53 protein-coding genes and 1 tRNA gene are annotated in these 51,834 nt (G+C 43.1%); 52 read left to right on the top strand and 2 right to left on the bottom strand.

Annotated features, from left to right (window positions below):
- Positions 1 to 99: 99 nt before the first annotated feature.
- The 10 genes from H7J92_RS13000 to rsmI all read left to right on the top strand — a co-directional run bounded on the left by H7J92_RS13000 (position 100) and on the right by rsmI (position 7,260).
- A complete protein-coding gene (locus tag H7J92_RS13000; protein WP_078818848.1) occupies positions 100 to 1,524 on the top strand; it encodes an aminotransferase class I/II-fold pyridoxal phosphate-dependent enzyme in 1,425 nt (474 codons plus the stop codon).
- A 16-nt stretch (positions 1,525 to 1,540) separates the two neighbouring features.
- Complete coding sequence (gene tmk / locus H7J92_RS13005; protein ID WP_078818847.1) at positions 1,541 to 2,182, top strand: dTMP kinase; 642 nt, start codon at positions 1,541 to 1,543, stop codon at positions 2,180 to 2,182.
- Positions 2,183 to 2,271: 89 nt separating this feature from the next.
- The gene (locus tag H7J92_RS13010) at positions 2,272 to 2,601 is read left to right on the top strand and encodes a cyclic-di-AMP receptor (RefSeq protein WP_009499399.1); all 330 of its coding nucleotides are present in this window, start codon (positions 2,272 to 2,274) and stop codon (positions 2,599 to 2,601) included.
- Between the two features lie 17 nt (positions 2,602 to 2,618).
- Positions 2,619 to 3,059: a YaaR family protein gene (locus H7J92_RS13015; RefSeq protein WP_009499400.1), complete on the top strand. Its 441-nt coding sequence runs from the start codon at positions 2,619 to 2,621 to the stop codon at positions 3,057 to 3,059.
- A 73-nt stretch (positions 3,060 to 3,132) separates the two neighbouring features.
- Positions 3,133 to 4,143, top strand: a complete 1,011-nt coding sequence (gene holB, locus H7J92_RS13020) for a DNA polymerase III subunit delta' (protein ID WP_221837349.1) — start codon at positions 3,133 to 3,135, stop codon at positions 4,141 to 4,143.
- Positions 4,136 to 4,963, top strand: a complete 828-nt coding sequence (locus H7J92_RS13025) for a PSP1 domain-containing protein (protein ID WP_078818844.1) — start codon at positions 4,136 to 4,138, stop codon at positions 4,961 to 4,963. The genes holB and H7J92_RS13025 overlap by 8 nt, the downstream gene beginning before the upstream one ends.
- A gap of 13 nt (positions 4,964 to 4,976) precedes the next feature.
- On the top strand, positions 4,977 to 5,336 hold the full coding sequence (gene yabA / locus H7J92_RS13030; protein ID WP_040760048.1) for a DNA replication initiation control protein YabA: 360 nt from the start codon (positions 4,977 to 4,979) through the stop codon (positions 5,334 to 5,336).
- 58 nt (positions 5,337 to 5,394) lie between these two features.
- Positions 5,395 to 6,135, top strand: coding sequence for a tRNA1(Val) (adenine(37)-N6)-methyltransferase (locus H7J92_RS13035; RefSeq protein WP_009499404.1), 741 nt, complete (start codon positions 5,395 to 5,397; stop codon positions 6,133 to 6,135).
- Positions 6,122 to 6,385 carry a GIY-YIG nuclease family protein gene (locus H7J92_RS13040; RefSeq protein WP_009499405.1) on the top strand — a complete coding sequence of 88 codons (264 nt, stop codon included), beginning with the start codon at positions 6,122 to 6,124 and terminating at the stop codon, positions 6,383 to 6,385. The genes H7J92_RS13035 and H7J92_RS13040 overlap by 14 nt, the downstream gene beginning before the upstream one ends.
- Entirely contained in the window at positions 6,382 to 7,260 is an 879-nt protein-coding gene (gene rsmI / locus H7J92_RS13045) for a 16S rRNA (cytidine(1402)-2'-O)-methyltransferase (protein ID WP_009499406.1), read from the top strand. Before H7J92_RS13040 ends, rsmI begins: the two co-directional genes overlap by 4 nt.
- Positions 7,261 to 7,330: 70 nt before the next feature.
- Here rsmI and abrB read toward each other — a convergent pair whose 3' ends face one another.
- Complete coding sequence (abrB, locus tag H7J92_RS13050) at positions 7,331 to 7,606, bottom strand: transition state genes transcriptional regulator AbrB (RefSeq protein WP_009499407.1); 276 nt, start codon at positions 7,604 to 7,606, stop codon at positions 7,331 to 7,333.
- A gap of 266 nt (positions 7,607 to 7,872) precedes the next feature.
- Here abrB and metG point away from each other — a divergent pair, with 266 nt between their 5' ends.
- From metG to H7J92_RS13185, 27 genes are all read left to right on the top strand, one after another.
- Positions 7,873 to 9,867, top strand: coding sequence for a methionine--tRNA ligase (gene metG, locus H7J92_RS13055; protein ID WP_246602942.1), 1,995 nt, complete (start codon positions 7,873 to 7,875; stop codon positions 9,865 to 9,867).
- Positions 9,868 to 10,080: 213 nt separating this feature from the next.
- On the top strand, positions 10,081 to 10,848 hold the full coding sequence (locus H7J92_RS13060) for a TatD family hydrolase (RefSeq protein WP_078818841.1): 768 nt from the start codon (positions 10,081 to 10,083) through the stop codon (positions 10,846 to 10,848).
- A 136-nt stretch (positions 10,849 to 10,984) separates the two neighbouring features.
- The gene (locus tag H7J92_RS13065) at positions 10,985 to 12,217 is read left to right on the top strand and encodes a G5 and 3D domain-containing protein (RefSeq protein WP_078818840.1); all 1,233 of its coding nucleotides are present in this window, start codon (positions 10,985 to 10,987) and stop codon (positions 12,215 to 12,217) included.
- A gap of 139 nt (positions 12,218 to 12,356) precedes the next feature.
- Positions 12,357 to 12,923: a ribonuclease M5 gene (gene rnmV, locus H7J92_RS13070; RefSeq protein ID WP_221837355.1), complete on the top strand. Its 567-nt coding sequence runs from the start codon at positions 12,357 to 12,359 to the stop codon at positions 12,921 to 12,923.
- A complete protein-coding gene (gene rsmA / locus H7J92_RS13075; RefSeq protein ID WP_009499412.1) occupies positions 12,916 to 13,806 on the top strand; it encodes a 16S rRNA (adenine(1518)-N(6)/adenine(1519)-N(6))-dimethyltransferase RsmA in 891 nt (296 codons plus the stop codon). Before rnmV ends, rsmA begins: the two co-directional genes overlap by 8 nt.
- A gap of 147 nt (positions 13,807 to 13,953) precedes the next feature.
- The gene (gene veg, locus H7J92_RS13080; protein ID WP_009499413.1) at positions 13,954 to 14,220 is read left to right on the top strand and encodes a biofilm formation stimulator Veg; all 267 of its coding nucleotides are present in this window, start codon (positions 13,954 to 13,956) and stop codon (positions 14,218 to 14,220) included.
- Positions 14,221 to 14,456: 236 nt separating this feature from the next.
- On the top strand, positions 14,457 to 14,630 hold the full coding sequence (locus tag H7J92_RS13085) for a small, acid-soluble spore protein, alpha/beta type (RefSeq protein WP_009499414.1): 174 nt from the start codon (positions 14,457 to 14,459) through the stop codon (positions 14,628 to 14,630).
- A 156-nt stretch (positions 14,631 to 14,786) separates the two neighbouring features.
- Entirely contained in the window at positions 14,787 to 15,653 is an 867-nt protein-coding gene (ispE, locus tag H7J92_RS13090; protein WP_078818838.1) for a 4-(cytidine 5'-diphospho)-2-C-methyl-D-erythritol kinase, read from the top strand.
- A 56-nt stretch (positions 15,654 to 15,709) separates the two neighbouring features.
- Complete coding sequence (gene purR / locus H7J92_RS13095) at positions 15,710 to 16,552, top strand: pur operon repressor (RefSeq protein WP_009499416.1); 843 nt, start codon at positions 15,710 to 15,712, stop codon at positions 16,550 to 16,552.
- Complete coding sequence (locus H7J92_RS13100) at positions 16,540 to 16,917, top strand: RidA family protein (RefSeq protein ID WP_009499417.1); 378 nt, start codon at positions 16,540 to 16,542, stop codon at positions 16,915 to 16,917. The genes purR and H7J92_RS13100 overlap by 13 nt, the downstream gene beginning before the upstream one ends.
- Positions 16,918 to 17,195: 278 nt before the next feature.
- Complete coding sequence (spoVG, locus tag H7J92_RS13105; RefSeq protein WP_078818837.1) at positions 17,196 to 17,483, top strand: septation regulator SpoVG; 288 nt, start codon at positions 17,196 to 17,198, stop codon at positions 17,481 to 17,483.
- A gap of 314 nt (positions 17,484 to 17,797) precedes the next feature.
- Complete coding sequence (gene glmU, locus H7J92_RS13110; RefSeq protein WP_009499422.1) at positions 17,798 to 19,156, top strand: bifunctional UDP-N-acetylglucosamine diphosphorylase/glucosamine-1-phosphate N-acetyltransferase GlmU; 1,359 nt, start codon at positions 17,798 to 17,800, stop codon at positions 19,154 to 19,156.
- Positions 19,157 to 19,183: 27 nt separating this feature from the next.
- On the top strand, positions 19,184 to 20,137 hold the full coding sequence (locus H7J92_RS13115; RefSeq protein ID WP_009499423.1) for a ribose-phosphate diphosphokinase: 954 nt from the start codon (positions 19,184 to 19,186) through the stop codon (positions 20,135 to 20,137).
- Positions 20,138 to 20,218: 81 nt separating this feature from the next.
- A complete protein-coding gene (locus tag H7J92_RS13120; RefSeq protein WP_040760054.1) occupies positions 20,219 to 20,848 on the top strand; it encodes a 50S ribosomal protein L25/general stress protein Ctc in 630 nt (209 codons plus the stop codon).
- An 82-nt stretch (positions 20,849 to 20,930) separates the two neighbouring features.
- Positions 20,931 to 21,494: an aminoacyl-tRNA hydrolase gene (pth, locus tag H7J92_RS13125; RefSeq protein WP_040760055.1), complete on the top strand. Its 564-nt coding sequence runs from the start codon at positions 20,931 to 20,933 to the stop codon at positions 21,492 to 21,494.
- A gap of 53 nt (positions 21,495 to 21,547) precedes the next feature.
- On the top strand, positions 21,548 to 21,775 hold the full coding sequence (locus H7J92_RS13130) for an anti-sigma-F factor Fin (RefSeq protein WP_221837358.1): 228 nt from the start codon (positions 21,548 to 21,550) through the stop codon (positions 21,773 to 21,775).
- Between the two features lie 117 nt (positions 21,776 to 21,892).
- Positions 21,893 to 25,426 (top strand): transcription-repair coupling factor, encoded by a 3,534-nt coding sequence (gene mfd, locus H7J92_RS13135; RefSeq protein WP_221837362.1) that lies wholly within the window; start codon positions 21,893 to 21,895, stop codon positions 25,424 to 25,426.
- A gap of 83 nt (positions 25,427 to 25,509) precedes the next feature.
- The gene (gene spoVT, locus H7J92_RS13140) at positions 25,510 to 26,046 is read left to right on the top strand and encodes a stage V sporulation protein T (RefSeq protein ID WP_009499430.1); all 537 of its coding nucleotides are present in this window, start codon (positions 25,510 to 25,512) and stop codon (positions 26,044 to 26,046) included.
- A 637-nt stretch (positions 26,047 to 26,683) separates the two neighbouring features.
- Positions 26,684 to 27,886: an NAD(P)-dependent malic enzyme gene (locus H7J92_RS13145; RefSeq protein WP_009499431.1), complete on the top strand. Its 1,203-nt coding sequence runs from the start codon at positions 26,684 to 26,686 to the stop codon at positions 27,884 to 27,886.
- Positions 27,887 to 28,028: 142 nt separating this feature from the next.
- Entirely contained in the window at positions 28,029 to 28,622 is a 594-nt protein-coding gene (ytaF, locus tag H7J92_RS13150; RefSeq protein ID WP_221837365.1) for a sporulation membrane protein YtaF, read from the top strand.
- Positions 28,623 to 28,678: 56 nt separating this feature from the next.
- Complete coding sequence (locus H7J92_RS13155; RefSeq protein ID WP_246602944.1) at positions 28,679 to 30,271, top strand: putative polysaccharide biosynthesis protein; 1,593 nt, start codon at positions 28,679 to 28,681, stop codon at positions 30,269 to 30,271.
- A 5-nt stretch (positions 30,272 to 30,276) separates the two neighbouring features.
- Positions 30,277 to 31,746 (top strand): bifunctional methyltransferase/pyrophosphohydrolase YabN, encoded by a 1,470-nt coding sequence (gene yabN / locus H7J92_RS13160; protein WP_221837371.1) that lies wholly within the window; start codon positions 30,277 to 30,279, stop codon positions 31,744 to 31,746.
- Positions 31,733 to 32,023, top strand: coding sequence for an RNA-binding S4 domain-containing protein (locus H7J92_RS13165; RefSeq protein WP_078818831.1), 291 nt, complete (start codon positions 31,733 to 31,735; stop codon positions 32,021 to 32,023). Before yabN ends, H7J92_RS13165 begins: the two co-directional genes overlap by 14 nt.
- Positions 32,024 to 32,389: 366 nt before the next feature.
- Positions 32,390 to 32,686 (top strand): sporulation protein YabP, encoded by a 297-nt coding sequence (gene yabP, locus H7J92_RS13170; RefSeq protein WP_009499437.1) that lies wholly within the window; start codon positions 32,390 to 32,392, stop codon positions 32,684 to 32,686.
- A complete protein-coding gene (yabQ, locus tag H7J92_RS13175) occupies positions 32,683 to 33,165 on the top strand; it encodes a spore cortex biosynthesis protein YabQ (protein WP_221837373.1) in 483 nt (160 codons plus the stop codon). Before yabP ends, yabQ begins: the two co-directional genes overlap by 4 nt.
- A gap of 32 nt (positions 33,166 to 33,197) precedes the next feature.
- A complete protein-coding gene (locus H7J92_RS13180; protein WP_078818829.1) occupies positions 33,198 to 33,611 on the top strand; it encodes an FtsB family cell division protein in 414 nt (137 codons plus the stop codon).
- Positions 33,612 to 33,736: 125 nt separating this feature from the next.
- Positions 33,737 to 34,159: a S1 domain-containing RNA-binding protein gene (locus tag H7J92_RS13185; RefSeq protein ID WP_009499440.1), complete on the top strand. Its 423-nt coding sequence runs from the start codon at positions 33,737 to 33,739 to the stop codon at positions 34,157 to 34,159.
- 136 nt (positions 34,160 to 34,295) lie between these two features.
- Here H7J92_RS13185 and H7J92_RS13190 read toward each other — a convergent pair.
- Positions 34,296 to 34,369: transfer RNA gene (locus H7J92_RS13190), tRNA-Met, on the bottom strand.
- A gap of 213 nt (positions 34,370 to 34,582) precedes the next feature.
- Between H7J92_RS13190 and H7J92_RS13195 the strand changes: the two genes are divergently transcribed.
- The 15 genes from H7J92_RS13195 to lysS all read left to right on the top strand — a co-directional run bounded on the left by H7J92_RS13195 (position 34,583) and on the right by lysS (position 51,557).
- Positions 34,583 to 36,994, top strand: a complete 2,412-nt coding sequence (locus H7J92_RS13195) for a SpoIIE family protein phosphatase (RefSeq protein WP_221837376.1) — start codon at positions 34,583 to 34,585, stop codon at positions 36,992 to 36,994.
- Positions 36,995 to 37,014: 20 nt separating this feature from the next.
- Positions 37,015 to 38,424 (top strand): tRNA lysidine(34) synthetase TilS, encoded by a 1,410-nt coding sequence (gene tilS / locus H7J92_RS13200; protein WP_221837379.1) that lies wholly within the window; start codon positions 37,015 to 37,017, stop codon positions 38,422 to 38,424.
- An 18-nt stretch (positions 38,425 to 38,442) separates the two neighbouring features.
- Entirely contained in the window at positions 38,443 to 38,985 is a 543-nt protein-coding gene (gene hpt / locus H7J92_RS13205) for a hypoxanthine phosphoribosyltransferase (RefSeq protein ID WP_009499443.1), read from the top strand.
- A 142-nt stretch (positions 38,986 to 39,127) separates the two neighbouring features.
- Complete coding sequence (gene ftsH / locus H7J92_RS13210; RefSeq protein WP_078818826.1) at positions 39,128 to 41,158, top strand: ATP-dependent zinc metalloprotease FtsH; 2,031 nt, start codon at positions 39,128 to 39,130, stop codon at positions 41,156 to 41,158.
- 226 nt (positions 41,159 to 41,384) lie between these two features.
- Complete coding sequence (locus tag H7J92_RS13215) at positions 41,385 to 42,149, top strand: type III pantothenate kinase (protein WP_078818825.1); 765 nt, start codon at positions 41,385 to 41,387, stop codon at positions 42,147 to 42,149.
- Between the two features lie 14 nt (positions 42,150 to 42,163).
- The gene (gene hslO, locus H7J92_RS13220; protein WP_078818824.1) at positions 42,164 to 43,054 is read left to right on the top strand and encodes an Hsp33 family molecular chaperone HslO; all 891 of its coding nucleotides are present in this window, start codon (positions 42,164 to 42,166) and stop codon (positions 43,052 to 43,054) included.
- The gene (locus tag H7J92_RS13225) at positions 43,032 to 43,958 is read left to right on the top strand and encodes a peptidyl-prolyl cis-trans isomerase (protein WP_078818823.1); all 927 of its coding nucleotides are present in this window, start codon (positions 43,032 to 43,034) and stop codon (positions 43,956 to 43,958) included. The genes hslO and H7J92_RS13225 overlap by 23 nt, the downstream gene beginning before the upstream one ends.
- Positions 43,959 to 44,086: 128 nt before the next feature.
- On the top strand, positions 44,087 to 45,013 hold the full coding sequence (cysK, locus tag H7J92_RS13230; RefSeq protein ID WP_040760066.1) for a cysteine synthase A: 927 nt from the start codon (positions 44,087 to 44,089) through the stop codon (positions 45,011 to 45,013).
- A gap of 149 nt (positions 45,014 to 45,162) precedes the next feature.
- Positions 45,163 to 45,810, top strand: a complete 648-nt coding sequence (locus H7J92_RS13235; RefSeq protein WP_009499449.1) for a peroxiredoxin family protein — start codon at positions 45,163 to 45,165, stop codon at positions 45,808 to 45,810.
- A 30-nt stretch (positions 45,811 to 45,840) separates the two neighbouring features.
- Positions 45,841 to 47,271: an anthranilate synthase component I family protein gene (locus H7J92_RS13240; protein WP_221837382.1), complete on the top strand. Its 1,431-nt coding sequence runs from the start codon at positions 45,841 to 45,843 to the stop codon at positions 47,269 to 47,271.
- Complete coding sequence (pabC, locus tag H7J92_RS13245) at positions 47,268 to 48,122, top strand: aminodeoxychorismate lyase (RefSeq protein ID WP_078818849.1); 855 nt, start codon at positions 47,268 to 47,270, stop codon at positions 48,120 to 48,122. Before H7J92_RS13240 ends, pabC begins: the two co-directional genes overlap by 4 nt.
- A complete protein-coding gene (gene folP / locus H7J92_RS13250; RefSeq protein WP_078818821.1) occupies positions 48,122 to 48,973 on the top strand; it encodes a dihydropteroate synthase in 852 nt (283 codons plus the stop codon). Before pabC ends, folP begins: the two co-directional genes overlap by 1 nt.
- 21 nt (positions 48,974 to 48,994) lie before the next feature.
- Positions 48,995 to 49,363, top strand: coding sequence for a dihydroneopterin aldolase (folB, locus tag H7J92_RS13255; RefSeq protein WP_078818820.1), 369 nt, complete (start codon positions 48,995 to 48,997; stop codon positions 49,361 to 49,363).
- A gap of 17 nt (positions 49,364 to 49,380) precedes the next feature.
- Entirely contained in the window at positions 49,381 to 49,875 is a 495-nt protein-coding gene (folK, locus tag H7J92_RS13260; RefSeq protein ID WP_009499454.1) for a 2-amino-4-hydroxy-6-hydroxymethyldihydropteridine diphosphokinase, read from the top strand.
- A gap of 191 nt (positions 49,876 to 50,066) precedes the next feature.
- Positions 50,067 to 51,557: a lysine--tRNA ligase gene (gene lysS / locus H7J92_RS13265; protein WP_009499455.1), complete on the top strand. Its 1,491-nt coding sequence runs from the start codon at positions 50,067 to 50,069 to the stop codon at positions 51,555 to 51,557.
- Positions 51,558 to 51,834 lie beyond the last annotated feature (277 nt).

Consider the following 51,834-nt stretch of genomic DNA (forward strand, 5'->3'; position numbering starts at 1 on the left):
ATGGTCATCATAGTGAGTGGCTTTTTTGTGTTCTCGAAAGATGAAGAGGAAAGTAGAAAGTTTTGATATACTAAGTAGAAGAAAAGGAGTGCGTGATAGATGAATTATGAAGATCGACCGCTTATTCAGGCGCTAGAAAACTTTCGTAAACAGCAGCCTATTTCATTCCACGTGCCTGGACATAAACATGGAGCATTGTCTGGTTTACCGCAGAATTTGCGACAGGCATTAGCCTATGACGTTACCGAACTTGCTGGTTTGGATGATCTGCATAGCCCAACAGGCGTAATTCAGCGAGCGGAAGAGAAACTGACACGTTTACATGGAAGTACTCGTAGCTTTCTCTTAGTCAACGGCTCTACTGTTGGTAATTTGGCTATGCTGTATGCAACAGTGGGGAAAGGCGATGCAGTATTGGTTCAACGAAATGCGCATAAGTCCGTGTTTCATGCGCTCGAGTTAACAGGGGCGCGGGCAGTTTTTTTATCCCCCCAGTGGGATGAAGATACGCGGACTGCAGGAGGTGTGTCGGTTGCAAATGTTAAGGAAGCGTTTAAGCAATTTTCCAACGTAAAAGCTGCCGTTTTTACAAATCCTACTTACTATGGAGTAGCAAACAGAGAGCTAGGTAAAATAATTAAAGAGTGTCATGCGTATAGAGTGCCTGTTTTAGTAGATGAAGCGCATGGTGCTCACTTCAAAGCTCATCAATCATTTCCGGAAAGTGCGCTTAGCCTAGGTGCGGATGTAGTGGTTCAATCTGCACATAAGACATTGCCGGCAATGACAATGGCTTCATTTTTACATGTACGTTCAAATTTCGTTAAAACAGAACGAGTAGCGCATTTTTTACATATGTTGCAGTCGAGTAGTCCATCCTACTTGTTGATGGCTTCATTGGATGATGCTAGGCATTATGTAGAGTCTTATAATGAAACGGATTATGCAAGCTTACAATCATACAGGCGAGAGTTACTACGAGAGCTTCAATGCATTTCCGATGTGAAAGTGGTTGAAGTAGATGATCCATTAAAGCTGCTAGTACGCGTAGAGGGTAATACAGGCTTCGCTTTGCAAGACGCACTAGAAAAACAAGGCGTTTATTCGGAACTCGCAGATCTTTATCAAGTCCTTTTAGTGTTGCCTTTAGTGAAAGCCGATCATGCAGGTATTGTGAACGATGTGGTAAAGAAATTTAGAGATGCAGTAGAGTTGCTACGTGCAACGGAAAGTGATAAGCCATCGGTTAAGCTTAAAATGCCGCACTTGCCAATAACGACAGCGGTCTATACAACAGATCGGCTACGAGAAATGAAAGCCGAGTGGATGCATATTGAGGAGGCAAAGGGTAAAATTGCTTTTGAATCAATTGTCCCTTATCCGCCTGGTATCCCATTGTTATGCGCTGGCGAGAGAGTTGCAGAAGCGCATATACGGCAACTGCTTGTGTTAGCGGAAGCAGGCTCTCGTTTTCAAGGAGCTTTTGATGTAGAGTCGAATCAAATTAAAGTGGTCAGTGAATAGATAGGAGACGTTTTTTTTGAGAGGTTTATTTATTAGTTTTGAAGGACCGGAAGGCGCAGGAAAGACGACAGTATTGCATAAGATTGCTGCAAGATTGAAGGAACAAGGGCGCGCGGTTACAATGACACGTGAACCAGGCGGAATTCCTATTGCCGAGAAAATACGTGAAGTGATTTTAGACGCAAATCATCAAGAGATGGATGGAAAGACAGAGGCCTTATTGTATGCAGCTGCACGCCGGCAGCACTTAGTTGAAAAAGTTTTGCCGGCTCTTGAAGAAGGCAGCATCGTACTCTGTGACCGCTTTATTGATAGTTCACTGGCATATCAAGGCTTTGCACGAGGTCTAGGGATGGACGATGTGTTAGCAATCAATTTATTTGCGATAGAAGACCATATGCCTGACTGTACGATCTTTTTCGATGTACCGCCGGAAGTGGGATTGGAGCGAATCTGGAAAGATACAGAACGGGAGCAAAACCGTTTAGACTTGGAAGAACTGGAATTTCATAAGCGGGTCTATAAAGGGTATCAAGAAGTGATAACGCGAGCCGAAGGACGGATACAAGTAGTGGATGCACAGAAGTCAGAGTTGCAAGTAGTCGAAAATGTATGGGAAATTGTAAATTCAGAAGTCAACTTAAAATGGAATTCGTGATATAATAGAAAGGAACCTTCTTTAGAAGTAGACACGGACCGGATGAGAGAGCCGTGTAGATATAAGAAATCGGAAAAGGGGAGAGTACATTGAAACTGATTGTAGCAGTGGTACAGGACCAAGATAGTAACCGATTATCTTCCGCGTTGACTAAAAGTGATTTTCGGAATACGAAGTTAGCTAGTACAGGCGGATTTCTTCGTGCAGGAAACACTACATTCTTAATGGGTGTGGAGGACGAGTTAGTTTCAAAAGCTTTGGATTTAATTCGTGATAATTGTCGTTCCCGGGATCAGATGGTTGCACCTGTTTCACCTATGGGAGGCAATGCGGATTCCTATATTCCGTACCCAATCGAGGTAGAAGTAGGCGGAGCCACCGTATTTGTCTTGCCAATTGAACAGTTCCACCATTTTTAATATTGAGGTGAACTCTGATGAAAGTCAATGGTGACTATCGTACAGGGATGGATAAATTACCGAAAGACCCGCTTCGTCAGTTGCAAGGAAATGCTCGTTTTGGACAAATGGTGGAGAAGCAGGAAGCACGCCTGCAAAGTGAACAGATCACCCGCCTATTTGGAGATATTTCAAGTGCAGGTGATCGGCTCGCGCGGTCACGGAATTTGCGTGATATGGCAAAGTATAAAATGCTGATTAAACGCTTTCTGAAGGAGTCAGTAGAGTCCGGTATTGAATTAAAACAATCCCATACTTGGAATCAATTTGGTGAAGGACGCCGTTTAAAGATTGTCCGAACGATTGATGAGAAACTAATTGCACTGACAGAAGCCCTATTGGATGAAGAAGAATCATCCATTGATTTGCTAGCGAAAATCGGCGAAATCAAAGGACTTTTGATTAACTTATATACGTAATCCCGTGCTGCATTTTACTGGTAGCACGGGGTTTTTTGCAACAACTATGAAGAACTACCAAGGAGGAGATTGCATGTTGGAAAACGACAATAATCATGCATTGCAGTCTCAACAACAGGTAATCAAGCGCTTACAAACAATTCACCAACGTCAGCGTGTTGGACATGCCTATATATTCGACGGTTCTAATGGGTCAGGCAAGGAACTTATTGCAAGTTATTTTACAAAGTTACTGCTATGTATGGATCCAAAAGAAAATGTTCCATGTGAAACATGTCATTCCTGCAAAAGGATACAATCAGGCAATCATCCAAATGTTGTGACCATCAGACCGGACGGACAGGATATTAAAAAAGATCAAATGGCAGAATTAATTATGAAAATGACGAAGAAGGGTTATGAGGAAGGGTGTAAGGTATATATCATTGCCAACGCTGAGCGAATGAATAGTTCAGCCTCCAATACCCTATTAAAGTTTCTTGAAGAACCTGAAGGCAATGTGACAGCAATCTTGCTGACTGACTCTTACACATCTGTTTTACCGACCATTCAATCACGTTGTCAGCGAATACCTTTACAGCCCATGAATCGAGAGGCCATCATAGAGGCCCTTATACAGCAAGGAGTAACGACATCGTTGGCCGCAACCGTTACCATGATGACCGCCAATGCCAATGAAGCGTATGAAATGACGCAGGAAGATTCCTTTGTACAGAAACGGAAATTAGTGTTAAAATTAGTAGAGGCAATTGAACAGCGATCGCCGGGTGAGGCTTTGTTGTTCATTCAGACAGATTGGATGCCTTTAATGAAGGAAAAAAGTGATTGTGAACAAGGGATAGACTTGCTTCTCTTTGCATACCGTGATATTGTAGCGGTGAAAGCGGGACTGCAATCGACTATTGCGTATCCCGATCAACTGGAAACCTTCACTAAACATTCTGTTAAAAATGCGTATAGCAGTTTAACTGTAAAAATAGATGCCATCTTGCAGGCAAAAAAACGATTGCATCAAAATATGAATCGTACGCTTTTACTAGAACAATTGGTGCTTACTATGCAGGAGGGGTTATTGTTTGTATAAAGTCGTAGGCGTCCGTTTTAAAAAAGCGGGTAAATTATATTATTTCGATCCATTGGATATGCCGGTTGAAGTCGGTAACTATGTCATTGTAGAAACCGCAAGAGGCATAGAATACGGCAAAGTTGCTAGTCGAAGTAATGAAATAGATGATGAAGACGTGGTCTTGCCATTGAAGAAGATCATTCGCCTTGCCGATGAGAATGATCGAGAGCTTGTTAGAGAAAATCAGCAGGAAGCAGAGCAGGCATTTGATGTTTGTGCTGAAAAGATTATAGAGCATCGGTTGGATATGCGTTTAGTCGATGTTGAGTATACATTTGACCGCAATAAAATTGTCTTCTATTTTACTGCTGAAGGTCGAGTTGACTTTCGCAGCTTGGTAAAGGATCTTGCATCGATTTTTCGAACAAGAATTGAGTTGCGCCAAATTGGCGTACGCGATGAAGCCAAGATGCTAGGTGGAATCGGACCGTGTGGAAGGATGCTGTGCTGTTCCACATTTTTAGGAGATTTTGAGCCTGTATCCATTAAGATGGCTAAGGATCAAAACCTTTCGTTGAATCCATCGAAGATTTCAGGGCTTTGTGGGCGCCTTATGTGTTGTCTAAAGTATGAAAATGATGAATACGAGGAAGCAAAAGCACAAATGCCTGATATTGGCACTCAAGTGGCAACGCCAGACGGGATTGGAAAAGTGGTTGGCTTAAATTTATTGGAACGCGTGCTGCAAGTGAATATGCCAGCTTTTGAAAGGGTACTCGAATATGCGTGGAGTGAGATTGAGGATTTACAGAAGGAAATGGCTCAATTGACGAAATGACGAGGTGGAACAGTTGAAAGAAGTGAACTTTCTTGACAGGGTGATGGAGTTTGAACAACAGTTGGACTCTATGCAAAAACAATTCAGGGAACTTATTGGGTTTGTCGCAGAGATGACTGAAGAAAACCACTCGCTTCGTCTGGAAAACCATCATCTGCGAACGCGACTGGATGAAATCGATAAGATTACACAAAATATAGAAGAGACCGCGCGAGATGAACGTCCGAAGAAGCTAGATGTTGGCGAGGGTGTAGACAATTTAGCTCGGCTGTACAATGAAGGGTTTCATGTGTGCAATGTACATTATGGCAGCAGCCGTAAAGGCGAAGATTGTTTGTTTTGTCTGTCATTTTTAAATAAACAGAACGGTTGAAAGGGTCAATTCCTATTTTTAGGTATTGGCTTTTTCTTTTGATTAAGGAGTGTACGGCATGAATTTACAAGACGATGAAAGACTTGATTACTTATTAGCAGAGGATTTACGCATTATTCAAAGTCCTTCTGTTTTTTCATTTTCATTGGATGCGGTATTGTTGGCAAGGTTCGCTTATGTACCGATTCGAAGTGGGAAGGTAGTGGACTTGTGTACTGGAAATGGGGCCATTCCTTTATTTTTGAGTGCACGAACGAAAGCGAGAATTGTTGGGGTTGAGTTGCAAGAGCGGCTGGCAGATATGGCGAAAAGAAGTGTGGCTCATAACGGACTTGATGAACAGTTGTCGATTTTACAGGATAATGTGATTGGGATTGCCAAGAAGATTGGATACGATACCTATGATACTGTTACGTGCAATCCCCCTTATTTTCCCGCAAATGAGGCTAGTGCAAGAAACAAAAGCGAGCATTATACGATCGCAAGACATGAAGTTGAATTGAAGCTGGATCAAGCAGTACAATCTGCCAGTGAATTATTAAAACAAGGTGGCAAGGCAGCATTTGTTCATCGACCGGGTCGCCTGTTGGATATGATCACTTCTATGAGACAGCATCGACTAGAGCCAAAGCGCATTCGCTTTGTCTATCCAAAAGAAGGAAAAGAAGCGAATACGTTATTGATCGAAGCCATAAAGGATGGGAAACCAGATTTAAAAATCCTGCCTCCTTTATATGTATATCAGGCCAATGGAAATTATACAGAGGAAGTGAGGCACCTACTGTATGGCGACGAGTGAGCACTTTTTTTATGTGTTGGAATGTATAGATGGCTCGTATTACGCAGGATATACGAATGATTTAGAACGGCGCTTGCGTGTACATAATGAAGGAAAAGGGGCTAAGTATACGAGAGGTCGCTTGCCAGTCAGGTATGTTTACCGTGAAATGTATGAGACGAAACGAGAGGCGATGCAAGCAGAGTATCAATTCAAGACATTGAATCGTTCGCAAAAAGAGCAGTATATTCGAAAGGAGCGGACAGAATGATTGTTTCTCAAAAAAGTGCCGAAACGACAGAGGCAGGGAAGTTGTTTATTGTCGGAACCCCAATTGGAAATTTAGAAGATATGACATACCGTGCTATACGTATTTTGCAGGAAGTCGATTTTATAGCAGCAGAAGATACGCGAAACACGATCAAACTGTGTAATCATTTCGATATTCACACGCCGTTAATCAGTTATCATGAACATAATACGCGAGTTGCCGGAGAAAAAATTATAGAATACCTCAAAACTGGGAAGGATATAGCTATTGTAAGTGATGCGGGTATGCCGTGTATTTCAGATCCAGGAACGGATCTCGTCAAACTTGCGATTGAACAAGAAATTGCAGTCGTTCCAGTTCCCGGACCTAACGCGGCCGTGACAGCCCTCGTAGCTTCAGGGATTACGCCGCAACCCTTTCTATTTTGGGGATTCTTGGCCAGGCAGAAAAAAGAACAAAAGGAACAGCTGAAAAAATTGCAACGTTATGAGGAGACGTTGTTATTCTACGAAGCACCTCATCGTTTAAAGCAGACCTTGCGAAATCTGACGGAGCAATTTGGTGAGGAACGCAAAATTGTCATGGCACGAGAGCTGACGAAACGCTTTGAAGAATTATTGAGGGGTACTCTAGCAGAAGCTGTGGAATGGGCGGACACTCATGAAATCAGAGGAGAGTTTTGCTTAGTGGTAGAGGGCAATTGCAATGTGCAAGAAGAGGTAATTGAAGAATGGTGGACGGAACTGTCTATAAAAGATCATGTTGAACAGGTGATAGAGCAAAAAGAAATACGTTCAAAAGATGCAATTCGGGAAGTGGCGGAAGCAAGAGGTCTTGGGAAGCGGGATGTCTACCAGGCGTATCATGTGGATTAATTAAGTTAAGGAAAATCTTTCTGAAATAAAAAAGAATCCAGAACGAGTGAATGTCCGGGATTCTTTTTCATTAATTAATTTTACCTTCGATTTCTTGAATTAGTTGTTTAGCGCCTTCAGGACTTAAAATCAACTTACCATCAATTAGACGAAGATTGTCGTCTGAGACTTCTCCGGTGATAGAGCATGTCATATTTGGCATGTACTTCTTCAAGATAATCTTGTCATCGTCCACGTATATTTCTAACGCATCTTTTTGCTCAATACCGAGCGTGCGACGTAATTCGATTGGGATAACAACACGGCCTAACTCATCAACTTTTCTCACGATTCCAGTAGATTTCATGACAAGGATTCCTCCTACACTCTAAATTTCTATTCGTCAAAATTCGACATGATTCTCTTGTCTATTAAACATCATACCAACTCTTCCAATAATCGTCAATCATCAGAACTTAAAAAAACAATAATATTATTTATCAATTTTTTGATAGGAAAAAAATGAGAGTTTATATGTAAATCTAGTTATTTGTCATTCATGCCCTTAGAAATTGATAGATAAATACACTTAATTAGATGAGAACATGGCACTTTTGTACAACATCCGATAAAATGAAACTATACATTAATTTATTTGGAGGAATTCGTGTGGAGAATCAATCTAAAACGTTTTATATTACTACACCTATTTATTACCCGAGCGGAAAATTTCATATAGGAACGGCTTATACTACCATTGCTTCTGATGCTATGGCGCGCTATAAACGGTTGCGTGGATATGATGTCAGATTTTTAACGGGAATGGACGAGCATGGACAAAAAATACAGGAGAAAGCAGAGGAAGAAGGCCTTTCACCTCTTAAATATGTCGATGGAATTGCGGATATTGCAAAGAATCTCTGGAAACTGATGGACATCTCGTACGATGACCTGATCCGAACTACAGAAGATCGTCATAAGAAAGTCGTAGAAAAGATCTTCCAGAAGTTCCTTGATAATGGTGACATCTATAAAGGAAAGTACGAAGGATGGAAATGTGTACCGTGTGAGTCATACTTTACGGAATCGCAGCTTGAAGACGGAAATTGTCCGGACTGTGGAAGACCTGTCCAGCGCGTTGAGGAAGAATCCTATTTTTTCAATATGAAAAAGTATTCCGATCGATTGTTGGCGTACTATGAAGAAAATCCGACATTTATTGAGCCGGAATCACGTAAAAATGAAATGATCAATAACTTTATCAAGCCTGGATTAGAAGATTTGTCCGTTTCCCGTATGTCATTTGACTGGGGAATTAAAGTGCCGGGAGATCCAAAACACGTCATTTACGTTTGGGTAGACGCCTTGACGAACTATATTACCTCACTTGGCTATTTATCCGACGATGATTCGTTGTTTAAAAAATACTGGCCTGCTGATGTCCATGTCGTAGGAAAAGACATTGTTCGATTCCATACGATTTATTGGCCGATCTTTTTGATGGCACTCGATCTGCCATTGCCGAAGAAAGTATTTGCACACGGTTTCATTATGATGAAAGACGGAAAAATGTCGAAATCTAAAGGAAATGTTGTCTATCCCGAGATGTTAGTGGAACGTTACGGCTTGGATGCAACTCGTTATTTCCTACTACGAGAGCTTCCGTTCGGGCAGGACGGGGTATTTTCTCCGGAAGCATTTGTCGAGCGTATTAACTATGACTTAGCAAACGACCTAGGGAATTTACTGAACCGTACGATTTCCATGATCAATAAGTATTTCGATGGAGAAATCCTGACGGAAGGCTTGGTTTCTACGGAATACGATGAGTCGTTACATGATATGATCCAACAAACAGTGAATAAATATGAACATTCCATGGAAAAAATGCAGTTCAGCGTTGTATTGTCGGATGTTTGGGCATTAATCTCACGAACGAACAAATATATAGACGAGACATCCCCGTGGGTATTGGCGAAATCAGAAGAAGACCGCATGAAATTGGCATCTGTCATGTATCATCTTGCACTTTCTCTTCATCACACAGCGGTATTGCTGCAGCCGTTCATGACGAATGCGCCGAAACAAATGGTCGAGCAGTTAGGTCTTGCGGAAGATTCACTGGCTTGGGATTCGTTACAAAACAATTACCAAATTCCGCATGGTACTACAGTCATCGGAAAAGGTGTACCGATCTTCCCACGTTTAGATACGGAAGTAGAAGTCGAGTATATTCGACAGCAAATGGCTATCACGGCTCCCGCTGAAGTGCAAGAAGAGGTGGAAGAAGTGACAGAAGAAACGAATGAAATTACCATTGATGATTTTATGAATGTAGAGTTGCGTGTGGCGACAGTGACGGCGTGTGAGAAAATGCCGAAAGCCGATAAGTTATTGAAATTGCAACTAGACTTAGGTTACGAGCAACGTCAAGTTGTGTCAGGCATCGCAGAACATTACGATGCTGAAGAAGTAGTCGGCATGAAAGTGATTGTCGTGGCGAACCTGAAACCAGTGAAACTGCGCGGTGAATTATCACAAGGGATGATTCTGGCAGGGAAGAAAGACGGCGTTTTGAAGCTTGCTACCGTCGATTCCTCATTGGAAAATGGAGCACAAGTGAAGTAATTTAACGAAAAAAGGATGTCCGGTTCTAATACCGGGCATCTTTTTTCGTGGAGCAAATAAATTCACTTGAAGGATAAATTATGATTTACTAGTTCAATCCGGTGGGAAAGGTATGTATATACAACCGCCTGTTTGTAACATGTTTGTAATGTGAATGAGATGTAAGACACAATTTTTGATCATAGAATAGAGAATACTGTGAGGAGAGATACGATGTTTATCGATACACATGTCCACTTGAACGCAGATCAATACGAAGATGATGTGGAAGAGGTTATTCAGCGTGCACTCGATGCGAATGTAGAAAAAATGGTTGTGGTCGGATTTGATACAAAAACGATCGAAAAGGCGATGGAATTAATTGAACGCTATCCATTTATTTACGGTGTAATTGGCTGGCATCCTGTTGACGCGATTGATTGCACAGATCGTGATTTACAATGGATCAAGGAATTGGCTGCTCATCCTAAAATCGTTGGCATTGGAGAGATGGGCCTTGACTATCACTGGGACAAGTCACCGAAGGACATACAGCAGGAACTGTTTCGTAAACAAATTCAATTAGCAAAAGAAGTGAACTTGCCAATTATTATTCATAATCGGGATGCTACGGGCGATGTAGTCCGTATATTGCAGGAAGAATCGGCGAGCGAAGTTGGTGGGATTATGCATTGTTACGGTGGAAGCGTTGAAACGGCCAAACAATGTATTGATATGAATTTCCTAATTTCTCTCGGAGGACCGGTGACATTCAAGAATGCGAGAATGCCAAAAGAGGTAGCAAAAGAGATTCCGCTAAAATATTTATTGATCGAAACGGATGCGCCATATTTAGCACCGCATCCATACAGAGGGAAACGCAATGAACCCGCATACGTACCGCTGGTTGCTGAGGAAGTTGCACGTCTCAAAGAAATATCGGTTGAACAAGTCGCAAGGCAAACTACTGAAAATGCCATACATCTTTTCGGTATACAGTGAATATAGTGGTCACTGGGTTTGCGTTTCTTGACAGACAATATAGTGATGCGGTCATCTAGTTATTTTTAATTTAAAAGATTGACAGGCAAAAACAAACACTATATACTCAGCCGAGTAATGAAGGAGGAGTTTTTTCATGTCTCAGAAACCCATGAAAAACCTGTTTACGTTTTCAACGAAGGGTAAGCGTATTGCAATTCTAGCGATTGCAATGGCTTTATTCATAACAACAACGTCACTCGTATTGATTGACGGCAAAAAGAAGACAGTCTCTTTGGCGCTTAACGGTAAGCAAACTGAATTGCGTACTGCTGCTGCCACTGTAGAAGAACTTCTAGCCGCTAACGACATACAAGTGAAGACACATGACCATCTTGAACCTTCGATGGATACACCAATTGAGCATGGCTTGGCCATCCAATGGAAACAGGCGAAAAAAGTTACTATAGATGTCGATGGCAAGACGCAAGAACTGTGGACGACGGAACAGACAGTACAGGATGTACTAAAGAAGGCAAATGTTGATGTTACCACACATGATGAAGTAGAACCTGCTCTGGCAGCGAATATTTCAGATAATCAGCCGATCACCGTCGAAAAGGCATTCCAAGTCATTGTAAAAGACGGTGGAAAAGAGAGTACACACTGGTCAACTTCGACTACGGTCGCTGACTTTTTAAGGGATCAAAATATCCGGCTCACTGAATTGGATAAAGTAGAAGGAGATTCGAAAGCAAAGTTAACAGCGTCTAATGCTACAGTAAACATTGCACGAGTAGAAAAGGTCACCGATGTAGTGGAAGAATCAGAGAACTTCAAAGTGCAAACGAAAACTGATCCTAAATTGCTGAAAGGCCGCGAAAAAGTGGTTCAAGAAGGCAAAAAAGGGAAAGTTCAGCGGAGGTTTGAAGTCACAAAGAAAAATGGAAAAGTAGTATCTCGTGAATTAGTTAGCGAGAAAGTGATTGAGAAGCCTACACATAAAGTGGTACGTGTCGGTTCAAAAGTTATGGTCGCTAGTGCTAATTCTCAGAGCGATGGCAATGTAGGTGTTTCACGTAGTGACGCACCGAGCGGAGGACGTGAGTTCTATGCTAATGCGAGTGCATATACTGCTTATTGCAACGGGTGTTCAGGAACCACGGCGACAGGTATCGACTTGCGCGCAAACCCAAATTTAAAAGTGATTGCGGTCGATCCGAGTGTCATTCCGTTAGGATCTAAAGTGTGGGTTGAAGGCTATGGTTACGCAGTTGCAGGAGATACAGGAGGCGCTATTAAAGGCAATCGTATCGATTTGCACATGCCGACCAAAGCTCAAGCTTATCAATTTGGACGCCGCCAAGTTAAGATCAAAGTAATTAACTGACTATACAACGCCGGTAAAGGAGAGTAACTCTTTCCTTTGCCGGTTTTTTCGTCTTTAGACAACGTGGCCAGTATGGTTGTGCAGCATGCGAAAAAACAGTAAAATAGAAAGAATGATATGGTAAGAAAAGAGGAATCCTGTGAATATAGAAGAAGTTGTTGTGGTGGAAGGAAAGTCAGACACCATCGCAGTCAAAAGAGCAACAGGCGCAGATACGATTGAAACGAATGGTTCTGCTGTCAATGAACAGACGATTGAGCGAATTCGTCATGCACAAAAGACACGGGGCGTCATCGTCTTTACAGATCCAGACTTTCCTGGCAGACGCATACGGGCAATTGTTGAAGAACAAGTACCCGGCGTCAAGCACGCGTTTCTTTCAAAAAAAGATACGATTGCTAAGAATGGCCGTGGATTAGGTATAGAACATGCAAGTGATGAGTCGATTCGTCATGCCTTGGCTTCTGTTTACACGGTAAGTGTGCATACAATAGAGGAGATCCCTATGGCGCGGCTGCTGGATGCCAAGCTGATCGGTCACGATGAATCTAGAAAACGTCGTGACCGGCTGAGTGAGTTACTGCAGATTGGACAGGTCAACGGGAAAGGTTTGAAAAAGCGTTTGGAGATGTTCCGAATATCTCAGGAACAGCTAGAAGAGGTAATAAAAGTTCTCGACGAGGAGGAAATGAATACTGATGTATAAAGACATCGCAACACCGATGAGGACGAAGGAAATATTACAAAAGCACGGGTTTTCATTCAAAAAGAGTTTAGGACAGAACTTCTTGGTAGACCCGAATGTATTGCATAATATCGTATCCCACGCAGCTATAACAAAAAATACAGGCGTTATTGAAGTAGGGCCAGGAATCGGTGCGCTGACAGAGCATTTGGCACGGCAAGCGGGAAAAGTAGTGGCGTTTGAAATAGATGGTCGTCTGCTTCCGGTGTTGGAAGACACTATGTCTCCGTACCCGAATGTCACGGTACTGCATCAAGATGTCCTGAAGGCCGATCTTCATCAAGTAATAGAGGAACAATTTGCCGACTACGAAGACATCGTAGTTGTTGCCAATTTGCCATATTATATAACGACTCCAATAATCATGAAATTCCTAATGGAAAAGGCACGGGTTAAACAGTTGGTCATCATGATGCAAAAGGAAGTGGCCGATCGCATCACAGCGGTCCCGAGTACGAAAGCATACGGCTCATTATCCATAGCCGTGCAATATTATATGGATGCAGAAGTGTCGATGATCGTGCCTAAAACTGTTTTTATTCCGCAACCGAATGTAGAGTCAGCAGTTTTATGTTTAACACGTAAGGAAAATGCGTACCCTGATGTAGTGGATGAAGAGTTTTTGTTTATCGTAACTCAGGGATCATTCCTTCATCGCCGTAAGACAATATGGAATAACTTACAGTCTTCGCTGCCGGAGGGCAAAGAGAAGAAGGAGCTAATTCAGAAGGCTTTCGAAGTTGCTGAAGTGGATCCCGGAAGAAGAGGAGAAACACTGTCAATTCCAGAGTTCATCAAGCTTTCGAATGCATTATACCCGTATTTCCATACACCGAAATCATGACAAAAGTCAATCAAATTTTATTGTGAAAAATGAGGGAATTTTTCATAAAACATTTGACAAAGACATAGGATCACTGTTAAAATAAAAAATTTGGTTGACAGATCTTCCGAAAAATGTTATGCTAGTATTTAGTGAGGTGTAAGCAACATGCCAAAAACATTAGCAGACATTAAAAAGTCACTGGATGCTCATTTAGGGAAACGTCTCCACCTAAAGGCTAATGGCGGTCGAAAAAAGACGATCGAACATGCCGGAGTTTTGCGCGACACGTATCGTGCAGTTTTCGTAGTAGAGTTAGACCAGGATGACAATGCGTTTGAAAGAGTTTCTTACAGCTATGCAGATATTTTGACCGAAGCGGTTGAAATAACAATTCTTGATGGTGCGGATCAAACTGCCTTTATCATCAAATAATTACAAGATGCAATTTTTTTAATTTAATTCCTAGCAAACCTGTACAAGTAGTTCATGTACAGGTTTTTTTATTATTTTAAACAGTTTTCTAAAAGTAAGAGGTCAATGATGCACATTCATTACGTGGGTTGTTGCGCCTTAATCTCCTGGGATAAAGAGTATTTATAAAATAAACACTTGTATTTTTTTTATTTCGGCACATCCTATAGTAGTCAGCCGAAAAGGAGGAAAACCGAATGGCGAGAAAAGGCGTCATGTCAGATCAGTTGAAAGAAGAAATCGCAAAAGACCTTGGCTTTTATGATGTTGTACAGCGAGAAGGTTGGGGCGGAATTCGATCACGTGATGCGGGCAATATGGTGAAACGTGCGATTGAAATGGCAAGCAGGCAAGCGGAGGAGAAAAAATAATCCATCCTATGTCCCGGAGAATCCAAAACAGGCTGACAAAAGGAACTGCAAAAGCGAAAACGCTTGCAGTTCTTTTTTCGTTTATTCTTCCTATGTTCTATCTATTGTGTGGTAATATAATGAGCAAGAACATGCTGTGGGGAGGGAGCTTTTATCATGATTTACGAAAAGGCACCTGCGAAAATCAACTTAACTTTAGATGTGCTGCATAAACGGCCAGACGGATTCCATGAGGTAGAAATGATCATGACAACCGTTGACTTGGCTGATCGTATATGGCTTCGACTTACATCAGAGCGCTCCATTACGATTAAAGCGTCTCACCGCTTTGTCCCAAATGATCGCAAAAACTTAGCTTATCAAGCTGCTGACTTATTGCGAAAACGATATCGGGTAAATGAAGGCGTTGAAATAACGTTAGATAAGAATATTCCAATTGCTGCAGGGCTTGCAGGCGGAAGTTCGGATGCTGCAGCTACTTTGCGAGGGTTGAATCGTTTGTGGAAATTGGGCCTCTCGTTGGATGAGTTGGCAGTGCTTGGAGCAGAGATTGGTTCGGATGTTTCCTTTTGTGTCTATGGAGGGACAGCGATTGCAAATGGGCGAGGAGAGAAAATTACTCATTTATCGCCTCCGCCGAATTGCTGGGTAATCTTAGCGAAGCCGTCTATCGGCGTGTCGACTGGAAACATTTATGGTCAGCTAGATTTATCGACTGTATCACACCCGAAAACTGCGCAAATGATAGAAGCCTTAAAAGAAGGTGACTATAATAAAATGTGTTCTTCATTAGGAAACGTGCTAGAACCTGTCACGATGGGATTACATGATGAAGTGGTGGTGCTTAAGGAGCAAATGGAACGCTTCGGAGCAGATGCCGTATTGATGAGTGGCAGTGGTCCGACTGTTTTTGGCTTAGTAAGACAGGAATCACGCGTGCCTAAGATTGTGAATGCATTGAAAGGTTTTTGTCAAGATGTACATGCAGTACGGATGCTAGGAGAACGTGTCTTAGTTGATTAATACCGTATAATTATGATAATGTACTTATAATTCATTCGGATTTAGGAGTCGGTAGTATGAAGTGGAAAAGAAGTGAAAGGCTGGTCGATATGACGCGCCATCTGCTGGAAAATCCGCACACACTCATTTCTTTGACGTTTTTCTCTAACAGATATGCTGCAGCGAAATCTTCGATCAGTGAAGATCTAGGTATTCTGAAAGAAACTTTCGAAGAGAGTGGGACCGGGCGACTAGTGACCATTTCCGGTGCAGCAGGCGGTATTAAATATATTCCCTTAGCTAGTGAAGAAGAAGGGAAAGACGTGATACATTCCTTAATGGATGAGCTGAGAAAATCAGATCGTCTTCTTCCTGGCGGTTATTTGTATATGACAGACCTATTGGGTAACCCTAAATTTCTTGATCGTATTGGCAAAGTGATCGCCACTGCATTTTTCGATGCGGAAATTGATGCGATCATGACAGTTGCCACGAAGGGAATTCCAATTGCACACGCCATTGCGCGCCATCTGAATGTCCCTGTAATCGTTGTTCGTCGTGATAGCAAAGTAACAGAAGGATCCACGGTGAGCATTAATTATGTTTCGGGTTCTGCTCGAAGGATCCAAACGATGGTTCTGTCGAAAAGGAGTATGCAAAGCGGTCAAAAAGTTTTGCTGACGGATGATTTCATGAAAGTCGGCGGTACGATACAAGGTATGAAAAGCCTTTTGGAAGAGTTTAATTGTGAACTGGGTGGCGTAGCGGTATTAGTCGAAGCTGAACATCTGGAAGAAGTTTTGGTGGATGACTATCTATCGCTGATCAAACTTCATGCAGTAGATGAGAAACACAGAAAGATTGAATTAGAAGAAGGAAATTACTTTACGAGAGGTGGAAACCAAACATGGAATATGTAAAAACCGAACAAGCACCGCAGGCGATCGGCCCTTACTCACAAGCAGTAAAGGTGAATGGTGTCGTCTATACGTCTGGAGCAATCCCTTTGACAGCGGCAGGCGAACTTGTAGAAGGCGGAATTGTTGAGCAAACGAATCAAGTACTGGTCAATCTTCGTAAAATATTAGAAGAAGCAGGTACAAGTATGGAACAAGTTATCAAGACGACGGTGTTCATTCAAGACATGAACGAATTCGCCGCGTTGAACGAAGTTTACGCAGAACACTTTGGTGACCATAAACCCGCGCGTTCTACAGTAGAAGTAGCGCGTCTGCCAAAAGACGTACGAGTCGAAATTGAAGCAGTAGCAATTTGCAAATCATAATTTATGTAGGCAGGCGGTTCCATGTAATGTCTCTTAAAGGACAATGGACCGCTTATTTTAATCTTAGCGGGCTAGAATATCAGCATGGACCCTGAACGTGAACAGCTAATTTACCTTATTGTATAGATATTAAAAAAATTCATAAAAATTCTATTTTAATCTGTAGAGAAAACGAGTATTATAGAATCAACACAAATATTCTGGGTAAAAAGAGGAATTTTACCAGATGACCTAGAATAAGTACATTGTGAAGAATAGACAACAAGGGAGTGGGGAAAATGGAGATCACAGATGTAAGATTACGCAAGGTAGACACCGAAGGCAGAATGAGAGCAATTGCTTCCATAACGCTGAACGATCAGTTTGTCATCCATGATATCCGGGTCATAGAGGGGAATGACGGATTATTCGTAGCAATGCCAAGTAAACGTACGCCGGATGGAGAATTTCGTGATGTCGCGCACCCGATTAACTCGGACGCAAGAACAAAAGTACAAGAAGCGATTCTAGCGGCATATCATCAAGTAGGAGAACAACAGGGGGTACTTGAAGAAGCTGCACTATAAATTTGCCAGTTATAAGAAAGCGTTTTCATATCTATTTTAAGCAAAAGGCCATCTATTTGAGTAGATGGCCTTTTGGTTTCAATAAGAAAAGACGAGGGTATACCCAAATCACTCCTGTTAGTAAAAAGATGGTCGATAAAGTACGTTTACTATTATAACAATCTTAAATATTCATAGTGGTTTTCTATGAATATAAAATTTGCCAAAAGATTATTAATGATAAAAGAAAGTAATGTAATTGTCAAGGGGATATGCTTGAAAAAAGCGATCATTTCCGATATAGTCAATAATGAATTAAGGATGGGGGCTGGCAGATGACAAAGACATATGCTATCGTCCTGGCTGCAGGACAAGGGACTCGAATGAAGTCCGATTTATATAAAGTGCTTCACCCAGTCTGCGGTAAACCAATGGTAGAGCATGTGATTGACCATATTCGAGATCTAGATTCAGACCGGATCGTCACCATTGTTGGTCATGGCGCGGAAACGGTAGAACAAGCATTAGGAAACAAAAGTGAATATGCGTTACAGGCAGAGCAACTTGGTACCGCACATGCTGTGCAACAAGCCGGATCGGTTCTTGGCGATCTTGACGGCACCACTCTTGTCGTTTGCGGAGACACACCGTTAATCGGCAGCGAGACAATGAAAGCGTTACTTGCCCATCATCATCAAACAGAAGCAAAAGCTACAATACTTACTGCAATCGCAGATGACCCGACCGGCTATGGACGAATCATCCGCGCAGAGAACGGCGACGTATTGCGAAACGTCGAACATAAGGATACCGATGATGAAGAGCGTAACGTGAAGGAAATTAATACAGGAACTTATTGTTTTGATAATCGGGCATTGTTTGAAACACTAAAAAAAGTAAATAACGACAATGCACAGGGTGAGTATTATCTTCCTGACGTATTAGGTATTTTGAAATCAGAAGGACAGCGCATTTCGGCTTACACGACGCCAAATTTCCATGAAACATTGGGCGTCAACGATCGTGTTGCATTAGCGCAAGCCGAAAAAGAAATGCGTCGCCTCATTGCAGAGAAACATATGCGCAACGGTGTAACGATCATCAATCCGGAGCAGACTGTGATCAGTGCTGACGCAGAAATTGGCCGAGACACTGTCATCCAGCCAGGTGTAGTGATCGAAGGGTCAACAAAAATTGGTTCAAACTGTGTGATCGGCCCTAATAGTCATTTACAAAATAGTACAGTAGGCGATCAAACAACAATTCATTCATCTGTCGTTCGTGATAGCCAAGTGGGCTCGCAGACAGCAGTTGGTCCGTTTGCACATTTACGTCCGGAAACTCAATTGGGCAACCATGTGAAGATCGGCAACTTTGTAGAAGTGAAGAAATCCCAGCTTGGCGACGACAGTAAGGTATCCCATCTCAGCTATATTGGGGACGCCGAAATTGGCAAGAATGTAAATGTGGGTTGTGGCACGATTACCGTTAATTATGACGGTAAAAATAAGCATAAGACAGAGATACAGGATGACGCTTTTATTGGTTGTAACGCTAATTTAGTAGCTCCTGTCACTGTAGGAAAAAATGCTATTGTAGCTGCTGGATCCACTATTACAAAAAGTGTTCCAGAAAATTCACTTGCAATTGCGCGTGTTCGCCAAGAAAATAAAGAAGGATATGTAAAAAACTAATCTTACCCAACTAACAGGAGGGCCATCATGGCAAATCATTATCCGAACGACAAACTGAAAATCTTTTCGTTAACTGCGAATGAACCACTAGCACAAGAAGTAGCGGAGCAAGTCGGACTACCTCTAGGTAAATGCTCAGTCAAACGTTTTAGTGATGGAGAAATCCAAATCAATATCGACGAAAGCATTCGAGGTTGTGAAGTGTTTGTCATCCAATCTACTTCCAACCCAGTCAACGATAACTTAATGGAACTTCTCATTATGTTAGATGCCTTGATGCGTGCTTCTGCGCGTACGATTAATGTAGTGATGCCTTATTATGGCTATGCACGGCAGGACCGTAAGGCTAGCTCACGTGAGCCAATCACAGCTAAGCTAGTAGCGAATTTATTGGAAAAAGCGGGTGCTGACCGTGTCATCGCTGTAGATTTGCATGCACCTCAGATTCAAGGCTTCTTTGATATTCCGATTGACCACTTAATCGCTGAGCCAATCTTGACTGAATACTTCCAAAGCCAAGAATTAGACGACCTTGTCATCGTATCACCTGACCATGGTGGTGTTACAAGAGCACGTAAAATGGCGGATCGAATGAAAGCACCAATCGCGATCATTGATAAACGTCGTCCGCGTCCGAATGTAGCGGAAGTGATGAATATTGTTGGGAATGTTGAGGGCAAAACAGCTATTCTTATTGACGATATCATCGATACGGCTGGAACAATTACGATTGCAGCGAGCGCCTTAATTGAAAGTGGAGCGAAAGAAGTGTATGCTTGTTGTTCACATCCAGTTTTATCCGGTCCTGCAATTGAACGGATAAACAACTCCAAGATTAAGGAATTGGTTATTACAAATTCCATCGAATTGCCGGAGTCTAAGCAATCTCCAAAAATCAAACAGCTATCAATTGCACCACTATTGGCATCTGCAATTATTCGCGTGTTTGAGAAGAAGTCCGTAAGCACTTTGTTTGATTGATGACAAGTTACCTGATGTCGTCTGATATTGAATGTTTCAAGAGGTAGAAAAAACTTTTTTAAAGGAAAGGTGACTATACAAATGAACACAATGCAGTCGAACTTAAGAGAACCTGACAAAACGACACTAAGACAATTACGAAATGACGGGTGGATTCCTTCCGTAGTCTATGGTTACGAAACAGAAAGCACGCCAATCGCGGTAAAGGAGCGTGATTTGATTGATACGCTTCGCGAGACAGGGAAAAATGGTGTAATCAAGTTGAACGTAGACGGCAAAGATGTAAATGTCGTGTTAAATGATTATCAATCTGATGTGTTAAAAGGCAATATTACACACGCTGACTTTTTATCGATCAATATGACAGAGGAACTTGAAGTTGAAGTTGTTATTAATCTGGTTGGCGAATCGCCCGGTGAAAAACAAGGCGGTACATTACAACAGCCGATCCGTGAAGTAACGATCCGTGTTAAGCCTTCTGACATTCCAGAATCCATCGATGTTGACGTTTCAGAGCTGGAAATTGGGGATACGCTACTCGTTAGCGATGTCCGCGCGAAAGCAGCATATGAGATCTTGAATGAGGATGAAGATACACTTGTACTCGTATCAGCTCCTCGTACAGAAGCAGAAATGGAAGCACTGGACGAAGCAACTGATTCTGGTGAAGGTGCGGAACCCAAAGTAATTGGCGATGAAAAAGACGAATAAATAACGAAATGGGCGCACGAGTTTGTACCGTGCGCTCCTTTTCTATGCATATAGAGAACGTTTAGAAAAGGAAGAGAAGCAAATGAAATTAATAATCGGACTCGGAAATCCGGGAAAAACGTATGAAAAAACACGTCATAATATTGGATTCCAAGTAATTGATGAGTTGGCAAAGCGCTTGCAAGCACCTGCGTTTCAGAAAAAGTTCAATGGACAATACACAACTGTACATACCGTCCAAGGTAAAGTGATCTTGCTGAAACCGATGACGTATATGAACTTGTCGGGCGAATGTGTACGCCCATTGGCTGACTTTTTCGAAGTAAATGACGAAGAGATAGTCGTCCTATACGATGATTTGGATCTGCCGGTAGGAAAAATACGTCTTCGTCAAAAAGGAAGTGCTGGCGGTCATAACGGAATGAAATCATTGATTGCTCATTTAGGAACAACTGAGTTTAATCGAATCCGTATCGGCGTCGACCGTCCTTCAGGCGGAATGAAGGTTTCCGATTATGTGTTGGCTCCTTTCAGTGCGGACGAGCAGCCTTTAATCGAAGAGGCAGTCCAAAAAAGTGCCGATGCTTGTGAGGAATGGCAAAAGACGCCATTTATTGAAGTGATGAATAAATTTAACGGTTCTTAAGCATAACGTTGCAATTCTTTGCCTATACTTTGAAAAAGGAAGGTGAAGAGTGCGTGATCCGCTATTCTTGCAATCACTGTAATACGGAAATCGGTTCTATTCCATTCGAAGCGGCAAAGGAAACACTCAGTCAAATTGAGACATTAGACGAAGGTGAGAAGAAGTCGTTCCTGTCTGTCGATCATGATGGCGAGCTACATGTACGATGTATTTGTGAACATTGCGAGCAATCGTTAAAGACGTTCCCGGATTATTACACCTTTAAGAAATGGTTACAATAGTAACAGATGCTTTGGCGCTTACAGCCAAAGCTTTTTGTGCATAATGCATGCTGCTACGAACATGAAAACTAGACTTGAGAGTGAAGTTATAATTGATATATAGAGAGGGTTAGTTAATTGGGAGTAATAGATCAGCTGTTTTTAGAAGAAAAAGAGATTCAGGGTCTGCTGGATGACTTGCAGGCTGGCCAAGACCAGCAGTTGATAACTGGCCTTTCCGGCGGTTCTAAGGCCGTCTTCTTTAAAGTAATCCAGCAGTCACTTGAGCGGCCGGTTCTGATCGTATCGCCGAATATGCTGCAAGCGCAGCGAACTTATGATGACTTGGTCAAAATGATCGGTGATGAGCATGTGCATTTATACACAGCGGAAGAACTTGTAGCTGCCGACTTTTCATTTGCCAGTTACGAATTACGGGCAGGACGGATTGAGACATTAGATCATATGGCACGAATAGGAAGCGGCATCTATATTACGCCGGTCGCGGGCCTTAGAAAGCTTTTACCTACAAAGAAACGCTGGTTGAACCACTATGTCACTGCGCAGACAGACGAAGAGATTGACATAGAAGCGTGGCTGGAAAAGCTCGTTTCTATGGGATATATCCGTAACGACTTGGTGAGTGCGCCAGGTGAATTTGCGTTGCGTGGCGGCATATTGGATATTTATCCGTTGACTACACAAGATCCCGTTCGAATTGAGCTATTTGATACTACGATAGATTCGATTCGTACATTTTCGGCAGAAGACCAACGCTCTACGGGAAAGTTAGAAAAGATTACGTTGTTACCCGCGACAGAATTTATTTGGACTCCTGAAGAGCTACTGCAAGTGTCACGTAAAGTAGAACAAGCACTTGGCGACAGCTTAACAAAAATTAAAAGTGAAGATCTGCAACAACAATTACTGACGACGATTATGGAAGACGTCGGTCTGATGAAGGATGGCATTGTGCCGGATACGATGAAGAAATATGTCTCCTTTTCATCTGAAGCCAATTCTATGCTGACTGATTACTTCCCATCGAATGGTCTCATCGTGTTTGATGAATTGGGACGTATACAAGAGAGCGTTGCGACATTGGAAGCAGAAGAACAAGAATTTCAGTTGGCGATGCTAGAAGACGGTAAAATGCTGCATGATACAAAGCTATCTTGGAAGTACGATTACGTGCTTGGCAAAATCCAGCAATTGCGTCTCTATTTATCTTTATTCACACGTGTGGTGCCAGGGTTCACAATTAAAAAGTCCATTGCCATCTCGTGCAAACCAATGCAGCAATTCCATGGACAAATGCCGCTATTGAAAAATGAAATCGAACGTTGGAAACAAGGAAACTATAATGTATTCCTTCTAGCAGCTTCAACTGAGCGGATGAATGCGATCCAAGGTATTTTACAAGAATATGACATAGAAGCTGCGGTGAATGGCCAACCTACAAAAGAAGGCACTCTGTCAATCATTGAGGGAGACTTGTCCGTAGGATTTGAATTGCCATTTCAAAAAATAGCGGTCATTACGGATGCAGAAATGTTTACAGGGAAGCCAAAACGGAAAGCGCGCCCGCCTAAAATAACCAATGCTGAACGAATTAAAAGCTATTCGGAAATTAAACCAGGCGATTATATCGTTCATGTCCATCATGGGATCGGCAAGTACTACGGTGTCGTGACACTAGAAGTAGGTGGCCTGCAAAAAGATTATTTGGATATTCGTTATCGAAGCGATGATAAACTGTTCGTACCTGCCGACCAAATTGATTTAATCCAAAAATATGTGGCTTCAGGTGAAAAGGAGCCAAAATTGCATAAGCTTGGCGGCGCAGAATGGACGAAGACCAAGCGTAAAGTTACAGCAGCAATTCAGGATATTGCAGACGATTTGATCAAACTTTACGCCAAACGGGAAGCAGAAAAAGGTTTTGCCTTCAGTGAGGATGATGATCTGCAACGTTCCTTTGAAAATGCTTTTCCTTACGAAGAAACGCAAGACCAACTGCAATCTATTGAAGAAATCAAAAAAGACATGGAAAGAGAACGACCGATGGATCGGCTGCTATGCGGGGATGTTGGTTATGGAAAAACGGAAGTCGCCATTCGAGCTGCATTTAAAGCAGTCACAAATGGTAAGCAGGTGGCATTTTTAGTGCCGACGACAATTTTGGCTCAACAGCATTTCGAAACGATGAAGGAGCGGTTCGCCGATTATCCGGTAACTGTGTCAGTGCTTAACCGTTTCCGCACGAAAAAACAGCAAGATGAAACCATTAAAGGCTTGAAAGCCGGCACAGTCGATATTGTGGTTGGAACACATCGTTTACTCTCGAAGGACGTTGTATATCAAGATCTAGGATTGCTCGTTGTCGATGAAGAGCAGCGCTTCGGTGTGACGCATAAGGAAAAGCTTAAGCAACTGAAAACGAATGTAGACGTATTGACATTGACGGCTACACCGATACCGCGAACATTGCATATGTCGATGGTTGGTGTTCGTGATCTCTCCGTCATCGAAACCCCGCCTTCCAACCGTTTCCCGGTTCAAACATATGTCATGGAACATAACGCTGGATTAGTGCGGGAAGCGATTGAACGAGAGATGGGTCGTGGAGGGCAAGTGTTTTACTTGTATAACCGGGTTGAAGAGATGGATCGGAAAGTGGAGGAAATTCGTCAGTTGGTGCCAGAGGCGCGTATAGCATCTGCTCATGGGCGAATGGGAGAAGCTGCTCTGGAAGCAGTTATCATGAGCTTCCTGGAAGGAGAATATGATGTACTCGTCACGACGACCATTATTGAAACGGGTATTGATATACCTAATGTCAACACCCTAATCGTGCATGATGCCGATCGGATGGGGCTGTCGCAGCTCTACCAATTGCGTGGACGTGTCGGGCGTTCAAATCGTGTAGCTTATAGTTATATGTTGTACCAGCGCGATAAAGTGCTGACGGAAGTGGCGGAAAACCGCCTTCAAGCAATCAAAGAATTTACGGAACTCGGCTCGGGCTTCAAAATCGCGATGCGTGACCTATCGATCCGGGGAGCAGGGAATTTATTAGGTTCACAACAGCACGGTTTCATTGATTCCGTCGGCTTCGACCTTTATTCACAATTACTGCAGGAAGCGATTGAGGAACGACAGACAGGAATCGTAAAAGAAGAGAAGCAGGACGTCGAAATTTCACTGCCAATCAATGCTTACTTGCCTGAAACTTATATACAGGATGGCTATCAAAAGATTCAAATGTACAAACGAGTGAAGGCGATTGAAAGTAATGAGGATTACTTGGAATTGGTTGATGAGATGATTGACCGTTTCGGTGATATGCCGTTGGAAGCTGATTTGTTGTTACGGGTCGGTCGTATGAAGGCGTGGGGACGTATTGCAGGTGTGGAATCTATTAAGAAAGTGCAAGACGTTGTAGAAATCAGGCTGTCTGAGGAAGGTACGTCACGTGCGGATGGTGCTAAGCTCATGGAACATTCATTAAAATTTGGTCATGCTGTCGGTTTGACACTTGAAAATGGACAAATTATTGTGACGGTAAATGAAAAGAAGTCCAAAAAGTTTACTGAATTCGACATGATTGAAGAAATGGTGCAAACCATGCAAGAGACGGCAAAGGAAGTCCGTACTACTGATGCCGTGTAAATCCTAGATTGCATAAAATGACCATATATGATGCATACTACTTCTAGAAATACATTTCATTTCGAGAAAGTGAGGCATTATACATGAAGGCAACGGGTATTGTCCGCAGAATTGATGACTTAGGAAGAGTGGTCATCCCCAAAGAAATTAGGAGGACACTCCGAATTCGTGAAGGAGACCCTCTAGAGATATTCACCGATCGAGAAGGAGAAGTTATTTTAAAAAAATATTCACCTATTTCAGAACTTGGCGAGTTTGCAGTGGAATATGCAGAAACACTTTATGAGACACTTGGCACGCCTGCTTTGATTAGTGACCGGGATGAAATGCTGGCGGTCGCAGGTCTATCTAAAAAGGATTATATGAATCGTCAACTGTCGCCTGTTTGTGAAGAAATACTAAACGACAGGACGGTCATTACTGAAAAGCATGAAAAGTCAGTGGAGTGGGTACCAGGCCAAATTGAACAAGTTAAATCATACTGTATTGCACCCATTATCGCGAACGGTGATGCTATTGGGGCGGTATATTTATTGTCAAAAGTTCATTTTGTCGGCGAGGCCGAACAAAAAGCTGCTGAAACTGCAGCAAACTTTTTAGCTAAACAAATGGAAAGTTAATTGAATACAAAAAGTATCAAATCTTTAATGAAAACTCACAGCATCTTTCCGGTTGCTTGTGAGTTTTTTATCTTTATTCAGCAGAAGACTCTCACCTCTATAGGTGATGAGATGGATGTGGTTTTATTTCCTGTTCAGTGGGTGTTCAAACGCTCGCTAAACAAAGATAAAGCCTCCGGCGGATGTCTCAGATTTTGAGAGGAGTTAATTGTGCAAGCACAATTCAAAATCTGGACGCAATTACGCCGAGGCGTAATTGATTGTGAATTTCATTTTCCTTTAAATTTTTCCTTCTATATAATAGTGAAATTTATCACATACTACTCATGTGATAAAATTCACATGTGAATTTATGTATAAGTGAATCTTTTCACATGCCTATACGTGAAAAATTTCACATAAGCTAAATCAAAAGTGAAGGTTTTCACATACTACGAAATAGAGCAAAAGTCAAAACTTTTTTTAAAAAAATTTAAGCCGTTATAAAACCCTTGACAAAGGCATTGTAAACGCTTACCGATTTCGAACTTTCCGAGTTGATAGAATATTCCCCCTTGTATTTGCTTTACGTTTACGCTTATAATCACTACCAACACAGATCAACACCAATTTAACAGGATAGGGAGAGAGATATTTTATGAATAGGCGATACAAATCTTCTTTACACATGCATAAAATTCACAATGGAAAAATGGAGACAATTTCAAAAGTGCCTTTGGAAAATAAAGAGGATTTAAGCTTGGCGTATTCTCCGGGAGTAGCTGAACCATGTGTAGAAATAGCTAAAGATCCTTCACTTGCGTATGAATATACAATTAAAGGTAATTTAGTGGCGGTTATCACAGATGGAACTGCTGTACTTGGCCTGGGAGATATCGGTCCAGAAGCTGCATTGCCTGTCATGGAAGGTAAGGCATTATTGCTAAAGCAGTTTGCTGGAATTGATTCATTTCCGATTTGTCTGGATACAAAAGATACAGATGAAATTGTCAATATCGTAAAAGCGCTGAGCCCAACATTTGGTGCAATCAATTTAGAAGATATCTCTGCTCCCCGCTGTTTTGAAATTGAACAAAGATTACGCGAAGAATGCAATATTCCAATTTTCCACGATGATCAGCACGGTACTGCAATTGTAGTAGGGGCTGGATTAATCAATGCGTTAAAATTGGTCGGGAAGGAACGTAATGAGGTTAAAATTGTATTAAATGGTGCAGGTGCAGCAGGCGTAGCCATTACAAAACTTCTGCTAAGTATGGGCTTTGAAAATATTATCATGTGTGACTCGAAAGGGATTATTTACGAAGGCCGAGAATTCTCCATGAACAGTGTAAAGCATGAAATGTCCCGTATTACAAATCGTGAGAAGCTAGAGGGTACATTGGAAGATGCCATGAAAGGTGCAGATGTTTTTGTAGGAGTTTCTGTCGCAAACTTGCTTACGAAGGAATTGATTGACTGCATGAACCCTGAGCCGATAGTCTTTGGTTTAGCAAACCCAATACCTGAGATAAAGCCTGAATTAGCTAAAGAATACGGTGTTAGAATTATCGCGACAGGGCGCTCAGACTATCCAAACCAAGTCAATAACGTCTTAGCTTTCCCGGGCATCTTCCGTGGAGCATTGGATGTGAGAGCGACGGAGATCAATGAAGAGATGAAGCTTGCGGCAACTTATGCGATTGCAGATTTAATAAAAGAAGAGGATTTACGCGAGGATTATATTATTCCAGACCCATTTGATGACCGAGTCGCTCCAATTGTGGCACATGCAGTAGGCAAGGCGGCAATGAGCACAAATGTCTCGGTTGCTAAAGAAATCGTACTACCAACCCGATAAAACTTACTATACCGACCAGTCTTTCTCCATTTAAGAGAAAGACTGGTCTTTAATATGTACGTATAACTTTTGACCCGCGCACACACGCCGCTTTCCTTCTATACGTATAGTATGATAAAACCTATAGGCTGGGAGGAACGGTATGACTTGGCTACTTATCGCAGGTTTTGCAATTTCATCAAGCATTGACAATTTCGGAGTTGGGCTTTCTTATGGGGTGCAGCGAGTTCGTATCCCTGCTATTTCTAACTTGTTAATTGCTGTTATCTGTTTACTGTTTAGTTTGATCGGTATGGTGTCGGGTACGTGGCTGGCGGAATTGTTGCCAGGAAAATTTCCTGATCTCGTAGCATTTACAGTTTTAAGCGTTATTGGGATACGAATCATGGTGATCGCTCTTCGGCAACAGAAAAAACGGCAAACAAGCGTTTTGGGGGAGCCGGAGAAAATGGACTTTGACGGGTCTTCGCATATTAGCATAGGGGAGGCCCTGCTGTTAGGTGTTGCCCTGTCGGCAAACGCCTTGACCAATGGAATCGGAGCCGGTCTGCTGGAGTTATCCCCGATTGCCATCGCACTATCGGCGGCAGTTGGAAGTTATTTGACGTTATGGGTTGGTGTCGTATTAGGTGCTAGATTGGCAAAGTTTCGCATTGGTAGAATGACAGTAGGGCAATTTGGAACGTTCATGAGCGGCGCCATCATTTTAATGATTGCAATTACGCGCTTATTCTAGTATTGCAAGCGAAAATGGTATACTAGAAGTCATTAATGAATGAAAGAGGCGCGTGTATGGCGTTGACAAAGTGGAATATGAAGTCGTTTATGAAAGGTGCCTCGATTTTGACGATTGCCGCCATCATCGTCAAAGTATTGAGCGCAGTTTATCGAGTGCCTTTTCAAAATCTAGTTGGAGATAAAGGGTTTTATATTTATCAGCAAGTGTACCCGTTTATCGGGATATTTATTGTTTGGACGTCCTCGGGATTTGCAGTAGCTGTTTCAAAAATGCTTGCAGAAAGTAAAGGGCCAGGTGAGTCGCGTGGAATTCTGCGTGTCTCGCTCGCTTATTTACTCATATTGTCGGCAATGATATTTCTATTGCTGCGTACAGGTTCTTCTTTTTTTGCGGATCTGATGGGCGATTCAGCTTTGGCGCCCGTATTGCAGACAGGATCCTATATTGTATTGGTGTTGCCATTTTTGGCCGTGCTGAAAGGTGTCTTTCAATCGGAAGGACAAATGATACCTGTCGCGATTTCCAATGTATCTGAGCAGTTATTTCGAGTTGTTATCGTGTTAGCAGGTACTTGGCTGGCGGTGAGAGCGGGAACTTCGCTTTACAAAATTGGGGAAATTACGATGTGGGCAGCGATAGCTGGAGAAGTGGCAGGGGTTTTCATTCTCACTTGGTTCTTTGTGCAGAGAAAACGAGCCCCTTTAGTCGCTGTGCAACCGTGGAAAGTGGTTAAGGATTTGACGAAGATCAGCGTTAGCGTAAGTGCCAGTTCATTAATATTACTGGTGTTTCAATTGGTGGACTCTTTTACGGTCTACAATGCATTAATGCAAGCAGGCTTCACGAGTGAGACAGCAATGACAATGAAGGGCATCTATGATCGAGGGCAACCGCTCGCACAGATGGGTATCCTATTGGCGTCAACGCTTGCGCTTGCGCTTGTTCCATTGATTGCACATCATGCATCCAAACAACAGGGACGTGGAGCGTTGCCGTTCATTAGTTTAACGTTTCGTACATCCATTTTATTTGGCTGGGCTGCAACGATTGGACTGGTGCTGGTCTTGCCTTTTGTCAATGAAATGCTGTTTGAAACAAGGACAGGCTCCGTAGCGCTCATCATTTTCTCTATTCAGATATTGTGGTTGTCGATAATTTTGCCGTTGACGGCTATTTTACAGGGAAGTGGCAAAGTACGAGGACCACTTTTGTTGTTGGTACTCGGTGTGCTGATTAAGTTGGCTGCGACACCACCATTGGTTCGACAGTATGGCATTGAAGGGGCGGCAGTTTCAGGTGCTTTCGCGTTCGCGTTCGTCGCAGTGTTATTGATAATATACTTCAAGCGGTTTTGGAAATTTCCGTTGGCATCAAGTCGCTTTTACATTGTACTTTTGAATGCGGCAGGTGCGATGGCAGTGATTCTTATTCCTTGGGTGCTCGTATGCGATCTTTGGTTGTTTGATGGACTTCCATCACGATGGGGTGCGACTCTGACAGCAATGACGGCTGTCTGTATCGGGGCGATCATATTTCTGTTCGTCGTCTTGAAATCACGTATAATGAATGAAAGAGAATGGTACTTACTGCCGTTTGGAAAGCGGTTGGCAATTGTTCAACTATGGCTAACTAAAAATAGAAGGTGAAGCATGTGAGAAAGATAACAGTCATCGGATTAGGTGCAGGCGATTTGGATCAACTGTCGCTTGGTACCTATCGATTATTGAAACAGGCCGAACGTCTGGTAATCAGGACGGAAGAACATCCTGTTGTGAGCCAGCTGCGTTCGGAAGGCTTGCAAATGGAAAGCTTCGATGCAATCTATGAAGCGAAGGATGCGTTTGAAGATGTTTATCAGACGATTGTCGAAAACTTGCTTGAAATGAGCAGGGAACAGCTGGTTACATATGCCGTGCCTGGACATCCGCTCGTGGCGGAAAGAACCGTTCAATTATTAATTGAGAAAGAGCAGGCCGGTGAAATTGAATTGTATATAGCTGGCGGCAGCAGTTTCTTGGATCCGATTTTTACTGCCTTGCGTATTGATCCAATTGAAGGAATCCAACTGCTCGACGGGACAGATTTGAAGCGGGATGATATGCGGATGGACCAGCATGTATTGGTAGGGCAAGTGTACGATGCGTTCGTCGCTTCGGATGTTAAGCTATCATTGATGGAGAAGTATCCCGATGAGCATTTGGTGACAATCGTGACGGCTGCCGGATCGGCTGATGAAAAGTTAACTACGTTGCCGCTGTTCGAGCTAGATCGGGCGATGACCTTGAATAATCTTACAACGATCTATGTGCCGCCAATACTTGAACGCGATCAGCGGTTGAAAGAGTGGAGTTCATTACGTGAAATCATTGCCGCTCTGCGTGCACCAGACGGTTGTCCGTGGGATCGGGAACAAACTCACGAGACATTGAAACGTTATTTGATTGAGGAGTCGTATGAATTGATTCAAGCGATTGACGATGAAGACGACGAGGCAATCATCGAGGAGCTCGGCGATGTCTTACTGCAAGTCTTCTTGCATGCGCAAATTGGGGAAGACAACGGGTATTTCTCTATAGAAGACGTCTTGGAGTCAATTGGAGCGAAAATGATTCGTCGCCATCCTCACGTATTTGGACAAGCAGAGGCCGACACAACAGCGGAAGTGCTGACGAATTGGCAAGCAATCAAAGAGCAAGAAAAGCCGCAGCGGACCTCTCTATTGGAAGACCAGGCACGCTATGCTTCTTCGTTGCTGACATCCTTTAACTATCAGAAGTCTGCCGCTAAGGTAGGATTTGATTGGCCGAATATAGAAGGCGCCTTTAAAAAGTTTCAAGAAGAGTGGCAAGAGTTTCAGGAGGAAGTACGTAACGGAGAAAAAGACCGCCAACTGGATGAACTTGGTGATGTGCTATTTACAATTGTCAACGTAGCCAGATTCTTGAAAATCTCCCCAGAAGAAGCGATGTGGCATGCCAATGAAAAGTTCAAATCTCGCTTCCTTCATGTCGAACATTGTGTCCAGCAGGGGAATGGAGACTTCTCCGCCTACTCTCTAGACCAACTTGAGGAATTCTGGCAGGAAGCTAAACGAAAGGAAGAATCTAATGAGACTCGATAAATTTTTGAAAGTATCCCGCCTTATCAAACGCCGTACATTGGCGAAACAAGTAGCGGATCAAGGAAGAATAACCATTAACGGAAAAGTGGCAAAAGCCTCCTCCGATGTAAAACCGGGTGATGAACTGGCTATCCGTTTCGGCCAAAAGATCGTCACCGCAACTGTAAATGAATTAAAAGACTCAACTAAAAAAGATGACGCAGCTACAATGTATACCATTCTCAGCGAAGAGCGCCTTGAAAAAGTGGAACCTGAATTTGTGGATGATGAAGACTGAATAGATAAGAAGGATCGAAAAGGCAGCCGCGGCAGGCTGCCTTTTTGTATGAGCAGGCTGGTTGTTCATCATCGGAAGTTAAAGTATTTAGGAAATGTGCGGTTAGCGGCTGGTTTGGCTTGTTTTACGTTTATTTTGGCTCGTTGTAGTTTGATTAATGTTCGTTCCAGAAAGGTTTTGGTGCATTTCGGTCGCATTTTGGTTCGGTCCAACGGAATTTTGGCGCGTCTCCCTTCTGGAACGGAAATCGACAGATCACAATCTGCACATTGCATGCAGATTAGCCATTCTCAAGAAAAGTTCCTGTCATGTTTGATTAGGCCGCCGCATAAGATATGGGGAACGCACTAGAAAAGGGGGACGCATATGCAAATTCAAACAGACAGTTCTACGTATACAATTCCATCAGGAGACCATGTAGTAACCATGCGAAATCGTAAGAGAATGGACCTTACCTCTGTAAAAACGATTGATCGATTCGATCAGGAGGAATTTCTCGTTCGAACATCGCAAGGGGTACTGCAAATTCGCGGGGAGGAATTGCGTATTGTACATTTAGATGTGGACAAGGGGTTGCTAACTCTAGAAGGCTCTGTCACAACATTGCAATACGACGAAGAAGAAACAGGATCACGCAATTTTCTCCATAAATTATTCGGATGAGCCTATCCGTCCAGTTCTTCAGTTTACTAGCGATGATCGGGACAGGTATTGCCGCTGGAGTCATCATGGATTTATTCGGAAGCATTATTGCCGCGTGCGATAAACGCTCATTTATTCGAAGACGTGCATTTTGGTTTGAATTGGCGGTCTGGATATTTATAGGGGTAGGTGCTTTTTGGATATTGGTGTTAGTAAGGGATGGGGCTTGGCGGATGTATGATCCAGTCGCACAAATCAGCGGTATGCTGCTCTATGCAGCCATCTTCCATTACCCATTTCGATTTATCGGTAGATTGCTATTACTTGTCATTATCCGGCCTATTTGGTATTTGATCAGGTTCCTGTTATTAATCGTTCAACGAATTATCCGGATTTTCGTTTCAATCCTGACATTTATTACGTCACCCATCGTCCGATTAATTAAGACCGCCGGGAAATTCCTTCAAAAAAAAGGTAGAGTACTATATAATAGAGAATAATAGTGTATACGGGGAAGAAAGGTGTGTGCGCCATGAATAAACCACAGAAGCCAACAGCTAGGAAAGTCACATCAATCGAAACTGAATATGTGCGCTCCATGCAGAAAAAAGAAAATTGGAAGCAAGCACAAAAAAAGCGTTTGCGAAATCGCCTAATCGTCTTCGCTGTTCTAATGTGTATTGTATTTGGCAGTTTATTCAACATGTATTCCGGTCAAAAGAAGTTGCTGGCCGCAAAAGAACAAGAAAAGACAGAAGCAATCGCGACACTAAAGGATTTGAAAACAGAACAAGAACAATTGAATAAGCAGCTGGCAAAGTTGGATGACGAAGAATATATCGCCAAACTCGCACGTAAAGAGTACTTCCTTTCGGAGTCCAATGAAATTATATTTTCCATTCCTGACAAGAAGAAATCGTCAGAAAAAGAGACGAGAAAAGAGTAGTCGTATTGACACTCTTTTTTTGTTGGCTATAATATAAGTAGGAGCCTGCAAATTGCAGGAAATGCCAATATGGTTGATAGGCACTTTTAAAGGCCGCTTAAAACTTAAGGAGGAGCATTTTTTTTATGTCAATTGAAGTAGGCAGCAAGTTAGAGGGTAAGGTAACCGGGATCACAAATTTTGGGGCATTTGTTGAATTGCCGAACGGATCCACAGGATTAGTCCATATTAGTGAAGTAGCTGACAATTATGTCAAAGATATAAATGACCATTTAAAAGTCGGTGATATGGTAGAAGTTAAAGTGATGAATGTGGGAGCAGACGGTAAAATCGGCCTTTCCATCCGTAAGGCAAAACCTGAGTCGGAACGTCCGCAACGTCCTCAGCGTCCTCAGCGACCTCGACAAGGCAGTAAGCCAAGTTTTGAACGACCAGAGAATTTTGAACAGAAGATGGCAAAATTCATGAAGGATAGTGAAGAACGTCTATCTACCTTGAAGAGAGCTACAGAGTCTAAACGCGGTGGCCGTGGCGCAAGAAGAGGATAACTTGCTGTCTGTTTCAATCTTGAATCAAATTTATGTTCTGCCCTATTGCGTATGCTTAACAGACTTTTGTTAAGCATACGCTTTTAATTTTAACGAAAAAACCCCCTTGCAATAAATGCAAGGGGTTTTTAATGTATAGCGGCGGAGGGGGTCGAACCCACGACCTTACGGGTATGAACCGTACGCTCTAGCCAGCTGAGCTACGCCGCCAAGACGAATAGTTGACTGCTGGAATTGTGTAATTCGAGCACAACGTCTCTTATCATACAAGGTCAAACGAGAAGTGTCAACATTTCTTTGGAAAAAAGAAAAAAAGATACGGATTACGTCGAAATCTTTTTTAGATACTCTGTCACAAACAGACAAAATCTCTTGGGTCTCCCATGTATAGTTGCAAGTAAGAGAACATAGGGGGTATGGGAAATGAAGATGATTGACAATATGGAGAGACCGTTTGGCCAGCAGTTCAGAGTCGCATGGCAAGAGCTGATCAACCGAAAAGTTTATTTTATGACAGCAATTCTTTTCTTGATCGGCTCGTTCTTTCTGTCGCAGGCAGTAGTATTCGACATGGCGGTACCGTTCTTCTTACCAATTTGGGCATTGGCCAGCATGCGCTATCGGCAGCATATGATCTACGTGTTCATTGGAGGGATGGCAGGCAGTGCATTTTTGGGGATGGGACAAGCTGTAATCCACCTGACGCAATTGTTACTGTTTCATTTGGCCATTAAATCGCCATTTGTCAAAAAATCAATTCCCCTCGCTGTGGCTAGCTGCATGATCATCCCGCAGATCATCTGGCAACTTGTAATGTATAGCGGGAATCCACCGGTAACTGTGCAACTATCGATTGGATTGGAAGCAATGCTCGCTCTTTTTATGACAGTTTTTATGCTATTGGCTTTTCCTTCTATAGACCGATTATTATATGGACCATGGAACCCTGAGCAAGTAAGTGCAATGTGTATAGTGGGAGCGCTTGCAACGACAGGAATGGGTGGTTTGCAGATCGGCTACGTCTCAGTGGCAGGTGTGTTTTTATTCTTGGCAATTTATGTGGCCGCTATGGTAGGCGGCGTTCCGTTTGCTACGACAGTCGGTATGATTATCGCGTTAATAATAGGTGTTTCTGATTTAGCCCTTACAGGAATGATGGCATTATATGGAATGACGGGTTTATTAGCAGGCGGTTTAAAGCGGTTCGGTAAATTAGGGATTGTAACCGGGAGTTTATTTGTCTCGCTTTTTTTCCTGCTATACGATGCAACATTACCGCTGGATACAGTGCATTTTGTGACGATCGGAGTGGCGGCGGTTCTATTTTTCTTTATTCCATCACGGAAGATTAACCAAGTTCGGCAAGTGTTCTTACCAAAGCAGGAGGGGATCTCGGAAAAACGTCAGCAATGGCTGGCGGATAAATTAGATGGGCAGTTGGAGGAGTTCCAGCAATTTGCCCACTTCATGTCGACGCTCGTCAATAATCGATTTTCATCAGAAGAGGAGGTTGCTGCCACGATCCAAGTTCCGTCTATTTGTCAATCTTGTTTTCGCTATAAAAAATGTTGGGAAAGTGAGGAAGATGGAATTTCATCCTTAGTAAACGAGTGGGAGTCTACCTATTCCGCAACGAAGAAAGCAGCGCGATTACGTGTAGAAGAGAAGATGAAATTTAAATGTTTGCGTTTTAAAGGGCTAATCAATGAATTGGAGGAGCATGGGACGAATCGTTTGTTAATGGGACAGTTGCAGCATGGAAGAAAAATGCTGGCATTGCAATTACGGGATATGAGCACCCATATAGAAAAAGTAATGCGAGATGTAAAGGAGGACTTGACGACTTATAAACTGGCAGAGGAGGAGTTGGCGAATCGATTACAAGTACAAGGAGTGGAGTTTTTCCAAATCGATATTTTGTCAGAAGAAAGGGGAGCTTGTAAGGTAGTCATCTCGATTCCGGAGAAAAAGGCTGATTTTGAAACCGAGACCACCGTAGGGGAATACTTGATCTTGCCTGTCCTGGAAGAGATGTATGACGAACCAATCCATATTTCGAAATCTGCTTATCAGCCGTTTCCGTTCCCTCATGTGCAATTAACCTTCAGTTCGGCGGTTCGCTTTTCATTGGATTACGATATTGTGACGACAGCGGGTGGCGGGACATTCCAAGCGGGAGATGCGTATGAAGTCTTCAAGATTCACGATGGATTGTCTGCTGTATTGTTATCTGACGGGATGGGACAAGATGTCAACGCGTATCATGAGAGCAGAAAAGTAATTCGTCTCATGCGTGAATGTTTGGGACAGAAAATGGATCCTGAGACAGCCATTCACACTTTACATTATATGATGGCCCTGAACGGCTTAGATGATATGTACGCTACATTGGACTTAGCACTTATAGATTTACAGGATGGTAGGCTATGGTCGTGGAAAGCGGGTTCAATGAGCACCTATATTAAGAGGGGAGATGAATTTATACGTTTGGACAGCAAAACAGTACCTTTTGGGTTCTTGCCGTCTTTCTCAATAGAGGCAAAAAATGAACAATTGAAATCGGGCGATATTTTGGTGATGATGACGGATGGGATATTTAACGGGGAGTTACCATTAGAACCTCAGGAGGAAGTGATGGAAAGGACGATTGAACGGTATAAAGAGTTGGATTGCCATACAATTGCAGATCAAGTCATGGCGGAAATGGAGCGTTCGTTTGAGTCGGTGGAAGATGATCGGACGATACTCGTGATGAAAATTGACCACGTCGTACCGAAGTGGTCTAAAGTAAATAATAAATCACGAATTATTTCTCGAAAAAGAATGGTAGGATAGGGGGAGGAGGGAGATGAATCATGAAAACATTACGACAAAAAGTGTTGAACTTCATAAACCGACAAACGTTGATTCCTCCCGGCTCTCGTGTATTGGTAGCTTGTTCAGGAGGTGTCGATTCCATCGCCCTGCTGCATTTCCTGGCCACCCATAGAAAAACGCTTGGAATTGAAGTAGGCGCAGCACATGTGGATCATATGCTGCGCGGCGATGAGTCTGCAGAAGATGCATTTGTGGTAAAAGATCTATGCGAAGGATTTCATTTGCCATTCTTCTCTGAGCAAGTACCAATCCCTTCTATACTGGAAAATAACGGCGGAAATGTACAGCTGTTGTGCAGAGAAGAGCGCTATAAATGTTTAGCTGCAATTATGGCGCATCATGAATTTGATGTTCTGGCAACAGGACATCACGCAGAAGATCAATTGGAAACTGTGCTTATGCAATTAACAAAAGGTCATTCATTGAACGGCATGCCGATACAGCGTCTATTTCATCAAGGGAATGTTGTTCGTCCTTTCCTTCCCTTGCAAAAGAGAGAATTGTACGAGTATGCCGCCAATTTTGGCTTACCGTTTAGAGAGGATCCGAGTAATCAGCGGAATGATTATTTGCGCAATCGAATCCGGCATCATGTCGTGCCATTTTTGACTGAAGAAAATCCTTCTATTTCGTCGGGTGCTGTTCAGCTAACTGTCCAACGACAGGAAGATGAAGCGTTATTGAATGAACTTGCGGATAATCATTGGCAAGCGATTGTTACATATACAGATGAACAGCTTCCCTCTTTTAACCGCCAAGCCTTTCTCGCTATTCCCCAAGCTTTACAAAAGCGTGCGATTCAACTACTATTAAGGTGTCTTCCCAGCCCGGAAATTGATAAAACTGAGCGGCGTTCCGCATTAGTGGAAGAACTGTTACAGCATATTAAGGACCCGGCTGGAAATATAGCGCTTGACTTAGCGTATGGCTACCGATTTGTTAGAGAATATGATAAACTGCTAGTTACAAAAAAGTATATGAATACTGCGTCTCTTCGTTCAAAAGTACTGGAAAAAGGAACTTGGAATTCGTGGGGAAATGTTCAGATTTACTGGCAGCATGCCGACATGTGTGCAATCGAACACTTCCTATCTTCAGATGACGTGCGTTATTTTCAATTACCTGAGTTTGAGCTGCCGTTGACTGTCCGTCTTCGGGAACCTGGCGATCGTTTGCTTCTAAAAGGCATGTCCCAAGAAAAACGCGTATCGCGGCTATTAATTGATGAAAAAGTTGGAATGACGCAAAGACAGCAGCAGCCGGTTATTACAACGGCAAGCGGTATCGTATGTGCGGTGCCGGGTGTTCGATATGGTGAGATATTCTCACGCAATCAACCGGAAGGCGAGTCATACATATGGATTACGCGAGAAGGCGAAAGTAGATAAAATAGGAGGGACGAGCCGATGATCGCACAAGATATCGAGCAAGTTTTAATTTCAGAAGAAGAACTTCAAGAGAAAGTCCTAGAACTTGGAGCAACTTTAACAGAAGAGTACCGAGAGAAGTTTCCTCTAGCAATTGGTGTGTTAAAGGGTGCGTTACCATTTATGAGCGACTTAATTAAACGGATTGATACGTACATTGAATTGGATTTTATGGATGTATCTAGTTATGGGAATGCGACAGTCTCATCAGGTGAGGTAAAGATTGTCAAAGATTTGAACACTAGTGTGGAAGGCCGCGACGTTTTGATTATAGAAGATATCATCGACAGCGGAAAAACATTGAATTATCTAGTGGAACTTTTTAAATATAGAAAAGCCAACTCCATCAAAATTGTAACTTTGTTGGATAAACCGACAGGCCGTAAAGTAGATCTAAAGGCAGATTACGTAGGGTTTGATGTTCCTGACGCATTCGTTGTCGGTTACGGGTTGGATTATGCTGAAAAATATCGGAATTTACCTTATATCGGTGTGTTAAAAAAAGAAATCTACTCTTTTTAACGCTTTCTGACTGAACGTATGGCATCCAGTCTGAAAGCCTTTTTCCATGAGGCATTTTCATTGTGGAGTCATGTTAATCTATGTTAAAATTTACAATAGTTTTCTGTTTAGTTTTCTGTTGAATGAGATGAGGAGGCTTGGGATGAATCGAATACTTCGATACTTTCTTTTGTATGGATTGATTTTCCTCGCGATTATGGGGATATTCAGTTCGCTAAACAATCCAAATCCGAAGATGAAACCGATTCGGTATGACGAATTTATCACGGCATTAGAGCAAGGAAAAGTCGAAAATGCTACTTTTCAGCCTTTACAGCTCGTGTATGAAGTAAAAGGGGAAATGGAAGGTTACGAAAAAGGTGAAACATTCGTAACTAACATTCCGATGAATGATATGGATGATATTGGCGAGATCGTAAAGACGACAAAGACTGAAATCGATATCTTACAGCCGCCAGAAACAAGTGCATGGGTATCCTTCTTTACAGGGCTTGTACCATTCATCATAATTATCATCCTTTTCTTCTTCCTATTGAATCAGTCACAAGGCGGCGGTGGCGGCCGAGTGATGAACTTCGGAAAGAGTAAAGCGAAACTGCAGACCGATGATCGGAAGAAAGTACGTTTCAATGACGTAGCAGGTGCAGATGAAGAAAAAGCTGAGCTCGAAGAAGTCGTAGATTTCTTGAAAGATGCTCGGAAGTTTGTGGAGCTGGGTGCACGAATTCCAAAAGGGATTTTGCTTGTTGGGCCTCCAGGTACAGGTAAAACTCTACTTGCGCGTGCAGTAGCAGGTGAAGCAGGTGTGCCGTTCTTCTCGATTTCAGGTTCTGATTTCGTGGAGATGTTTGTAGGTGTTGGTGCGTCTCGAGTACGTGATTTGTTCGAGAATGCCAAGAAAAATGCGCCATGTATTATCTTTATAGACGAGATTGACGCGGTTGGTCGTCAGCGTGGAGCCGGTTTAGGCGGCGGACACGATGAGCGTGAACAAACGTTGAACCAATTGCTAGTTGAAATGGATGGCTTTGAAGGAAACGAAGGTATTATCATCGTTGCCGCTACGAACCGTCCGGATATATTGGATCCGGCACTTCTTCGTCCGGGACGTTTTGACCGTCAAATCACGGTTGGTCGTCCAGATGTAAAAGGAAGAGAAGCTGTGTTGAAAGTGCACGCACGCAATAAGCCGCTTGATGATTCGGTCGATATGAAAGCTCTTGCTCAACGTACACCAGGATTTTCAGGTGCGGACCTTGAGAACTTATTGAATGAAGCAGCTCTTGTGGCAGCGAGAAGAAAGAAAACCAAGATCGACATGTCTGATATTGATGAGGCGACGGACCGTGTTATTGCAGGTCCTGCCAAAACAAGCCGTGTCATTTCGGAAAAAGAACGAAATATTGTGGCGTTCCATGAAGCGGGCCACGTAGTTGTTGGTTTGATGCTTGATGATGCAGAAATTGTCCATAAAGTAACGATTGTACCTCGTGGTCAAGCAGGCGGTTATGCCGTTATGCTTCCAAAAGAAGATCGCTATTTCATGACGAAACCTGAACTCCTTGATAAAATCGCCGGTCTATTAGGCGGCCGTGTAGCGGAAGAAGTAGTGCTTGGTGAAGTATCAACCGGCGCTCATAATGACTTCCAGCGAGCTACTGGCATCGCGCGATCAATGGTAACTGAATACGGTATGAGTGATAAACTCGGGCCAATGCAGTTCGGCCAGACTCAAGGCGGTCAAGTTTTCCTAGGTCGTGACTTTAATTCCGAGCAGAATTATTCTGAGTCGATTGCCTATGAAATTGATCAGGAAATGCAACGGATCATCAAAGAGCAATATAGCCGCACGAAACAAATTTTAACTGAGAAAAGGGATCTACTTGATTTAATCGCAACGACTTTATTAGAAGTCGAAACGCTTGATGCGGAACAAATCAATCACTTGAAAGACCACGGCGTTTTGCCAGACCGACCGTATGAAAATGGCAAAAATGGTGCAGAAAAGTCTGATGACACTGTGAAAGAAAACAAATTGCCGGAAGACACAACGCCAAACGCAAATCCTGATGTAACGGGTGCTCCACAAGATCCGTCTACAGGTGACTTGCCAAGTGAAGGTGGAACAGCAGACAAAACGCTTCCTTCCATTGATGAAGAACGCAGAGATTAAGCGAAACAACAGCCGACTGTGATTAGCAGTCGGCTGTTTTCTTATGGATAGGCGGGCTGTGTTTTAGAGGAATACAGAGATATACCAGTCCGGCCATTCGTCCTTCAATTGGCTCAATATAGTTTCGCGGAAGGCGTCCGTCCGCCAGGGAATCCAACGTTGTATAAAAGTCGAATATTTATGGTATGATGTGTGGGAAAAGTCAGAGCAAGAGAGGAAAGCGACTATGCTGTTAGTATTAGATACGGGCAATACAAATATTGTACTAGGTGTATATGAAGGCGATGAACTAAAGTACCATTGGCGGATGGAGACGTACCGTCACAAGACGGAAGACGAATATGCCATGCAGGTCAAAGCAATGTTCCAACACGTAGGCTTATCATTTAAAGACATCACAGGTATTATTATTTCCTCAGTGGTACCACCTGTCATGTTTCCATTGGAACAAATGTGCAAGAAATACTTCAATCAAAAACCGATGGTCGTCGGTCCCGGCGTGAAAACAGGCTTGAATATTAAATATGAAAACCCACGTGAAGTAGGAGCAGACCGAATCGTCAATGCGGTGGCAGCTATTCGCGATTACGGCAGCCCACTCATCATTGTAGATTTCGGGACTGCGACAACGTATTGCTATGTCAATGAGCATGGCGAATACATGGGAGGTGCCATCGCTCCGGGGATCAAGATTTCAATGGAGGCGTTATTTGATCGTGCGTCTAAATTACCGAGAGTTGAACTGACTCGGCCTGAACAAGTTGTCGGTAAAAATACAGTAGCTGCTATGCAATCGGGGATTGTCTTCGGTTACGTTGGACAAGTGGAAGGAATCGTCAATCGAATGAAAGAAGACAGCGCGGTAGAACCTACAGTTATCGCAACCGGGGGACTGGCCGAGTTGATTTCATCGGAAACAAAGGTTATTGATGTTGTAGATAATTTCTTAACATTAAAAGGTTTACATTTAATATATGAAAGAAATCTGTAATAGGAGTGAATAATATGTCAACTGATTACTTAGTAAAAGCGCTTGCCTTCGACGGAGTTATTCGAGCTTACGCAGTGCGTTCAACAGATACGGTGGGAGAAGTGCAACGTCGTCACCAGATGTGGCCAACTGCAACAGCTGCTCTCGGACGTACGATTTCTGCAGCTGTTATGATGGGGGCAATGTTGAAAGGTGATAACAAATTAACAGTGAAAATCCAAGGAGATGGTCCTCTAGGTCCAATCGTCGTGGATGCCAACGCAAAGGGAGAAGTTCGTGGATATGCTACACATCCGCAAACTCACGTGCCGTTGAACGAAAAAGGAAAATTGGATGTGCGAGGCGTTGTTGGAACGGAAGGAACGCTATCTGTTGTCAAAGATCTTGGGATGAAAGATTATTTCACCGGTCAAGTACCGATTATTTCCGGGGAAATAGCAGAAGACTTCACGCAGTATTTGGTTGTTTCTGAACAAGTGCCTTCTGCTGTCGCTCTTGGTGTATTAGTGAATCCTGATAACACGGTAAAAGCAGCTGGAGGCTTTATTATTCAAGTCATGCCGGGAGCTACGGATGAGACGATCTCTCTCTTGGAAGAGAAGATATCGAACATGACACCTATTTCTTCTCTGATTGATCAAGGGCTGACGCCTGAAGGAATCCTAGCTGAAGTATTAGGACAAGAAAACGTGGAGTTCCTTGATAAGATGGATGTGAAGTTTGACTGTGAGTGTTCGAAGGAACGTTTTGGCGAAGCGATTCGGGGACTTGGACGTGACGAGGTTCAAGCGATGATTGATGAAGATCACGGGGCAGAAGCACAGTGCCACTTCTGTTTGGAAACTTACCAATACTCAGAGCAAGAGTTAAAAGGATATATAGATGAGATTCAATCGAACGAATGAAACCGAGCCGACTCCAACGAAAAGGCGACTTAAGACGAAGCCGCTGATCGCTTTGTTGGGAATTCTTTTCACGATGAATGTATTCTGGCTTTTCCACTGGCTGTTTATAGATCGTTCACCCGCTGTAGATACAGAGGAAGTTGCTTCTGTAGCGGGTGAGCCGATCACCCGTGCAGAGTGGATGGCTGCTATGGAACGACAGGTCGGGCGAGAGGTGCTAGAAGACCTAGTGAATTACCGCGTCATGGAAGCCGCAGCGGATGAGTATGATATTAAAGTGGAAGATAAAGAAGTAGATCTCGAACTGGCATTAATTACCTCAATTGACGGTCAGCAACATTCGGGTCTAGATACTGAGCAAACGAGAAAGCAGATTAAAAGGGAACTGATTTTAGAGAAAGTCCTGACAAAGGATATTGTAATTAAGGAAAGCGCTATCAAAAAGTACTTTGAGAAAAATGAAACATTTTTTCATGTGTTGCCGGCTTACCGCATATCGGTAATCATCTCATCAACAAAGAAAGAAGCGGATCAAGTGGCTGGTGAGCTAAAAGACGGATCGACATTTTCTGCTTTGGCAAAGGAGCGATCGATTGATTTGTCTTCCGGAAACTTGGGAGGAGACCTTGGTTATGTAAATGAGCAAACCGAGGACGTGGGTGTAACTATTATTGAAGCGGCGGAAAAGTTGAAAAAAGATGAGGTAAGCAAGCCGATTGAACTCAAGGATGGCACTTATGCAATCGTCACTGTGTTAGAAACCATTAAGAAACGTGATTTTACATATTCAGAAGTAAAGGACCATATCAAGCGACAACTAGCCTTAGAACAACTACCTGAGTCCGTCACGCCGGAAGCTTTCTGGAAAGAATTCGATGCTGAATGGTTTTATGGTAAAAATTAATTATCGGTAAATTGATAGGATGACAAACTACAATTCTCTGAATAATTTGTTTGACAAGTGAAAAGTAAGGTAGTATGATTAACTCAACAAAACATATAAACCTACTAGGGATTAGGAGCGGATCAAATATGAGTAGAGTCGGAAATTCAATAATTGATTTAATCGGCAAAACCCCTCTTGTTAAATTAAATCGTCTGACAGGTGCAGAGGATGCGGAAGTGTATTTGAAACTGGAATTCTTCAATCCGGGTTCAAGTGTTAAAGATCGAATTGCACTCGCGATGATTGAAGCAGCGGAAAAAAACGGCAACTTAAAAGATGGCAGTACGATTATTGAACCAACAAGCGGTAACACAGGTATCGGATTGGCGATGGTTGCAGCAGCCAAAGGATACAAAGCGGTATTGGTTATGCCGGATACGATGAGCTTAGAACGACGCAACTTACTGCGTGCATACGGAGCGGAATTGGTGTTGACGCCAGGTGCTGAAGGAATGAAAGGTGCAATTGCGAAGGCAGAAGAACTTTCTAAAGAAAACGGCTGGTTCTTACCTCAGCAATTTAATAATGAAGCGAATCCAGAAGTCCACCGTTTGACGACGGGCCCTGAGATTGCAGATGCGTTAGATCGTGTGGATGCATTTATCTCGGGAATCGGTACGGGCGGTACGATTACAGGAGCCGGCGAGGTACTGAAAGAACGATTCCCGGAAATCAAAATCGTCGCTGTGGAACCAGAAGACTCAGCGGTATTGTCTGGGGGAAAACCAGGACCGCATAAGATTCAAGGGATTGGCGCAGGTTTCGTTCCAAAGGTATTGGATACAGACATTTACGATGAAATCATTCAAGTCTCCAATGACGATGCATACGCAATTGCACGCCGTGCAGCTCGCGAAGAAGGAATTCTGGGCGGAGTATCATCAGGGGCTGCGATTTCAGCCGCTTTACAGGTTGCAAAAAAACTTGGCAAGGGCAAAAAAGTTGTAGCAATTCTCCCTTCCAATGGGGAGCGATACTTAAGTACTCCGCTTTACCAATTTGATGAAGAATAAGCTAGAGAGCGCCCATTCGCGCTCTCTTTTTTATTAATTATGATTGCAATGAAATCTCTAAGCTTTTACCGGGCTACAATACTCTGTATAATTAAAATGAAACATTATTGGAGTATTACATAGAAAGTGAACCATATAGGAGGCCAACTGTGAAGAAATGGAGTATGTTGATTTCACTCGCGATCATTATTAGTATGGTAACGATTATTATACTAACCAACCGAGAGTTTAAAAAAGAGGCCGGTGAGATGGATGGTTATTCTAGTGCGATGATAGAGGATCTGCCGAATGATGAGGTCAAACGGATACCGGAGGACTGGAAAGAGGAAACTACCTCAGAAGATACAGCTTCCGAAGAGACTGGGCTAGGCCGCGGTGATCTCGCGCCTGATTTTGAATTAACCACACTCACTGGTGAAACGGTCAAATTATCCGATTATCGTGGAAAGAAGATCATGCTGAATTTTTGGGCGTCGTGGTGTCCGCCATGCCGATCCGAAATGCCGTATATGGAAACATATTATGACGAGTACAAGGGCTCTGCGAATATGGAGATACTTGCAGTGAACATGACAAAAACGGAGAAAGATAAAGAAGATAGTGCCAAAGCATTTGTCAAGGAGTATGGGTTGACATTCCCGGTTTTATTGGACTTAGAAGGTGAAGTTATGAAAACGTACCGAGTGAAAGCCTATCCAACGACGTATATCCTTAACACGGAAGGTGTCATAACGGACATAGTGGTATCTGCTATAGACGATAAATTTCTAAAGAAACTCATAGATGAAAGCAATTAAAATTGGACGACAGATTCAGGAGGAACCATCATGGAAACAGTAGCTTATCAGACAGCCTCAATGACGAGAGACGAGTTCTTCTACGCCTATAAACAGCTTGCAGAACAAACAGATCGCCATATTTTATTGGAAAGTGGTAGAGACGGTGAAATGTGCATCGCGGGATTGAATCCGCTCGTGACCGTACAGGCGAATGAAGAGGGTTTACAATTAGATTGGCGGGATGGTACGAGAGAAATTCTTGCAGGCGAAGATCCTCTAACCTTGCTGAATGAGTTCCTGTCACGGTATGAGCTGAGACGAGATGACAACTTACCCGCATTCCAGGGCGGGGCGATTGGTATGATCAGCTATGATTATGTCAGAAGCTATGAAACACTGCCTAGTCTAGCGGAGAATGATTTGGCAACGCCTGACGTTTTCTTTTATGTCTTTGACCGATGGGCAGTTTTAGACGTAGTGCATGAAACAGTTTATTTTATGTCGCTGCCTAATGTTCAAACTTCATTGACGGTCATGGAAAATGAGTGGGTGGATGCCGTTAAACATGGACTTGCTGGTCGACGTTTTTCACAAGGGCAAGCAGTGGACGTGGAAGTAACTCAAGATAATTTGGAAGTTTCCGTAACGGGCGAGCGGTTTGAAGGAATGGTAAGGGATGTTCAGAAGTTCATTGCACAAGGCGATGTCGTGCAAGTAAATCTCTCCGTCCGTCAATCAAAACCACTGGATGTTCCGTCTTTATCTATGTATGAAGCGCTACGTTCCTTCAATCCTTCACCTTATATGGCTTACATGATGTCACCTGAATTTGAGGTCGTGTCCGGATCACCCGAGCTGTTGTTGAAGAAACGAGGAAATGAATTGAGCACACGTCCAATCGGAGGGACCCGAAAGCGCGGTGCTACAGAGAGGGAAGACGCGGCCTTACAGCAGGAATTGGTCTCTGACACAAAAGAAAAAGGCGAGCATAAAATGTTGGTAGATCTTGAATGCAAAGATTTTGAGAGAATTTGTAAGCCGGGAACGGTTGAAGTAGATGAATTCATGGTTGTAGAAAAGTATTCCCACGTAATGCATCTCGTATCGAATGTTCGAGGGACTGCTGCGACGCAAGATGCCGCGGCAATCATTCGCGGTGTTTTCCCGGGTGGTTCGATAACGGGAGATCCGAAGCTGCGAACAATGGAGATCATCGAAGAATTAGAACCGACGCGAAGAGGACTTTATACAGGTTCAATGGGCTGGATAAGTTTCAATGGAGATATAGAGCTGAATATTACGATCCGAACCGCATTTATCCAAGATGGCATCGTTCATATCCAGGCGGGGGCCGGACTTGTACCGGAATCAATTCCTGCCGCCGAATATCAAGAGTCGCTCAATAAAGCGAAGGCGTTATGGCAGGCAAAAGAAATGGCAGAACAAGCGGTAAGAGAAGAAAGTTGGCGTTCTCATTGATCTGCTGGGCGAATGGGGAACAACAGAGTGCTGATGATTTGCGAATTTCACCTTATGACCACGGCTTTCTCTATGGACTTGGATTTTTTGAGACCTTTCGTACATATGAGGGGAAAGTATTTCTCTTCGATGCACATATGGATAGATTAAGGTCAGCGCTATCTGAATACAGGATCAAAATGCAGTACACGGATGAAGAACTTCGACAGGCCATTCATTCGTTGTTTGTAGAGAATGGAAGCGAGGATGGATATTTTCGGTTGAATGTGTCAGCGGGAGTCCATGATATCGGATTAGCACCTACTAGCTATGAGCGACCAAATGTATTCATTCTCCAAAAGACGTTGGTTTTGCCTCCTGTCCATACGGAAAAAGAAGGTGTGTGGTTACAGACAAAGCGGAATGAACCGGAAAGTGCGGTTCGTCATAAATCGCATCAGTACGCGAACAATGTATTAGGGCGGCTGGAATTACCTTCTTTGCGAGAGGTAGAAGGCTTTTTCGTTAATTCGGAAGGGTTCGTGGCGGAAGGTATAACGTCTAACATCTTTTGGGTGAAGCAAGGTATCCTGTACACTCCTTCATTGAAAACAGGTATTTTACCAGGGACTACGCGAGCATTCGTATTACGGTTAGTTGACGAACTTGGGGTATCGGTTAGAGAGGGATTGTTTTCGCCGACTGAGCTAGAGGCGGCGGAAGAGGTCTTCATTACAAACGCCATTCAGGAACTGGTACCCATTCGCAATGTTGGGACAACCGAGTTTTTAGGAAGTAAAGGTTCTATCTATCGACAATTACATAGCGGCTATCAACGAGCCGTCAACCGTATGAAAGTGAGTGACCAGTAATGGAGTTAGCGAAAGCTCGTGCATCTTATCAGTTTGGTAAGACGACGATTGATTTTACAGAAGAAACGATTATCATGGGTATTTTGAATGTCACGCCCGATTCTTTTTCAGATGGCGGAAAGTTTGGCCAATTGGATCGAGCGCTTGAACATGCTCGACAAATGCTGGCAGACGGGGCGAAAATTATTGATGTCGGCGGCGAATCGACACGGCCTGGACATGCGCCTGTATCATTGGAAGAAGAATTGGAACGTGTCGTGCCGATTGTCGAATTACTGACGAAGGAATTGGGATGTGTCATCTCTGTAGATACATATAAAGCAGCTGTGGCGGAAGCGGCGGTTCAAGCAGGTGCAAGTATCATCAATGATGTGTGGGGTGCAAAGCGTGAACCCGCAATCGTGGAAGTGGCGGCGCGCTATAAAGTGCCGATTATCCTGATGCATAACCGAGATAATACAGACTATCAGCTGCCATTCATGGAAGCGGTAGTACAAGATTTACAGGAGAGTATCGAGATTGCGAGACGGGCGGGTGTTAGCGAAGAGTTGATTTGGCTTGATCCTGGGATTGGTTTCGCGAAAAATACAGAACAGAATATTTTAGCTATGCAAGGGTTGCCGGCCATTGCGGACCTTGGTTATCCTGTATTGCTCGGTACGTCTCGAAAGCGCATGATTGGAAATGTGCTGGACGTGCCAGTGGGAGAACGGATGGAGGGAACCGGTGCGACCGTATGTTATGGTATCGAGCATGGATGCCATATTATGCGTGTTCATGACGTGAAGGAAATTGCACGGATGGTCAAGATGATGGATGTGCTGACGAAAAAGACGGCATTTACTGGATAAGCGATAAAGTGGGGGGATTTCATGGATTATATTCATTTGAATGATATGGAGTTTTACGGTTATCATGGGGCATTGCCTGAAGAAAACAAGCTTGGCCAGCGTTTTCGGCTGACAGTTTCATTGGCGACTGACTTGGCGGAAGCCGGTCAGACGGATGATCTGTCGAAGACGGTGAATTATGCAGAAGTGTATGAGATGTGTAAGCGCATTGTCGAAGGCGAAGCGGTACGGCTGATTGAAACGGTTGCTGAAACAATAGCCGGAACTATAATGACGGATTTTGCTGAAAAGGTGATCGGCGTACGAGTTGTATTGGTGAAGCCGGATCCTCCGATTCACGGACATTACGCATCCGTTGCAGTAGAAATCAAAAGGGGGCGCTTTTCTTGAATTTCGCCTATTTATCGATGGGTTCCAACATCGGTAACCGGTTGGAACATCTAACGCATGCAGTTCAACTGCTGAATGAACATCCCGCTATTACCGTTGAAAAGGTGTCTTCTGTCTATGAAACAGAGCCACTTGGATTGACTGAACAAGCAAAATTTTTGAATATTGCAGTTGGTCTGGAGACTTCATTGGAAGCATCGGAGTTGCTGAGTGCTTGCCAATCCATTGAAAACAAGCTCGGAAGAATGAGGAAAATCCGTTGGGGTCCCCGGACGGTAGACCTTGATATTTTGCTCTATAATCACGACACTATCCAATCAGAGAATTTGATTATCCCACATTTACGTATGCAGGAGCGTGCGTTTGTACTCGTTCCTCTCATTGAAATTGATTCAGAAGTAAAGAATCCGGTAACAGGGACACTTTACCGTAATGAGCCAGCGATGCAGGATGATGGAATGACCCTTTGGAAGAAAGTCCAGAATGTCGAGGAGTTCTTACAGCAAGGCTGATAATATAACGGCGGATACTGATTCTAACGCTGTCTAAAAAAGAAACTGCTCTATTAGTAGGGCAGTTTTTTCTATGGGATGAGTACCGCGCGACCATTTGGACTTTTGTTAGGCAGGTAATTTGTGTACAATAGTTGCAGACGGCCTATACTGAGTAGAAGGTAGGTCAAAGTATGAAGGAGTGAAAGGGAATGTCCCATTTAGATGAAATGAATGATCAGCTTTTGGTGAGACGCCAGAAGATGAATGATATACGCGAAGGTGGTTTGGATCCATTCGGTCAACGTTTTGAACGCACCCATCTGACAAATGAGATTCGATCAGCCTATGAAGAGTTATCAAAAGAAGAATTAGAAGAAACTGAGCATGAGGTGACGATTGCAGGTCGAATCATGACAAAACGAGGGAAGGGCAAGGCGGGTTTTGCGCATATTCAAGATCTTGGCGGTCAGATTCAGATCTACGTACGTCAAGATGCTATTGGTGAAGACGCATATAAACTATTTACACTGGCAGACTTAGGGGATATTGTGGGCGTTCAAGGGGTTATCTTCAAAACAAAAGTAGGAGAGCTTTCCATTAAAGCGACAAAGTTTACGTTCCTTACGAAGTCATTGCGTCCGCTACCCGAGAAATTCCACGGTTTGCAGGATATTGAACAACGCTACCGTCAGCGTTACCTTGATTTGATCTCAACAGAAGGCAGTAAAGAAACATTCATTATGCGTAGCCGAATCATTCAATCAATGCGCCATTATTTAGATAAACAGGGCTTCCTCGAAGTCGAAACACCAATGCTGCACTCTATCGCAGGGGGAGCAGCGGCTCGTCCGTTTGTTACACATCACAATACATTAGATATGACGTTATATATGCGGATTGCGATCGAACTTCATTTGAAACGCCTCATTGTAGGTGGCTTAGAGAAAGTATATGAGATCGGACGCGTATTCCGTAATGAAGGGATGTCCACGCGCCATAACCCGGAATTTACGATGATCGAGTTATATGAAGCGTATGCGGATTACAATGATATTATGGAACTCACTGAAAATCTAGTGGCTCACATTGCACAAGAAGTACTCGGTACGACAACGATTCAATACGGTGAAGACCAAATTGATTTAGCACCGCGCTGGAAACGACTTCATATGGCGGATGCTGTAAAAGAATATACAGGCGTAGACTTTTGGCAGCAGCTTACTAAAGAACAGGCTCATGAATTAGCAAAGGAACATAATGTTCAAGTGACTTCTTCTATGGAAGCAGGTCATGTGCTGAATGAATTCTTTGAGCAAAAGGTTGAAGAACAACTTGTACAACCAACATTCATTTACGGCCATCCTGTAGAAGTTTCACCGCTTGCCAAGAAAAACCCGGAGGACCCACGTTATACGGATCGTTTCGAATTATTCATCGTCCGTCGTGAGCATGCCAATGCCTTTACGGAGTTGAATGATCCTATTGATCAACGTGCTCGCTTTGAAGCTCAGTTAGTAGAGAAAGAGCAAGGGAACGACGAGGCGCATGAAATGGATGAAGACTTTATAGAAGCACTTGAATATGGATTGCCGCCGACTGGTGGATTAGGTATAGGTATTGATCGTCTTGTTATGCTATTGACGAATGCTCAATCAATCCGCGATGTTCTCCTATTTCCTCAGATGCGTTCTAAAGATTGATACAACAGCCCTGGCTTTCATAGTCAGGGCTTTTTTCTTTTAAGTCATATAAAGTCTTAAAAGAAAATCAAAAAGAATTTCAAAAAACAGTTGCACTTTCGAAAAGCAGGTGGTATATTAGATAACGTTGCTTGCGAGGTTAGCAAGTTAGCGAAAAAACACTTTAAAACTTTTTAAGAAAAAGTGTTGACAACAAAACAGTGATTTGGTATTATAAGAAAGTTGCCTCTTACGAAAGAGCAACCATATGAACCTTGAAAACTGAACAGCAAAACGT

Source organism: Sporosarcina aquimarina (genome assembly GCF_019748715.1).
GTDB lineage: Bacteria > Bacillota > Bacilli > Bacillales_A > Planococcaceae > Sporosarcina > Sporosarcina newyorkensis.

What these genes read in the sequence shown, in the direction of transcription:
- H7J92_RS13000 (WP_078818848.1), top strand. Translation starts at nt 100, where the DNA reads ATGAATTATGAAGATCGACCGCTTATTCAGGCGCTAGAAAACTTTCGT.
- H7J92_RS13015 (WP_009499400.1), top strand. Translation starts at nt 2,619, where the DNA reads ATGAAAGTCAATGGTGACTATCGTACAGGGATGGATAAATTACCGAAA.
- holB (WP_221837349.1), top strand. Translation starts at nt 3,133, where the DNA reads ATGTTGGAAAACGACAATAATCATGCATTGCAGTCTCAACAACAGGTA.
- H7J92_RS13035 (WP_009499404.1), top strand. Translation starts at nt 5,395, where the DNA reads ATGAATTTACAAGACGATGAAAGACTTGATTACTTATTAGCAGAGGAT.
- H7J92_RS13040 (WP_009499405.1), top strand. Translation starts at nt 6,122, where the DNA reads ATGGCGACGAGTGAGCACTTTTTTTATGTGTTGGAATGTATAGATGGC.
- rsmI (WP_009499406.1), top strand. Translation starts at nt 6,382, where the DNA reads ATGATTGTTTCTCAAAAAAGTGCCGAAACGACAGAGGCAGGGAAGTTG.
- abrB (WP_009499407.1), bottom strand. Translation starts at nt 7,606, where the DNA reads ATGAAATCTACTGGAATCGTGAGAAAAGTTGATGAGTTAGGCCGTGTT.
- metG (WP_246602942.1), top strand. Translation starts at nt 7,873, where the DNA reads ATGAAACTATACATTAATTTATTTGGAGGAATTCGTGTGGAGAATCAA.
- H7J92_RS13060 (WP_078818841.1), top strand. Translation starts at nt 10,081, where the DNA reads ATGTTTATCGATACACATGTCCACTTGAACGCAGATCAATACGAAGAT.
- H7J92_RS13065 (WP_078818840.1), top strand. Translation starts at nt 10,985, where the DNA reads ATGTCTCAGAAACCCATGAAAAACCTGTTTACGTTTTCAACGAAGGGT.
- rsmA (WP_009499412.1), top strand. Translation starts at nt 12,916, where the DNA reads ATGTATAAAGACATCGCAACACCGATGAGGACGAAGGAAATATTACAA.
- veg (WP_009499413.1), top strand. Translation starts at nt 13,954, where the DNA reads ATGCCAAAAACATTAGCAGACATTAAAAAGTCACTGGATGCTCATTTA.
- H7J92_RS13085 (WP_009499414.1), top strand. Translation starts at nt 14,457, where the DNA reads ATGGCGAGAAAAGGCGTCATGTCAGATCAGTTGAAAGAAGAAATCGCA.
- ispE (WP_078818838.1), top strand. Translation starts at nt 14,787, where the DNA reads ATGATTTACGAAAAGGCACCTGCGAAAATCAACTTAACTTTAGATGTG.
- purR (WP_009499416.1), top strand. Translation starts at nt 15,710, where the DNA reads ATGAAGTGGAAAAGAAGTGAAAGGCTGGTCGATATGACGCGCCATCTG.
- H7J92_RS13100 (WP_009499417.1), top strand. Translation starts at nt 16,540, where the DNA reads ATGGAATATGTAAAAACCGAACAAGCACCGCAGGCGATCGGCCCTTAC.
- spoVG (WP_078818837.1), top strand. Translation starts at nt 17,196, where the DNA reads ATGGAGATCACAGATGTAAGATTACGCAAGGTAGACACCGAAGGCAGA.
- glmU (WP_009499422.1), top strand. Translation starts at nt 17,798, where the DNA reads ATGACAAAGACATATGCTATCGTCCTGGCTGCAGGACAAGGGACTCGA.
- H7J92_RS13115 (WP_009499423.1), top strand. Translation starts at nt 19,184, where the DNA reads ATGGCAAATCATTATCCGAACGACAAACTGAAAATCTTTTCGTTAACT.
- H7J92_RS13120 (WP_040760054.1), top strand. Translation starts at nt 20,219, where the DNA reads ATGAACACAATGCAGTCGAACTTAAGAGAACCTGACAAAACGACACTA.
- pth (WP_040760055.1), top strand. Translation starts at nt 20,931, where the DNA reads ATGAAATTAATAATCGGACTCGGAAATCCGGGAAAAACGTATGAAAAA.
- spoVT (WP_009499430.1), top strand. Translation starts at nt 25,510, where the DNA reads ATGAAGGCAACGGGTATTGTCCGCAGAATTGATGACTTAGGAAGAGTG.
- H7J92_RS13145 (WP_009499431.1), top strand. Translation starts at nt 26,684, where the DNA reads ATGAATAGGCGATACAAATCTTCTTTACACATGCATAAAATTCACAAT.
- ytaF (WP_221837365.1), top strand. Translation starts at nt 28,029, where the DNA reads ATGACTTGGCTACTTATCGCAGGTTTTGCAATTTCATCAAGCATTGAC.
- H7J92_RS13155 (WP_246602944.1), top strand. Translation starts at nt 28,679, where the DNA reads ATGGCGTTGACAAAGTGGAATATGAAGTCGTTTATGAAAGGTGCCTCG.
- H7J92_RS13165 (WP_078818831.1), top strand. Translation starts at nt 31,733, where the DNA reads ATGAGACTCGATAAATTTTTGAAAGTATCCCGCCTTATCAAACGCCGT.
- yabP (WP_009499437.1), top strand. Translation starts at nt 32,390, where the DNA reads ATGCAAATTCAAACAGACAGTTCTACGTATACAATTCCATCAGGAGAC.
- yabQ (WP_221837373.1), top strand. Translation starts at nt 32,683, where the DNA reads ATGAGCCTATCCGTCCAGTTCTTCAGTTTACTAGCGATGATCGGGACA.
- H7J92_RS13180 (WP_078818829.1), top strand. Translation starts at nt 33,198, where the DNA reads ATGAATAAACCACAGAAGCCAACAGCTAGGAAAGTCACATCAATCGAA.
- H7J92_RS13185 (WP_009499440.1), top strand. Translation starts at nt 33,737, where the DNA reads ATGTCAATTGAAGTAGGCAGCAAGTTAGAGGGTAAGGTAACCGGGATC.
- H7J92_RS13195 (WP_221837376.1), top strand. Translation starts at nt 34,583, where the DNA reads ATGAAGATGATTGACAATATGGAGAGACCGTTTGGCCAGCAGTTCAGA.
- tilS (WP_221837379.1), top strand. Translation starts at nt 37,015, where the DNA reads ATGAAAACATTACGACAAAAAGTGTTGAACTTCATAAACCGACAAACG.
- hpt (WP_009499443.1), top strand. Translation starts at nt 38,443, where the DNA reads ATGATCGCACAAGATATCGAGCAAGTTTTAATTTCAGAAGAAGAACTT.
- ftsH (WP_078818826.1), top strand. Translation starts at nt 39,128, where the DNA reads ATGAATCGAATACTTCGATACTTTCTTTTGTATGGATTGATTTTCCTC.
- H7J92_RS13215 (WP_078818825.1), top strand. Translation starts at nt 41,385, where the DNA reads ATGCTGTTAGTATTAGATACGGGCAATACAAATATTGTACTAGGTGTA.
- hslO (WP_078818824.1), top strand. Translation starts at nt 42,164, where the DNA reads ATGTCAACTGATTACTTAGTAAAAGCGCTTGCCTTCGACGGAGTTATT.
- H7J92_RS13225 (WP_078818823.1), top strand. Translation starts at nt 43,032, where the DNA reads ATGAGATTCAATCGAACGAATGAAACCGAGCCGACTCCAACGAAAAGG.
- cysK (WP_040760066.1), top strand. Translation starts at nt 44,087, where the DNA reads ATGAGTAGAGTCGGAAATTCAATAATTGATTTAATCGGCAAAACCCCT.
- H7J92_RS13240 (WP_221837382.1), top strand. Translation starts at nt 45,841, where the DNA reads ATGGAAACAGTAGCTTATCAGACAGCCTCAATGACGAGAGACGAGTTC.
- folP (WP_078818821.1), top strand. Translation starts at nt 48,122, where the DNA reads ATGGAGTTAGCGAAAGCTCGTGCATCTTATCAGTTTGGTAAGACGACG.
- folB (WP_078818820.1), top strand. Translation starts at nt 48,995, where the DNA reads ATGGATTATATTCATTTGAATGATATGGAGTTTTACGGTTATCATGGG.
- folK (WP_009499454.1), top strand. Translation starts at nt 49,381, where the DNA reads ATGGGTTCCAACATCGGTAACCGGTTGGAACATCTAACGCATGCAGTT.
- lysS (WP_009499455.1), top strand. Translation starts at nt 50,067, where the DNA reads ATGTCCCATTTAGATGAAATGAATGATCAGCTTTTGGTGAGACGCCAG.